At 62.9% G+C, this 57,671-nt stretch carries 44 protein-coding genes and 2 tRNA genes (1 of these 46 running past the window's edge); 6 read left to right on the top strand and 40 right to left on the bottom strand.

Going from position 1 to position 57,671, the window contains the following annotated elements:
• On the bottom strand, positions 1-97 hold the 5' portion of the coding sequence (locus tag C1876_RS12310) for a Sapep family Mn(2+)-dependent dipeptidase (protein WP_114547020.1). Its footprint begins 1,331 nt before the window's first position; 97 of the gene's 1,428 nt are visible here — the first part of the coding sequence; the start codon lies at positions 95-97; its stop codon lies off the left edge, out of view.
• Between the two features lie 200 nt (positions 98-297).
• On the opposite strand from C1876_RS12310, the gene C1876_RS12305 reads away from it, so the two are divergent.
• Positions 298-380, top strand: a tRNA-Leu gene (locus C1876_RS12305).
• Between the two features lie 49 nt (positions 381-429).
• On the opposite strand, the gene C1876_RS12300 is transcribed toward C1876_RS12305, so the two are convergent.
• Complete coding sequence (locus tag C1876_RS12300) at positions 430-1,797, bottom strand: serpin family protein (protein WP_114547019.1); 1,368 nt, start codon at positions 1,795-1,797, stop codon at positions 430-432.
• A gap of 147 nt (positions 1,798-1,944) precedes the next feature.
• Between C1876_RS12300 and C1876_RS12295 the strand changes: the two genes are divergently transcribed.
• Positions 1,945-4,755, top strand: a complete 2,811-nt coding sequence (locus tag C1876_RS12295; RefSeq protein ID WP_114547018.1) for an immune inhibitor A domain-containing protein — start codon at positions 1,945-1,947, stop codon at positions 4,753-4,755.
• On the opposite strand, the gene C1876_RS12290 is transcribed toward C1876_RS12295, so the two are convergent.
• The 3 genes from C1876_RS12290 to C1876_RS17645 form a co-directional block, all read right to left on the bottom strand.
• A complete protein-coding gene (locus C1876_RS12290) occupies positions 4,715-4,936 on the bottom strand; it encodes a hypothetical protein (protein WP_114547017.1) in 222 nt (73 codons plus the stop codon). The genes C1876_RS12295 and C1876_RS12290 overlap by 41 nt on opposite strands.
• A 339-nt stretch (positions 4,937-5,275) precedes the next feature.
• Positions 5,276-6,829: a catalase gene (locus C1876_RS12285; protein ID WP_114547016.1), complete on the bottom strand. Its 1,554-nt coding sequence runs from the start codon at positions 6,827-6,829 to the stop codon at positions 5,276-5,278.
• Positions 6,830-7,115: 286 nt separating this feature from the next.
• Positions 7,116-8,537 (bottom strand): response regulator transcription factor, encoded by a 1,422-nt coding sequence (locus tag C1876_RS17645; RefSeq protein WP_114547015.1) that lies wholly within the window; start codon positions 8,535-8,537, stop codon positions 7,116-7,118.
• Between the two features lie 246 nt (positions 8,538-8,783).
• On the opposite strand from C1876_RS17645, the gene C1876_RS17640 reads away from it, so the two are divergent.
• Positions 8,784-10,721: an FAD-dependent oxidoreductase gene (locus C1876_RS17640; RefSeq protein WP_158544685.1), complete on the top strand. Its 1,938-nt coding sequence runs from the start codon at positions 8,784-8,786 to the stop codon at positions 10,719-10,721.
• A gap of 219 nt (positions 10,722-10,940) precedes the next feature.
• Here C1876_RS17640 and C1876_RS12260 read toward each other — a convergent pair whose 3' ends face one another.
• From C1876_RS12260 to C1876_RS12200, 13 genes are all read right to left on the bottom strand, one after another.
• On the bottom strand, positions 10,941-11,879 hold the full coding sequence (locus tag C1876_RS12260) for a beta/alpha barrel domain-containing protein (RefSeq protein WP_114547012.1): 939 nt from the start codon (positions 11,877-11,879) through the stop codon (positions 10,941-10,943).
• 206 nt (positions 11,880-12,085) lie between these two features.
• Positions 12,086-12,982: a TM2 domain-containing protein gene (locus C1876_RS12255; protein WP_114547011.1), complete on the bottom strand. Its 897-nt coding sequence runs from the start codon at positions 12,980-12,982 to the stop codon at positions 12,086-12,088.
• 155 nt (positions 12,983-13,137) lie between these two features.
• Positions 13,138-13,908, bottom strand: coding sequence for a TVP38/TMEM64 family protein (locus C1876_RS12250; RefSeq protein ID WP_114547010.1), 771 nt, complete (start codon positions 13,906-13,908; stop codon positions 13,138-13,140).
• Positions 13,901-14,863: a PRC-barrel domain-containing protein gene (locus C1876_RS12245; RefSeq protein WP_114547009.1), complete on the bottom strand. Its 963-nt coding sequence runs from the start codon at positions 14,861-14,863 to the stop codon at positions 13,901-13,903. The genes C1876_RS12250 and C1876_RS12245 overlap by 8 nt, the downstream gene beginning before the upstream one ends.
• A 152-nt stretch (positions 14,864-15,015) precedes the next feature.
• Entirely contained in the window at positions 15,016-15,552 is a 537-nt protein-coding gene (locus C1876_RS12240; protein ID WP_211309546.1) for a YtxH domain-containing protein, read from the bottom strand.
• Positions 15,553-15,673: 121 nt separating this feature from the next.
• Positions 15,674-16,354, bottom strand: a complete 681-nt coding sequence (locus tag C1876_RS12235; RefSeq protein ID WP_114547007.1) for a PspA/IM30 family protein — start codon at positions 16,352-16,354, stop codon at positions 15,674-15,676.
• Positions 16,355-16,406: 52 nt separating this feature from the next.
• A complete protein-coding gene (locus C1876_RS12230; protein WP_148044537.1) occupies positions 16,407-17,573 on the bottom strand; it encodes a hypothetical protein in 1,167 nt (388 codons plus the stop codon).
• Positions 17,574-17,662: 89 nt separating this feature from the next.
• Positions 17,663-18,646 carry a D-alanine--D-alanine ligase family protein gene (locus C1876_RS12225; protein WP_114547005.1) on the bottom strand — a complete coding sequence of 328 codons (984 nt, stop codon included), beginning with the start codon at positions 18,644-18,646 and terminating at the stop codon, positions 17,663-17,665.
• Positions 18,647-18,668: 22 nt separating this feature from the next.
• Complete coding sequence (locus C1876_RS12220; protein ID WP_244910140.1) at positions 18,669-19,856, bottom strand: aminotransferase-like domain-containing protein; 1,188 nt, start codon at positions 19,854-19,856, stop codon at positions 18,669-18,671.
• 83 nt (positions 19,857-19,939) lie between these two features.
• A complete protein-coding gene (locus C1876_RS12215) occupies positions 19,940-20,365 on the bottom strand; it encodes a cyanophycin synthetase family protein (RefSeq protein WP_114547003.1) in 426 nt (141 codons plus the stop codon).
• Entirely contained in the window at positions 20,362-21,168 is an 807-nt protein-coding gene (locus C1876_RS12210; RefSeq protein WP_244910139.1) for a hypothetical protein, read from the bottom strand. Before C1876_RS12210 ends, C1876_RS12215 begins: the two co-directional genes overlap by 4 nt.
• A 36-nt stretch (positions 21,169-21,204) precedes the next feature.
• Positions 21,205-22,494 (bottom strand): serine--tRNA ligase, encoded by a 1,290-nt coding sequence (gene serS, locus C1876_RS12205; protein ID WP_114547002.1) that lies wholly within the window; start codon positions 22,492-22,494, stop codon positions 21,205-21,207.
• A 94-nt stretch (positions 22,495-22,588) separates the two neighbouring features.
• A complete protein-coding gene (locus C1876_RS12200) occupies positions 22,589-25,384 on the bottom strand; it encodes a PAS domain-containing hybrid sensor histidine kinase/response regulator (protein WP_114547001.1) in 2,796 nt (931 codons plus the stop codon).
• 148 nt (positions 25,385-25,532) lie between these two features.
• On the opposite strand from C1876_RS12200, the gene C1876_RS12195 reads away from it, so the two are divergent.
• Together C1876_RS12195 and C1876_RS12190 are read left to right on the top strand one after the other, a co-directional pair.
• Positions 25,533-25,724 (top strand): DUF6724 family protein, encoded by a 192-nt coding sequence (locus tag C1876_RS12195; protein WP_114547000.1) that lies wholly within the window; start codon positions 25,533-25,535, stop codon positions 25,722-25,724.
• A 220-nt stretch (positions 25,725-25,944) separates the two neighbouring features.
• The gene (locus C1876_RS12190) at positions 25,945-26,826 is read left to right on the top strand and encodes a PfkB family carbohydrate kinase (protein ID WP_114546999.1); all 882 of its coding nucleotides are present in this window, start codon (positions 25,945-25,947) and stop codon (positions 26,824-26,826) included.
• A gap of 31 nt (positions 26,827-26,857) precedes the next feature.
• On the opposite strand, the gene C1876_RS12185 is transcribed toward C1876_RS12190, so the two are convergent.
• From C1876_RS12185 to C1876_RS12165, 5 genes are all read right to left on the bottom strand, one after another.
• Positions 26,858-27,547, bottom strand: a complete 690-nt coding sequence (locus C1876_RS12185) for a metallophosphoesterase family protein (protein ID WP_114546998.1) — start codon at positions 27,545-27,547, stop codon at positions 26,858-26,860.
• A complete protein-coding gene (locus tag C1876_RS12180) occupies positions 27,544-28,563 on the bottom strand; it encodes an NADPH:quinone reductase (RefSeq protein WP_244910138.1) in 1,020 nt (339 codons plus the stop codon). The genes C1876_RS12185 and C1876_RS12180 overlap by 4 nt, the downstream gene beginning before the upstream one ends.
• A 144-nt stretch (positions 28,564-28,707) precedes the next feature.
• Positions 28,708-30,144, bottom strand: coding sequence for an APC family permease (locus C1876_RS12175; RefSeq protein WP_114546997.1), 1,437 nt, complete (start codon positions 30,142-30,144; stop codon positions 28,708-28,710).
• A 69-nt stretch (positions 30,145-30,213) separates the two neighbouring features.
• Complete coding sequence (locus tag C1876_RS12170) at positions 30,214-31,110, bottom strand: acetamidase/formamidase family protein (RefSeq protein WP_114546996.1); 897 nt, start codon at positions 31,108-31,110, stop codon at positions 30,214-30,216.
• Between the two features lie 151 nt (positions 31,111-31,261).
• Positions 31,262-32,785 (bottom strand): helix-turn-helix transcriptional regulator, encoded by a 1,524-nt coding sequence (locus C1876_RS12165; RefSeq protein WP_114546995.1) that lies wholly within the window; start codon positions 32,783-32,785, stop codon positions 31,262-31,264.
• Between the two features lie 232 nt (positions 32,786-33,017).
• Between C1876_RS12165 and C1876_RS12160 the strand changes: the two genes are divergently transcribed.
• Positions 33,018-34,883: an FAD-binding protein gene (locus C1876_RS12160; RefSeq protein ID WP_158544684.1), complete on the top strand. Its 1,866-nt coding sequence runs from the start codon at positions 33,018-33,020 to the stop codon at positions 34,881-34,883.
• Between the two features lie 603 nt (positions 34,884-35,486).
• On the opposite strand, the gene C1876_RS12155 is transcribed toward C1876_RS12160, so the two are convergent.
• From C1876_RS12155 to nrfD, 17 genes are all read right to left on the bottom strand, one after another.
• Entirely contained in the window at positions 35,487-37,385 is a 1,899-nt protein-coding gene (locus C1876_RS12155) for a serine/threonine-protein kinase (RefSeq protein ID WP_114546993.1), read from the bottom strand.
• A gap of 48 nt (positions 37,386-37,433) precedes the next feature.
• Entirely contained in the window at positions 37,434-38,069 is a 636-nt protein-coding gene (locus C1876_RS12150) for an IMPACT family protein (protein ID WP_114546992.1), read from the bottom strand.
• 59 nt (positions 38,070-38,128) lie between these two features.
• Positions 38,129-42,118, bottom strand: coding sequence for a response regulator (locus C1876_RS12145; protein WP_114546991.1), 3,990 nt, complete (start codon positions 42,116-42,118; stop codon positions 38,129-38,131).
• A 4-nt stretch (positions 42,119-42,122) separates the two neighbouring features.
• Entirely contained in the window at positions 42,123-43,439 is a 1,317-nt protein-coding gene (locus C1876_RS12140; protein WP_158544683.1) for an ABC transporter substrate-binding protein, read from the bottom strand.
• A 178-nt stretch (positions 43,440-43,617) separates the two neighbouring features.
• Complete coding sequence (locus C1876_RS12135; RefSeq protein WP_114547029.1) at positions 43,618-45,186, bottom strand: FAD-dependent oxidoreductase; 1,569 nt, start codon at positions 45,184-45,186, stop codon at positions 43,618-43,620.
• Between the two features lie 53 nt (positions 45,187-45,239).
• On the bottom strand, positions 45,240-45,710 hold the full coding sequence (locus C1876_RS12130; protein WP_114546989.1) for a hypothetical protein: 471 nt from the start codon (positions 45,708-45,710) through the stop codon (positions 45,240-45,242).
• A gap of 185 nt (positions 45,711-45,895) precedes the next feature.
• The gene (locus tag C1876_RS12125; RefSeq protein WP_148044536.1) at positions 45,896-47,374 is read right to left on the bottom strand and encodes a response regulator transcription factor; all 1,479 of its coding nucleotides are present in this window, start codon (positions 47,372-47,374) and stop codon (positions 45,896-45,898) included.
• Positions 47,375-47,463: 89 nt separating this feature from the next.
• Positions 47,464-49,515, bottom strand: coding sequence for a Na+/H+ antiporter (locus C1876_RS12120; RefSeq protein WP_114546987.1), 2,052 nt, complete (start codon positions 49,513-49,515; stop codon positions 47,464-47,466).
• Positions 49,516-49,518: 3 nt separating this feature from the next.
• Positions 49,519-49,965 carry a MarR family winged helix-turn-helix transcriptional regulator gene (locus tag C1876_RS12115; protein WP_114546986.1) on the bottom strand — a complete coding sequence of 149 codons (447 nt, stop codon included), beginning with the start codon at positions 49,963-49,965 and terminating at the stop codon, positions 49,519-49,521.
• Positions 49,966-50,103: 138 nt separating this feature from the next.
• Positions 50,104-50,190 (bottom strand) — tRNA-Leu (locus C1876_RS12110).
• A 95-nt stretch (positions 50,191-50,285) separates the two neighbouring features.
• Positions 50,286-50,990: a ferric reductase-like transmembrane domain-containing protein gene (locus tag C1876_RS12105; protein WP_114546985.1), complete on the bottom strand. Its 705-nt coding sequence runs from the start codon at positions 50,988-50,990 to the stop codon at positions 50,286-50,288.
• A gap of 19 nt (positions 50,991-51,009) precedes the next feature.
• Complete coding sequence (locus C1876_RS12100; protein WP_114546984.1) at positions 51,010-51,654, bottom strand: TorD/DmsD family molecular chaperone; 645 nt, start codon at positions 51,652-51,654, stop codon at positions 51,010-51,012.
• Between the two features lie 114 nt (positions 51,655-51,768).
• Positions 51,769-52,389 (bottom strand): 4Fe-4S dicluster domain-containing protein, encoded by a 621-nt coding sequence (locus C1876_RS12095; RefSeq protein ID WP_114546983.1) that lies wholly within the window; start codon positions 52,387-52,389, stop codon positions 51,769-51,771.
• 10 nt (positions 52,390-52,399) lie between these two features.
• Entirely contained in the window at positions 52,400-54,898 is a 2,499-nt protein-coding gene (locus tag C1876_RS12090; protein WP_114546982.1) for a molybdopterin-containing oxidoreductase family protein, read from the bottom strand.
• A 261-nt stretch (positions 54,899-55,159) separates the two neighbouring features.
• Positions 55,160-56,140, bottom strand: a complete 981-nt coding sequence (locus C1876_RS12085) for an SPFH domain-containing protein (RefSeq protein ID WP_244910137.1) — start codon at positions 56,138-56,140, stop codon at positions 55,160-55,162.
• Position 56,141: 1 nt separating this feature from the next.
• Complete coding sequence (locus C1876_RS12080; RefSeq protein WP_114546980.1) at positions 56,142-56,621, bottom strand: GntR family transcriptional regulator; 480 nt, start codon at positions 56,619-56,621, stop codon at positions 56,142-56,144.
• Between the two features lie 9 nt (positions 56,622-56,630).
• Complete coding sequence (nrfD, locus tag C1876_RS12075; protein ID WP_244910136.1) at positions 56,631-57,548, bottom strand: NrfD/PsrC family molybdoenzyme membrane anchor subunit; 918 nt, start codon at positions 57,546-57,548, stop codon at positions 56,631-56,633.
• Positions 57,549-57,671 lie beyond the last annotated feature (123 nt).

Here is a 57,671-nt window from a genome sequence, read left to right as displayed (position 1 = left end):
TGGGAATGCGAACGAGCGTCGTGATGTCGTTGACCATCGTCTCCCAGTTTTCCTCGAGATACGCGTCGATTTTCTTGGTAAGTCCTTCATGCTCCATAGATGATGCCTCCCGACTCTCAATGCGCGTGGCGCGTTAGGGTGCCGGCGCAGCCATCAGGCCGCGCGGCGAAGATCGTTCCATTATGACCGTTGCCGAATCGACATGCCAGCGCATCATGCATATGTTGAGTGATTGTCGCCGAACGCTGGTATTTCTGCTCGACGGTTTACGGGGCATCCGGTATACTTTCGTGTTGCGCCCGAGTGGCGGAATGGCAGACGCGGCGGTCTCAAAAACCGTTGTCCTAGACGTGCGGGTTCAAATCCCGCCTCGGGCACCATCCGCAAACGAAAGCCCCCGGTATCAACCGGGGGCTTTTTTGCATGGCGCTACGCTGTTTCGGCGGGGTTGCCGCAGACGCCTATGAACAGCGGAATGCCCTGGGACGACGTGATCTGGAAGAGGAAGGGGCGGTCGAGGCGCAGCTCGACCTCTTCGCCTTCGGGGGCCATCGCGGACATCTCGCTGATGCCGATGTTCGTGTACGCGCTGGCCTCGGCGCCCTCTTCGTCCCAGCTCACGTGGCTTTCCTGCTTCACCATGGAAATATAGGCCGGCGTGGACGTGAGCTTGGAGAAGTCGGCCTCGTCGCTGAAGGGGGTCTGCATGCCCAGGCGCTCGAGCGCCGGGATGAGGTCGAACGTGGTGTCGAACGTGGCTTTCGGCACCACGTAGGTGACGAAGCCGTACTCGTCCTTGTTCGCGTCGACTTCGAAGGCGGCAGACAGGCGCTGCTCATCGGCCAGCAGATCGGCGGGCGTTACGCCCTCGGACGGCAAGACGAACGTCATCGTGGCGCCGCCCGTGAACCCGAGGCTGGCGCGCAGGAAGTCGTCGGTGCGCCGGAAGTTCGCCAGCTGGTCGATGCGCTGCGTCATGAAGTCGGTCTCGACGTCGCCCGAAGCAGCATGGAAGGTGGCGGGCGCGGTGTTCGAGGTGTCGAAGGTGTCGGTCCAGCCGCCCTTGAAGTAGATGGTGTTGATGATGGACAGCAGCAGGTCGCTGTCGGTTTTCACGTCGGGCTCGATGGTGCCGCCCGTGTTCTCGGCAATCCACGCGGCGATGGCCTGGTCGGTGGCGTCGGTGCCGAATTCCACCGAGAACGGCGTGGCGTAGAACTGCTGCACCGCCGTGTCGATGAACGACTGCTCGAAGGGATTGCCCTTCGCCATCCAGATGGAGTTCGCCAGGTCGACGGTGGAGAACGGGTCGGTTGCGAGCGTGCGGAACAGGTTGCCGCACTGCTGCGCCACGTCCGCGCCCGCGGGCGCGCCGAGCACGGCGCCGATCTCGTCGGCCGTGGCGCCCGCCGTGCCTTCGTTGGCAAGTGCGAGCGCGTAGTACAGGCTGAGCGGGGAATACGTGCGGTTCACAGGCGTGTCGGCAGGGGCATCGGCCGAAGCGTCGCCGCCGAGCACCGAGGCCGAGCTGCGATACGCGAACGCCGAAAGCGAATCGACGAACGCCTGGTCGACGGGATTTTCCTCAAGCGTGTTCAGCCACGAATCGGGATCGTCTTCCGCAGCCTTCTGCGGTATGGCCGGCGATGCGACGGCGAACTGGCCGGCTGCGCCGTTGGGCTTGTCCTGGGCGCAAGCCGAGAGCAGCGCCGCAGCCGCCACCAACGCGACAAGCACCGCAGCCATCGCCGTGGTTTTCCAGGTGAGGCTGTCGCCCCGATGCGCACTTCGGTTCATGAGGGTTCCCTTCGTCGGGCGGCTCGATCCGTCAAAGGGTAACACGATCGAGCCCGCCGAATTGTCGGGAATACCATCCCGCCATAGCTCCGCTTCCTGTGATACGCTACCCGCGACGTACGTGTAACGCCTGCGAAAAGAGACCTCATGAGATGCACCCTGTTCCGGAGAGACGGCGCGATCAAGCGCGTCCCGTTTGCGTGGCCGTGCGCATCGGCCCTTGCCGTCGCCGTCGCCCTCGTCTGCTGCCTGACCCCTTCCGTCGCGCTTGCCGGGCCCGCGTTGGACATCGAGCAGAGGTTCGCTCAACCCGACGGCGCGACGTTCCGCGCAAGCCTGCACGGCGACGAGCACTTCAGCTACGTCCAAACCGCCGACGGGCATCTGGTGCAGAAGGACAGCGCCGATCAGACGTGGTACTACGTGGTGGACGAGGGCGCGGCATGGTCGTTGGGACCGCGCGCCGACGAGGCCGCACCCGCAAGCGCGCTGACGGCCGCATCGCTGGCGGGCGATGCGAGCAAGGCAACCTATGCCGCATTGGGCGGTTCGGGCTACGCCGACACTGCGCGCGGCTCGGGCGACGTCGTGACGCTTGCCGACATCGAAGCCGCGCAGGGGTCGTCCGATGCTGGCACGTTCGGCCTGCGCTCGACGGTACAGACCGAAACCTCGCTGCCGCTCATCACCATCGTGATAGGCTTCGACACCGGCGAGTCCGACGACACCGAGATCATCGCGAACGGCGGCACGTGGACCGCTGCCGATCAGCGCTACCGCGACGACTACGACTGGTACGAGCAGCTCTACGGCGGCGAGTACAGCATCACCAACTTCTACGCCACCATGTCCAACGGGCAGTTTTCCTGGGTGCCCGCCACAGCCGAAACCAGCGCACAGGGCGTGGACGGCAACACCAACCAGTATGACGAGGCCGGCGACGGCATCATCCACGTCACGCTCGATCGCAACCACGGCAACTGGAAGTCGCCACGCGAAGAGGACGTGGCGGCCGACATGCGCGAAGCCTACGCGGAAGCGCTGCACAAGGCTTCCGCGTACATCGATTTCTCCGCCTACGACACGAACAGCAACGGCGTGCTCGACAAGACCGAGGCCTGCATCTTGTTCATCAACGCCGGGTACGAGGCGTCCGCCGGTGCGAGCAGCCCGGCCACCTGGGCGTTCCAATGGAACCTGGGAAGCATGGACGACAGCAACCCCCACCCCGAAGTTGTTGACGGCGTCGCGCTCGATTCGTTCATCACCATGGGCGAGACCCTGTACGCAGAAGATGCGGGCATCCCTGCCCAGCCGATGTCCGTCGGCACCGTATCGCACGAATTAGGGCACTACCTGGGGCTTCCCGATCTGTACGACGTCAATGCAACCGCCTCCGACCCCGATGCCACCATCGGGACATATCCGTGGATACCATACGACGTGTACGCAGCAAGCCTGATGGCAACCGGCAGCTGGGGAAGATGGACCGAAGACGACGGAACGCTTGCCTTCGCGCCCAGTAGCATGGATGCGTACTGCCTGGAAACGCTCGGCTACATCGAGCCGACCACGGTGGCCGTCGACGGCACCTACGACGTTTCCTCGTTTTGGAGCGAGAACGGATACCGCTGCCTGCGCATCCCCACGTCCTCCGACGGGGAATACTTCCTCGTGGAGAACCGTCAGTACGAGAGCTTCGACAAGGGACTGACCACCTATTATCGCGATGCGGGCGATGAGGGCGACCCGGCCTTCTACAGCGACACTGCCGGCATTGTGGTTTGGCACATCGACCAGACCATCACGAGCGAGCGGGACCTGCAAGCCGCCGACCCCTCCCTCCAGAATACCGTGAACACCGTCGACCACCGACCCGGCGTCATGCCCGTCTATCTGGAGCTGCCGGCGTACGACAACTCGCCGCTCATGTACCGGCCTTTCTACAACGCCGACACCTTCGCCGCATTCGACCTGGACGAGCTATCGCCCCTGCTGCACAACGGCTGCGCGGCGCCCGCCGATCGCATCGCGTCCGGCATCGCCTTGGTTGTGGACGACGACGCGTCCGACGTCATGAAGGTGACGGTGGACATGCCCGAAGCGCAGGTGACGTCGCTGACGCCCGAGGTCACCACGTTGGGCCGGGAGGGTGGAACGATCGAATTCGTCGTCGCGGGACAGAATCTTTTCGACGGCGTGGAGCTGCGCGTCTACGACGAGGCGGGCACGCGCATCGCGGACGCCTGGGCCACCGCAAGCAGCGACCCGTCCGATGATCCGTCCGCGCGTACGGCCACGATAGCCTTCCCCGAAAACATCGGAGACGCGCCCGTTTCATACACGGTGCGGGCGGCGTATGCAGGCGAGGAGGGCGTGCCGACAGCCGCCGTGAGCGTGGAAGGCCGCTACGCGCAGCGCGCGCTGTCCGCGTCCCTCGGCGACACGACCGTCGAAGTTGCAGGAGCGTTTTCGACAGACGACGAGGCGTCCGTGGCGCTTTCGGCGCTGAGCGACGAGCAGGTTGCCGAGCTTGCGGCGGCATCCGACCAGGTTGGAGGGCTTGTTGCGGGCGCGAACGTGGCCGTGGTGAACGCGGCAGGCGAAGCCGTGGCGCATACCGGCAAGCTGTCCGTCACCTTTACGGTTGGTGCAGCGTACGAGGGCAAGACGCTGTGGTTCGCCCACGGGAAAGCCGACGGCACGGTCGAACGGGCGAAAACCACCGTGCAGAACGGTCGCGCACGTATGAGCGTCGACGAGCTGTCGCCGTTCGCCGTGTTCGAGCAGAAAGCCGCGAACGCGAGCCCGGCGGCCACCACGCCAGTTGCCAAGCCCCTCGCTCACACGGGAGACCACGCAGGTGGGCGCGTTGCGGCGTCGCTCGCGCTCTGCGCAGGGCTCGCGCTGGTGGGTGCTAGAATATCGCGCCGAGCAGCGTCGCGATGCCGCCGGTGATTACCATGATGACCCACACGATGAGCCAGAACAGGCAGCCGAACCAGGCGAACAGCTTGCCGCCCTCGCTCCAGCCCCATCCGTCCTTGCCCATGAACCACGCCGCAAGCACGCCGAAGAGGCCGCCGAACAGGCCCACGCAGAAGTAGCCGAACTTTGCCAAACCAGATATCTCGCGCATGATGACTCCTTTCGCCTGAAAGGATCAGCGTACGCCGAGCGAAGGCGTGCGCGGCGCGAGGCGCGCGATCTGTGACGGCGCTGATCACGCAACGGTTCCAACGCGAAATAAAACGGGCCGCTTCTGCAAGAGGGATGAGCAGAAGCGGCCGTATGCGGAAGAGCGAGCGTATTGGCGCGAGGTGCCTCTTGCGGCCACGTATTGGCGCGGGTACCGCCTGCGGACCGGCAGGGTTGTGCCGCGCCGATTCGTGCGGGGTGCGGCGTGCGATGGGCACGGTGGATGATGCACCGGTCGCACGCGTCACCCCGCGCCAAAGGCGAGGGGGGGGGCTAGAGGCTACGCTCTAATCTCGCCGCCCTTCTTGCGGGCCGGAACCTGCTGGCCGGTGGCGGCCATGCGGTCTTCGTGGGTCATCGCGGCAAGCTCCACGACGCGCGCCTGATCCACGCCCAGCGCCTCAGCCAAACGGGTGCCGTACTCGGGATCGGCCTTGTAGCAATGGGCCGCGTGACGCAGGCGGATGTTCTCGGTGACGCCGTCCATGTTGCGGGCCGTATTGTCGATCAGCGCAGCGCGCTGCGGCTCTTCCATCAGGCGATAGAGGTCGCCCGGCTGGTAGAACGTGTCGTCGGTGGGGTCATCCGCGGGGTCCCAAGCGTCCATAGGACCGAAGAGGTCCAGCGGCGGCTCGGCCGCGTCGGCCTGCTGCTGCCACTGCCCGTAGCTGTTGGGCTCGTAGCCGATGGTGTCGCCGAAGTTGCCGTCCGTGCGCATCATGCCGTCGCGATGGAACTCGGCGTACGGGCACCGCGGCTTGTTGACCGGGATGTGGTTGTGGTTCACGCCCAGGCGATAACGCTGCGCGTCGCCGTATGCGAACAAGCGGCCCTGCAGCAGCTTGTCGGGCGACAGGCCGATGCCCGGCACGAGGTGCGTCGGCGCGAACGCGGCCTGCTCGACCTCGGCGAAGTAGTTCTGCGGGTTGCGGTTCAGCTCGAGCTCGCCCACCTCGATGAGCGGGAACTCCTTGTGGCTCCACGTCTTCGTGATGTCGAACGGGTTCTCCTTGTAGTTCTTCGCCGTGGCCTCGTCCATCACCTGGATGGAGAACGTCCACTTCGGGAACTCGCCGCGCTCGATGGCGTTGAACAGGTCGCGCTGATGGCTCTCGCGGTCGCCCGCGATGATCTGGCCGGCCTCTTCGTCGGTGAGGTTCTTGATGCCCTGCTGGGTCTTGAGGTGGAACTTCACCCACACGCGCTCGTTATCCTCGTTGATCAGGCTGAACGTGTGGCTGCCGAAGCCGTGCATGTGACGGTAGCTGGCCGGGATGCCGCGGTCGGACATGACGATGGTCACCTGATGCAGCGCCTCGGGCAAGCTCGACCAGAAGTCCCAGTTGCTCTGCGCGGAGTGCATGTTGGTATGCGGGTCGCGCTTCACCACGTGGTTGAGGTCGATGAACTTCTTGGGGTCGCGCAGGAAGAACACGGGCGTGTTGTTGCCCACGAGGTCCCAGTTGCCGTCGGGCGTGTAGAACTTCATGGCGAAGCCGCGGATGTCGCGCTCGGCGTCGGCCGCGCCGCGCTCGCCTGCCACGGTGGAGAAGCGGACGAACACCTCGGACTCGGCACCCGGCTGGAACACCTTCGCCTTCGTGTACGTGCTGATGTCGCCCGTCACTTTGAACGTGCCGTACGCGCCGGAGCCCTTCGCGTGCATGCGTCGCTCGGGGATGACCTCGCGGTCGAAGTGCGCCAGCTTCTCGATCATCCAGTTATCCTGGAGCATCATGGGGCCGCGCTCGCCCGCCGTGAGGGTATGGTTGTTGTCGGCAACGGGGTTGCCTGCTTCGTTGGTGAGCTTGGTGGTATCGATGTGATCGGCCATGCCGTAAGCCTTTCCCTCTTGCCGCCGACGCATCCTGCGCGCTGCGGCGTGTTGTTTGATGGAGATCACGATACCTTGTTCCGTAATGTAATGGAATACTAATTGATACTAATTCTCATTTAAGACATAAGTGGAGGTGCTCCGCCCCCACCCCTTGCCCGCAGGAAGGTGTGTGGCGAATGGGCCTGCGCGCGGGCTTTTTGGGGGACCTGCGGGTTAAGTGGTAGGCGCGCGGGGCTCAGTAGGTCAGGCATGCGCTTGGGCGCGCCATGAAAAAAGGGTGGCTCTACTCCGCCTTCAGCATCTCTTCTAACTCCACTCTGCTGTGGATGTCCAGCTTCTGGTAGATGCGGCGAGTGTGGGACTTGAGGGTGCCGTTCGCGATGTACAGCTCGCGTTCGATGTCGGCGGCGGTTTTGCCGAGGGCCAGCAGTTGGAACACTTCCTTTTCGCGAGGGCTCAGGCGGTACTGCTCGCCCAGTTCGGTGCAGCGGGCGGCGAAACGGCCCTGCTCGTCGCCGTCTTGCGCCAGCTTCCCTACGCCGAAGAACGACGCGCCCCACCGCGAGTATTCGCGCTCGGACAGCAGCACCATGCTGGCCACCACCACGAGGATCACGAGCACCACCGACACGGCCACGTCGTCGACGGGCAGGTTTTCCGCTACCAGATGGCCGCCCATGCTGGTGAACATCACCAACTCCTCGATGCCGCACAGCAGCTCCGCCGACACGCCGTAGCGATGCGACAGGTCGCACAGCAGCACGGTGAGCGTGAGGAACATGAACGCATAGCCGGCCGACACGAGCACGTCGGACACCACGCTGCTCGACGAGAACGACAGCAGCGTGGCCAGCAGCCCGCACACCATGAGCACGAACGGCGTGCGGTACACGCGCGTGAAGTCGAACTTGTGCGAGAAGAAGTAGGCCACCACGAAGAGGATGGCCGAAGCCAGCATCACGCCGAGGATGAACAGGTCGTTCTGGAACGTCGCCGCGCCCTGCTTCACGCCGAGCACGAATTCGTACACGCCCAGCACGATGACCAGCTTCCACGGAAAGCGCAGCTTGCCCCACGTGTGCTTCGGCAAATCGACCTCGGGGATTTTCGAGAACCCCACCTTCAGGCACGCGTACGACAGCAGCGGCAACGCCAACATGGCCACGAGCAGGCGCGACTCGCCCATGCCCAGCGTCATCCAACTGATGACCGAGCCGAAGAAGAACGCGCCCGACACGTACAGCACGATCTGGAACGGGTTGAGGCAGCTTTGCAGCTCGGCCCATTGCAGGATGGAGAGCGCCGCGCCCAAACCGGCCGTCACGGCAGCCGTCACGATGAGCGGGAGGGCGAACGCAGGAAGCACGCCGGCGGCCTCGACCAGCAGCACCGACACGATCATGAACACGGGAGCCGCAATCACGAGCGCCCGTCGCTGGTACAGCGGCGCCAGTTTCCGCGCGGCGACCACGCACACTACGAACACGGGCAGCATGCCCAGGTTCATGATATCCTGCCCGAACAAGGGGCTGTCCGGGAACAACCCGGCGAAGCGCGCGAACGAGACGTCGTCCCACGCGCGCACGAACGCGAATCCGAAGAAGCACAGCGACAGATAGCGCAGCTCGACAAGGCGCCGTTGGGCGTCGCGCAGCAAATCGGGAGGGGCGGCCTGCTCCCCTGTATGGCCGTCGGGATTCTCCATTCCCGCATTGTACCAAACGCGGCATGCCCCATGCAGCCAGTCGTACCATTTCGCAAAAAGGTGCGTTCACCTGGGCGGTTTACAACCGGGTTACAAAGTTCATGCGCCCATTCATCCCCGAAAACCATTGTCGCGTTCGGACGAGCGAGGTACCTTCTGCTCATTCGCCAGGGAGGGCGACGGCCGCCAACCACAACTGAGCGGCCGATTCGGAAAAGCACGATGAGGAGTAGGAAGAGGAGAACCATGAACGAACTGGGACTCACGCGCCGCACTTTCATGAAGACCTTGACGGTGGCAGGCGTATCGGTTGCCGTATTCGGTCTGTCCGGATGCGCGCCCGAAGCGAGCGCATCCGCGAAGGGCGGCTTCAAGCCCGGCACGTACACGGCCTTCGGCCAGGGCAAGTTCGGCCCCGTGCACGTGGAGGCCACCTTCAGCGAGGATGCCATCACCGCCGTCGCCGTCACGCAGCACGAGGAGACGAAGTTCATCTCCGACGCCGCCATCGAGCGCATTCCCGCCGCCATTGTGGAGCATCAGTCCCTCGACGTGGACACCATCACGGGCGCATCGCTCACCAGCATGGCCATCAAGAACGCCGTGGGGGACTGCGTGAAGCAGGCCGGCGGCAAGAAGAACGCGCTGGCGGGCTCGTACGTGCCGCCTTCGCCGTCGACCGCCGTGGAGGACATCGAGGCCGACGTGGTTATCGTGGGCTCCGGCGCTTCGGGCACCGTGGCCGCGCTGACCGCCGCCCGCCTGGGCGCGAAGAAGGTCGTCGTGCTGGAGAAGAGCTGCACCATCGGCGGCAACGCGCTCGTGTCCGGCGGCTACCTGGAGTACGTGAACGCCCCCGACGCCCTGCGCGAGAAGATGACCGACAGCTACACGAAGGAGCTGGCCGACGAGCTGGCAAAGGCGCCCGAGGTGATGCCCGCGGAGCACCTCGAGAAGCTGCAGGCCGACTACGACGCCTGGAAGGCGTCGGGCAGCGACAAGGTGTTCGACTCCATCTATCTGCACGCGCTGCAGTACAAGCTGCAAGGCGAAGGCGAGTACGAGGAAATGCTGCGCGCCGCCGAGAACATCGCCGACCTCGACGAGTGGCTCGTGTCCGAGGGCTTCAACTTCAAGGACCTCTGCGGCATCGTGGGCTACTCGTGGCCGCGTTGGACGTCGCCGAAGGAAGGCGTGTGCGGCCAGGGCTACTTCATGTTCTACCAGGACACCATCGAAAAGAACAACTACCCGGTTGAAATCCACCTGAACACACCCGCCAACGAGCTGATCATCGAGGACGGCCAGGTTGTGGGCGCGGTGGGCATCGGCCCCGACGGTACAACGTATCGCGTGCGCGGCGAAAAGGGCGTCATCCTGGCCACGGGCGGCTTCTCGGGCAACCCCGACATGCTGCGCGAATACAACACCATGTGGCCGTTCAAGGAGGGCGTCGACATCCCCACCACGAACGCGTACGGCCACACGGGCGACGGCATCACGATGGGCCTGGCCGCAGGCGGCACCGTGGCGCTCATGGACACGCAAATGCCCTTCCCCTACGCTGACTGCAAGAACTCCACCGACGAGACCACCGTGGGCGACGACATCGACTGCGTCATCGTGAACAAGGAAGGCAAGCGCTTCATGAACGAAGTGCTGGACCGCTACACCATGACGGAGCACATCATGGAGCAGACCGACCAGTCCATGTTCATGATCTCCGATGCCGACACGTGCCGCGTGAACGGCGACGTGAACCGCTACGGCCATAGCCTGCAAAGCCTCATCGACCAGGGCCAGCTGTACCGCGCCGACACCATCGAGGAGCTGGGCGAGCAGATCGGCTGCGGCGGGGCGGCGCTCAAGGAAACCGTCGAGCGCTACAACGAGATCGCCCGCGCCGGCGAGGACCCCGACTTCGGCCGCACGACGTTCTCCGAGGAAAGCCCCATCGAGAACCCGCCTTTCTATGCAAGCCCGCGCACCTGGGCCATGCACATCACCGTGGGCGGCCTCAGCGTGGACATCTACGATAGCTACCAGGTGCTCGACGAGAGCGGCGCGGCCATCCCCGGCCTGCGCGCCATCGGCGAGACCATCATCGGCAGCTGCGGCATCGGCGTGCAGGGCGAAGGCTTCGCCGTGGCGAACGCGCTGTTCGGCGAAGGAGCTGCCGCATAAGGAACGCCTCCCCTCCCTCAAGCGCATCGACCGGGTCCCCCAGGACCGGGCCGATGCGCTTTTTCATGTCGAGCGAACTGCGCTGCTAAGCGTCAAAGGATAATCGGAACAAATGTTTCACGTGAAACATTCCGTCACGGCTGCATGCGGAACAGCGAGCCGTACGCAAAAGGGCCCCTTCGTGCGAAGGGGCCCTTGCCATGCTCGTATGGTTGGAGCTTACAGCGAGAAGTCCTCGTCGCCGTTGAACACGTCGAGGGCATCCTCAACCGAGTAGTCGGCCAGCGTGATGGCGCTGATGGCCTTCGTCAGACGGACGGCCTCAGCCAGCGAGCGCTGGTGGATGTTGCGGCCCGTGGCGTTGCCGCAGGCACCGCCGATGTGGATCTGGTCGTAAAGCTGCGTGAGGAAGGTCTCGGCGTCGACCGTCGAGCCGCCCGCGCACACGAGGCCCGTGCGACCGGAAGCCATGGCGGCCACCTTGAGCGCCTCGGCCGGCGCGGAGCCGTCCTCGGGCTTCGGCGGGTTCACCTTCACGAAGTCGGCGCCGAGGCACAGGGCCACGCCCGCCGCACCGGCGATGAGGTCCGGGTCCTTCTCGGCGGCGACGGCCTTGCCGCGCGGGTACATCCACAGCACCACCAGCAGGCCGTTGGCATGCGCCTGAGCGATGAGCTCGCCGGCTTCGGCCATCATGGTGGACTCGTACTCGCTGCCCAGGTAGATGGTGTAGCCGATACCCACGACGTTCACGCCGGCTTCGCGCATGGCCAGCACGGCATCCAAATCGTAGAGCTGCGGCGAATAGGGATCGTCCTGCTTGAGGCCGACGAGGTTCGTCTTGGAGTTCATCTTCACGAGGTAGTTGATCTCCGGGTAGTCGGCGGCGTACTGCGCGATGAGGCCACGCTGGCCGGCCAACACGCCGCACACGCCCTGACGGCCGATCTCGAAGAGGTGCTCCGGCTTGGCGTCGGCGATGTCGATGCCCTCACCGTAGAAGTCCTTATTGAGGTGCTCGATCTTCTGATCACAGGCGAACAGCATGAGACGGCCCGTTCCGCGCGTCGCCTTCATGTAGTTCTCAATGTACTCGTCACGGGATTCCGGCATGACGTCAGCCGGCACCCTCACCTGGTCACGAGTGATTTTGGGCATGGTTTCCTCCTTATAGGATCCAACTCAACGGATGAGGCTCATCGCCTTATCGATACGGTCATTCTAGCGAAAAAGGCACACCGGACACGCCGTTTCACCGAAAAACCCCGTGAACGTGCCGCGATTCGCGCGAAGCGCGAAAAGAGGCGCCCCTCAGCGGGGGCGCCTCGAAGAGCCATGCGCGTCTCGTGCTGCGCCGGAACCTCCTAGAACCATTCCCTCTTGTTCAGCACGTAGATTTGCTCGAATTCTGATTGGGACTTGGTGAGGTAGAGGATGCCCTCGATGATGGCGATGATCCAGATCACCCACGACGCGAGCGTGAACGTGAGCACGCCGCCGATGATGGTGACGGCCAGCATGATGAACCCGGCGGTGTTGTAGCCCAGGTAGAACTTATGGATGCCGAACGCGCCCAGGAAGATGGCGAGCAGACCCGCGGCCACGTGGTCTTTCGTGGTGACCATCGGCTGCGCATAGGGCTGCTGGTAGTACGGCTGCTGATAGCCGTAGTAGGGCTGCTGTTGCGGCGGCACGGCGCCGGGGCCGGCGTGCGGCGGCGTCTGCGGCTGGCCGTAGCCGGGCGCAGCGTAGTAGCCGGGCGCGGGCTGAGCCGGGGCGGCGGCACCACCGACGGGGACGCCCGCGGGCGGCACGGGCGCGCCGGCAGGCTGCGCGGGGGCACCGGTCGGCGGCTGCGGTTGCGGCTGACTCTGCGGGGCCGCTGCGTACGACGGAGCCGCCTGCGGAGCCGTGGAGTACGGCACCCAATCGGGCTCGGGCTCAGGCTCAGTCTCGGGCTTGGGAGCAGGCGCAGCTTCAGCATCAGCTTCGACCTCGGGTGCGGCCTCCTGCGGAGCCGCCGCAGGCTCAACGTCGCACACCGGCGCCGACACTTCCTCCACGATGACGGCCTCGACCTCGTCCGTCTCCTCGTCAACGACAACGGTGGTCACCGTCACCTCTTCGATGGGACACGCATCGTCGGACTCGGCGGCAAGCTTCGCCTTCGCTGCTTCCAGTTTCTCTTGAGCGGCCTTGAGCTCCGCTTCAGCAGCGGCAACTTCGTCCACTGCGTTGTTCAAAGGTTCGTTGGTGGCCATGATGGACCTACCTCTCATCCTGCATTGATACGTCGGTATCCTTTAACGCCATAGTAGTGCGCAGCGTCTGGCCGCGGATTGTTTCGTCACAATACCGTAACGGGGGTTCAGTAAATCTTAAGATATGAGGATGGGCTCCGAAATCCCTGATCGGCCTACTGATCCTTGTGCGAATGCTTCTCGAGCATCTTCATGATGCGCTCGCGGAACACGATGCCCAACACGGCGATGACGGCGGCCACGCCGAAGATGATGGCGCTCTCCAGGAAGCGGCCTTCGGCCAGCCCGTCCGCCGCGTACGTGGACACGATAATGCCCGGAATGCGCCCCACGTTCGACAGCAAGAGGAACGTGCGCATGCGCATATCCGTGAGGGGCACGAGGTACGTGAACACGTCTTTCGGCAACCCGGGGATGAGGAACAGGATGAACACGATGATGTTGAGCTTGCCGGTGCGCTCGAACTTGCGGAACTTCTCAAGGTACTGCGTGGGCACCATGCTCTGCACGAACGGCGCGCCCAGCTTGTGCACGAGCGCGAAGATGAACGCGCTCGAAATGATGCATCCCAGCAGGATGACGAACGCTCCGAGCCACGGCCCGTACAGCAGGCCGGCCGCAATCTGCACGACCTCGCCGGGTATGAACGCCACGACGATCTGCAAAAACTGCAAGCCCAACAGGATGAGGAACCCGACGGGGCCCGCATCGCGCACATCGCTGATGATGCGGTCGAGCCCGCCCGGCTCGAACAGGTCGTGGAAATACGGCCACAACAGCACCACGATGAGCACCATGATGGCGAAGAAGGCGATGAGGCCGACGAATTTGAAGATGTCGCCCTTCTCCATCTTGCGACCGCGCACTTCTACCTCTTGCTCGGCCTTTTTGTGCAGCTCATCGAGTTCTTTGTTGAGTTTAGTCATCGTGGCGAGCCTTGTCGTATTCCTCTTTGAAGGCCGAGAACATGTTCTTCTTGGGAGCAGGCTTCTTGGCGGCCGCCTTCTTCGGCGCGGGCTTCGCGGGAGCCGCCGATCCGGACTCTTCGGAAGCAACCAGCGCCCTATCGTCCGGCTCCTCGTTCGTGCCGCGCGCCTTGTCGTACTCTTCCTTGAACCCGGAGAACATGCCCTTCGTGGCGGCAATCTGCTTGCCCGTAGCGTACGCGCCCTTGTTCACCACTTCGCCGGTTTTGCGGGCAGCTTCGCTCACCACTGGTTTTGCCTTGTCAACCGTGGTCTGTACCTTGTCCACGGCCACGGCGGTAGCCGCGCCCGCCTTCTCGGCAACGCCGCCTTCGGAAACGAGGTCTTTCGCGGCGTCGTCCACCAGCATGGCCCCCAGCACCACATCGTCGGTGGCGCGACCCTCGTCGCCCACCTGGGCGAGCGCAACGCCCATGCCGCGACGGAAGCCCTTGATGAGGTCGGCGGGGACGGTTCGCTTGCCCAACAGGGCATTCGCCGTCGCACCGGAATCGGTGTCGAACGAGTCGATCGTACCCGTGATGCGGTTGAACGTGACGTTGCCCACCGTGCCGAACGACGTGCCGTCCTCGCACATGACGGGCAGCCCCACCCACAGCACGCAGTCGTCCCAGTTGACGCCGAGCGCTTTGCATGCGGCTTTGTCGGTGGCTTCGGGCACGTTGCGGATGACGATGCGGCCGTCCACGATGTCGTAGCCCTCGATGGACACGAATTTGTCCTTGCGGCGGAACATCCACAGCAGGTCGGGGCGCTTCACGATGAAGCCGACGCAGCGCTTTTCTTTGGGATGGAATACGAAACGGCGCACCTTGCCGATGCGCTTCGTGCCGTTCTTGCCGCCCAGGACGCGCACGCCCGTGAGCTCTTGCGTGGTGATGAGTTTGCTTGCCATGACCTTCTTCTCCACCTGACTACCTGCGCATTTGCCGCGGATTGTACCGCAGCCCCCCAGCGCTGTCGTCACGTCATATATTCAGGAAGCGGCGAGCGAAACGGGGCACGTGCCCGCGTTCCACCTCGCCGCTTCGTGGTTCATGCTTGTGGTTACTTGTCGTCGCCGGAAATCTTCTCGGCGGCGTCTTCCGCCTTGTCCTTCACGGTGTCGGCAACATCCTGCGCCTTGTCTTCGGCCTTGTCAACCGCGTCGTGCGCCGTGTCGGCGGCAACGGGAATGGTGTCGCTGACGGCGTCGTGCGCCTGCTCGGCGTTCTTGGCAACCTGCGAGGCAATGCGCTGACGCGCCGCTTCGATCTTGTCGCGCAGCTCGTCGTTCTTCTGAGAGAACGCCGGCTTGATGTTGTCTGCTGCTTCCTGCACGCGCTGCGAGGCCTGACCGTACAGCTCCTGGCCCTTCGCGGCCACGTCCTGCACGACTTCCTGGCCCTTGTTCGTGGCATCATGATACGCATGCTGCACGTTTGCGCCAGCCTGCGCACCCAGCTCCTGCGCTTCGCCCCACGCCGTGTTCACTTTGTCGGTGACCATAGCGCGCGTTTCCTGACCAGACCGGGGGGCGTACAGCAGCGCGACAACCGCGCCGGCCAACCCACCAGCCAAAAAAGCTCCAAATTTGTTGCCCATGACGGCCTCCTTCGGGATGTTTGCCTGTCCGATCATTATAGGGGCATCTGCCCAGGCCCATGCTTGAAAACATGAGCGCTCTATGATTCAGTTGCTGTTTCGTTGCCCAGAACGCATGTGCTTACAGGCCCATTTCCTGCTTGAGGCGGGTGAGCTCGTCTTCGACGGCCGCGTCGGTGCCGGCGTTGGCGTACTTGGCCTCGAGCGCGGCGGCCTCGTCGACGGGCTGACGGTTGAGCTCGTCCATGGCGTTCGCGCGGTCGAGCATGGCGTCGGCCTTCGCTTCCATGCGGTCGAACGCGCTCATGGTGCCGGCGGCCTTGTCGGCGCTCGACGCGAAGCCGTTGACCTTGTCCTGCGTCTTCGCCACGGCCACCTTCGCCTTGATGGCCTCGCGTCGGCCGTTGAGCTGTTCGATGTCGTCCACCAGCTTGTCGTGCATCTGACGCATCTTGTTCGCGTTCACCTGGGCGGCCTCGTAGGCAACCTGCAGGTTCGCACCGTGCTTGTCGAGCTCCTGCTTCTTGGCGAGCAGCGTGCGGGCGTCGTCCTCGTTGCCCGCCTCGAGGGCCTTGCGGGCCAGAGCATCGTACTTCGCGATGTCGGCGGCGTTGTCGTCAACGAGGCGCTTCGTGCGGGTTTCCTCAGCCATGACGCCGGCGGTTTCCTTCTTCACCTCGGCCAGACTCTCGGTCATGTCGCGCAGGTACTGGTCGATCATCTTGGACGGATCTTCCGCCCGGTCGAGCAGGTCGTTGATGTTCGCTTTCACGATGTCGGTAAAACGGTCCAGCATGCCCATGGTGCGCTCCTGTCTTCGTGCTCTTGTGTATATGCTCCTCGGTTTCGCGAGGTCATTGCCTCGGTTCGCCCGTATTCGCCGCGGGCTGCTCGTACTTGCGGGCGATCTCTTCCACGTCCTGATCGCCGAATTTCTCGAGGGGTCGCGAGAGAAGCTCCTCCTGCTCGCGCTGCTTGCGTTCCTCGTCTTCCCGCTTCTTACGCGACAGGTTGATGCCCACGCACACGGCCAGGATGACCATGCCCACGCCCAAGGTGAGCAGCGCGTCCCCGGAGGTCGGGCCGCTCGTCTTCTTCATGATGGTGTCCGCCGTATCGGCGAACGCCTTGGAGAAGATTTGCTCCTCGGTGATGGAATAGGTGCTGTAACGCTTGTCGAGGTTCTCGGCCAGCACGTTGACGGCCTGCGCATCCATGACCGACGCGGCATTGGTGCCCGTGGCGTAACCGCAGTTGAACCCGCCGTCGCCATCGTCGCAGAACACCAGCAGGAAGTGGCCCTCATCCTGGAACAGCTCGCTGTACAGCGTTTCGGCGCGCTGCTGCAGCTCCTGCGTCGAGGTGGTGGTGCCGTTCGGCAGGATGTAGACGTAGGGTTGCACGCCGGTTTTCTGGTAGAACGACCGTAGGCCGTCTTCAAGCTGCGAGGCCGTGTGAATCCAGTCGCCGTCCTCGTCGGTGTAGTACGTGGTTTCCACCGTGGCCGACGCGGGCAGCGCCTCGCGATCGTCCGACGACGGGCTGCTGAACAGCGACGTGGCGAACACCACCAAACCCGAGATGATGAGCAGCACGGCGAGGCAGATGGCGACGGTCATGCAGCCGCAGCCCTTCTTGCCCGCACCGCTCGCGGGCTGCCCCGCGGAGGGCGGCGGCGTCATGGGCTGGCCGGATTGAGAGGGCTGGCCGTAGTACGGCTGCTGCGGATACGGCTGCTGACCCTCGGAGGGATACTGCTGGGAGGGCTGGGCGTAGCGATACTCGTCACGAGGGTAGTCGTCCTCACGACGCTGCCCACGCGAACGGTTGATGATGATGGGAATGATAGGCCCGATGTTGAAGCCACCCGAACCGGAACCGCCGCCGGGGCGGCCGCTCCTTCCGCCGGAGCCGCGTGATCCACCAGAGAATCCGCCCGACGAGCGTCCTCCGCCCGAGAAGCCACCCGACGAATGACCGCCGCCGGAGAAGCCCCCGCCTTGTCCGCCCGACCTGCCCATTCCGAAACCTCCTCAGCCCGAAACCGCTCTGAGGTTCATTGTAGCATGGTGGTTTCAGCAGCCACCGGACAAGCGGTGGCCCTCAAACGTTATGCGTATTGGCTGACCAGCTCGTTGAGCACGGAGGGCAGCGACAGACCGGCCGCCTTCGCGGCGGCGGGGAACAGCGACGACTCGGCCATGCCGGGCGACACGTTCACCTCGAAGACGCGCGCCTGAGCGCCGTCCCAAATAAGGTCGATGCGCGCGAGGTCCTGCACGTTGTAAGCGCGGTACACTTCGAGCGCGGCACGCTCGATTTCAGCGCGAATAGCCTGCGCGTCGCCCTCGTCGTTCGACAGGGATGCGGGGCGCACGGGCGCGAAATACTCCACATCGCCGGGCGTCAGACGGGCGGCGGTGTCGTACAGGCCCTGCTTCGCCACGATCTCGACGGGCGGCAGCGCGTACGCGTCCCACCCAGTGCCCAGGATGGACACGGCCAGCTCGACGCCTTCCACCCACTGCTCGATGACCACGGCCTCGTCGAACGACAGGGCATCGAGGATGGCCTCGCCCAGGTCGTCGACGGAATCGACGCGGTGCACGCCCAGGGCGGAACCGCCGTGCGCGGGCTTGACCGCCACGGGATAACCGCCGATCACGCGCTCTTCAACCAGGTCGAGCGCCGTCGCGGCGCCCATGTCCTTGAACGCGTCGCGTGCGATGTAGAGGCCCTGCGGCCAGGAAGCGATGGGATCGTCGCCCGTGATGGCGCGGTACGCGGCCATCTCGGAGTGCATGGAGTCTTTGTTCCACGCGCGCTGGCACACGCTTGAGGGCGAGCCCACGAAGGGGATGCCCACGAACTCGAGCAGGCTTTGGATGGTGCCGTCTTCGCCGTGCTTGCCGTGCAGGGCGCTGTAGCACACGTCGGGACGCTCGCTGCGCAGCGTGGGAACGAGGTCGGACGTGGTGTCGAGGGGCACAACCTTATGACCGGCCTCTTCGAGCGCGGCGCACACGTTCTTGCCGCTGGCCAGGGAAAATTCACGTTCAAACGAGCTGCCGCCCATCAACACTGCAACCTTCATGATCCTGCTCCTTCGATGGTTGTTATTCGGGCTTGATCGCGCCGGCTTGAATGAAGGCGCGGTAGAGTTCCAGGCGTTCTTCGATGACGGCGGCCAGGCGGCGCACGGCTTCCGTGAGGTTCTCGGGGCTCTCGAAGCAGAACGCGATGCGCATGCAGTTCTTGCCGCTCGTGCCATCGGGGAAGAAGCCGTCGCCCGGCGTGTACGTCACGCCGTTTTCCAACGCCACGCTCAGCATGGAACCCGTGTCCACGTAGGCGGGTAGCGTCACCCACACGAAGAAGCCGCCTTCGGGATGGGTCCACGTCGCCTCGGGCGGGAAGTATTCTTCGAGCGCGGCCAACATGGCGTCGCGCCGCGTGTGGTACGTTTTCACGAACGTTTGCAGCGTCTTCTGCCACGGGGTGTCGGTGAAGTAGTGTTCCACCACCACCTGGTTGAACGCGCTGCCGCACAGGTCGGTGCCCTGCTTGACGAGGTTGATCTTCGCCAGCACGTGCTTCGGCGCCACGATCCAGCCGGTACGCAGGCCGGGCGCGAACACCTTCGACACGGTGCCCAGGTAGATGACGTCGTCGGACAGCGCCTTGAGGGGCAGCACGTGGCCGCCTTCGTAGCGCAGGCGGCCGTAGGGATCGTCTTCCACCACCATGAACCCGTACTCGTCGGACAGCTCCAACAGGCGCTTGCGACGGGCGGGCGACATGGTGACGCCGCCGGGGTTCTGGAAGTTCGGAATGGTGTAGAGGAACTTGAGCTTGGGATTCCCCTTGCCGATGCGCTCGAGCTCTTCCTCGAGCAGGTCCATGCGCATGCCTTCGCCGTCGAAGGGGATGCAGCGCACGTCGGGCTCGTACGCGGAGAACGCCTGCAGCGCGCCGAGGTACGTGGGGCCTTCGGCAAGCACGATGTCGCCCGGATTGACGAACGTCTTGGCGATGAGGTCGAGCGCTTCCTGCGCGCCCGTCGTGATCATGATGTTCTCGGGCTTGGCACGCACGCCGATATCGCGCATGAGGTCGCAGAACACGCGCTTCGTCTCAACGCGACCGTCGGTGGAGCCGTACTGCAACGCCACCGCGCGCTCGTCGTCGCAGGCCGCTCGCGTGGCTTTGCGAATGGCAGCCTGTGGAAGCAGCGAGACGTCGGGCATGCCGCCGGACAGGGAAATGATGTTGGGATTCGAAGCAGCGGCAAACAAATCGCGCACAGCGGAAGAACGCATCTTGACGACGCGTTCAGCGATTCTATCGCTCGTCTGGTCGAATGTCAGGTGTGCTGAAGTCATGGCAGTCAGAGTACCACCGTATTGTTGAGAAACGCAATCGCATCTCGAAAAGCCCGTAAAGCGACCAAATCGTCGGTGAAACTCACTTCGATGCGGGCGCGACCGGCAAATTCGTCGATCCACTCGGTGGTTCCCACGAACACGGCGTTCGCGTCGGATACCGCCTGCGCTTGCATGTCGATGACGAGGTGCTCGAGCAGATGCGGCAGCGACGTGTGGTCCATGACCGCGGCGAAGGTGTCGCCCTCCTCGTTCACGCAGGCATGGAGCGGAAGATGGGGGCGCGCGGCGCACACGCGGGCGAGCAGCTCGGGCGACGTGGAGCGCGGGGCCGTAGGCGCGACCGCCACCTCGCACACGAGGCGATCGGCGCGCACGGTGAGCCGCTCGACGGTCAGCGGAGCCGCACGAGGGACGGGCGCGTCGCTCATGCGGGCAGGTCGCTCACGTCGAACACGCCGCTGGGGGTACTCGAGGTGCCGGCGTCGTCCTTGTTGTCGCCGGAGTTCGCATCCTTGTTGTCGCCGGCGTTCGCGTCGGCGTTGCCGTCGGTGGACTCGGGCGTGGACTCGGGCGTGGTCGGCTCCGGCTCAGGCTCGGGCGTCGGCTCCGGCTCGGGCTCGACGGGCGTGCCGGTCTGCGGCGTGGCCGATGCGTCGTGCGACAGGCGATCGAGCACGGTGGCCTCGTCGTTTGACGGCGGCTCGGCCTGCGGTTGGCCCTGGATAGCGCGCACGAGCTGGTCGAACTGCCAGGCGATGTCGTCGGTGAGCGTGGAGAACCACGAGTAGCCGTCGCCGTCGGTGATCACCAGCTGCGAGCGATCGAGCGAGAAGCGATAGCGGCCCGCGCCTTCCATGTTCCCGAACTTGAACGTGATGGTTTTCGCGCCCGTGTCGAGGGTGTAGGCATACGCCACGTCTTCGGCCAGCTTGATGGTTTCGCCATCGATGACCACGACGGCCGTGGTGCCGTGCGTTTGCCATTCGCCCTGGAACTCAGCCGCATCGTCGTAGCGCAGCCAGCGATCCCACGAGAAAATGCCCACCACCAGCAGCACGATGGCAAGCAGCGTTCCCACCACGATGAGGGGCCATCGGCGCTTGCGGGGCGTCGGCTGCGCGCCGCGACGGCTCTCGCGCTTCTCGGGCGATGCGTCCGTCGCGGGCGCGGCGTCCACCGCAGGTGCAACAGCCTTATTCGATTCTTTGGTCCGTTTACGCTTCGTTGTCACGCTTGATTCCCTGATTGGTGTCGGTTTCGCCTGCCGCTACTCGGGCGCGATGACCTCGACGCCGCCCATGTAGGGCACCAGCACGTCGGGCACCTTGATGGTGCCGTCGGGCTGCTGGTAGTTCTCGATGATGGCGGCCATCGTGCGGCCCACGGCCAAGCCGCTGCCGTTGAGCGTGTGGACGTAGCGCGAGCCCTTGAAGTTCTCGGGGTCGCGGTACTTGATGTTCGCGCGGCGCGCCTGGAAGTCGGTGCACACCGAGCAGGACGAGATTTCCTTGTAGCCGTTGTACGACGGCAGCCACACTTCGAGGTCGTACGTCTTGGCGGCGGAGAAGCCGATGTCGCCCGTGCACAGGCTGATCACGCGGTACGGCAGGCCCAGCTTTTGCAGGATGTTCTCGGCGTCGGCCACCATGCCCTCGAGGTCGTCGAAGCTTTCCTCCGGCTTGGCGAACTTCACCATCTCCACCTTGCTGAACTGGTGCACGCGGATGATGCCGCGCGTGTCGCGACCGGCACTGCCGGCCTCCTCGCGGAAGCACGGCGTGAACGCGCAGTACTTGAGCGGCAGCTGGCTGGCGTCGAGCACCTCGCCGGCGTGGATGTTGGTGAGCTGCACTTCGGCCGTGGGGATGAGGTACAGACCGTTCGTGGTCTTGAACAGGTCTTCCTCGAACTTCGGCAGCTGACCCGTGCCCGTGAGGGTGGTGGCATTGGCCATGGCCGGGCACCACCATTCCTTGTAGCCGCGGCTGGCGTGCGTGTCGGCCATGAAGTTGATGAGCGAGCGCTCGAGGCGCGCGCCGAGGCCGCCCAGCAGGTAGAAGCGGCTCTTGGCCAGCTTCACGCCGCGCTCGAAGTCGATGATGCCCAGGTCGGTGCCCAAGTCCCAGTGCGGCTTGGACTCGAAGCCTTCCGCGGCGAAGTCGCGCGGCGTGCCCCAGCGGCGCACTTCGGGGTTGTCGTCCTCGTCGTCGCCGACGGGCGTGGAATCGGCCGGTATGTTCGGCGTGCTCATCATGAGCTCGTTGAGTGCGGCGTCGGCGGCTTCGCGCTCCTTGCCGATGACGGCAAGCTCGTCGTTGATGGCGCGCACGCGCTCCTTGGCGGCTTCGGCCTCGTCCTTCTGACCGGCGGCCATCATAGCGCCGATGGACTTCGACGCGGCGTTGCGCTCGGCCTGCAGGGCTTCTTCCTTCGCGATGGCGGCGCGGCGGGTCTCATCGAGCTCGGAGAAGCGCGACGCGTCCCACGAAGCGTGGCGGTTCTTCATCGCCTCGGCGACGGCTTCTTGGTTGTCGCGGACAAATTTGACGTCGAGCATAGTCGCGCTCCTTCACGATGGGATACGGTAATCTCACTAGTATACCTCACGGGCGGCGGACGCCATCACACCTTCACGTCCTCGGCATGTTCCGTCAGCTCGGCACACCCCCGCCCGCGCCGTCGCCGGTCGTGTCCGCACCGGCGCCTTCGCCCTCGCCCACGCCGTAGCGCTTGCGGACGAACTTGATGATGGTGGCGAGCACGCGCCGCATGTCGATGGGTTTCGACAGGTGCGCGTCCATGCCGCTCGCAAGCGAGGCGCTCACGTCTTCGGCGAACGCGTTGGCCGACATGGCGATGATGGGCACCACGCGAGCGTCTTCGCGTTCGAGCGCGCGGATGTGGCGCGTAGCGTCGTAGCCGTTCATGTTCGGCATCTGCACGTCCATGAGGATGGCCTCGAAGTGCCCGACGGGCGACGCCTCGAACAGGGCGCACGCCTCGGCGCCGTCGCACGCGCGCTCCACCACGAGGCCCGCCTCCGACAGCAGCTCGCACGCTATTTCGGCATTGAGGTCGTTGTCCTCGGCAAGCAGCACGCGCAGCCCCTCGAACTCGGTGCGATCGAGGGCGCGCGGCGCACCGGGCATGGCGGACGCGTAGGCCGACACGGGCTTCGAGCGGCGCCCGCGCGCTTCGTCGGCGTGCATCTCGGCGGCCATGGCGGCAAGCGCCGAGCTTTCCGCGGCAACCGTTTCGATGTCGCCCTCGACGTCTTCTTCCTCTTCGAAGACGATACGCTCGGCTTCAAGCGCAATGCGCAGGTTGAACGACACGGTGAACGTGGTGCCGTGGCCCATGGACGACTCGACGGAAATGTCACCGGCCATCATGGTGACGATGTTCTTCACGATGGGCATGCCGAGGCCCGTGCCCTGCTCGCGCGAGCGGCCTTCCATGGTGAACGGCTCGAAGATGCGCTCTTTGAACTCCTCGGACATGCCGATGCCGTCGTCGGACACCACGAACGTCACCCGGCGATACCCCATGGCGGCGCCCGTTCCCACCGACGTCTCGAAGCGAATGTGGCCGCCGCGCGGCGTGTACTTCACGGCGTTCGTCAGCAGGTTGAGCAACAGCTGCTTGAGGCGCACGGGGTCGCCGACGAACACGGCTTCGGCGCAGCTGGGTATGACCACCGAGAATTCCTGGTCGCGCTGCTCGCATTGCATGCGGATGGCGGTGATGACGTGCGACAGCAGGTAGCTCAGGCGGAAGGGTTCGCTGGCCAGGGTCATCTTGCCGTTCTCGATTTTCGAGATGTCCAGCACGTCGTTGATGAGGCCCAGCAGATGATCGGACGCGTTGCCGATTTTCGCCAAGCTCACCTCCACCTTCTCGCTGTCGTCCACGCTGCCGCGCGCAATTTGCAGCATGCCGATGATCACGTTCATGGGCGTGCGAATCTCGTGGCTCATGCGCGAGAGGAACTCGGATTTCGCCGCGTTCGCCGCCTCGGCGACGTCCATCGCGTCCTTCATGGACAGCTGGATTTCCTTGCTTGCCGTCACGTCGCGCATAACCACGAGCAGCTGCGGCTTGCCGTCGTACTCGAGCGGTTTCACCGAGTAGGCCGCCCAGCATTCCTTGCCGGTCTGCTTGCTGCGGAACGAGAATTCGCCCTGCTCGAAGCCGGTGACCTCGCCCGCGCGGATGCGGTTGAACAGCGACACGCCCTCGGGCGAAAGCCGGATGACGTCGGCCAGCTGCTCGTTTTTCAGGAAGTCGTCCAGGCGGTAGCCGATGATTTTCACGGCCTTCGCCACGATGGGCGTCACCTTGTGATCGGCGGGCGAATACAGGTTCACCGCCATCTCGATGCTGTCGGACATGGCTTCGTAAAGCTGCTCCATCATGGCCACGTTCTGCTCGCGCAGGCGCCGACGGTACGCGCCGAACATGAGGAGCGCTACCACCACGAGGCAGGCGAAGATGATGGCGAACACGGCTTCGAACGTGGTGGTGACCACCGCGGCTTCCGCGAGCACGTTCTCCACCGGCACGACGTTGCACACGTACCAGTACCCCTCGCCCACGGGCGCCACGCACACGTAGCTCGCCTTGCCGTCGACCGGCAGCGTGATGAGTCCCACCTGCCCGTTCGCCACCACGTCCTTCAAGCTGGACAAATCGTTGTCGGGACGCGACTGCATCACCTGCAAAGCCATGTCCGCCGTGACGCCGAAGTCGGTTACGTTGCCCTGGCTGAAGTGCGATGCCTCGTCGAGGAACGTATACAGGGAGGTGCCGACGGACACCGGCGTTTTCGTGTCGTCCGTCGGCGGGACCAGCACTTCGCCCGTGCCGCCCACGAACAGCATGAAGTAGCCCCGGCCGTCGAACATGTCCAGCTGACGCGGCATGGAGAACAGCGACAGCGGAATTTGGACGTACAGCGCGCCCACCTGCTGCCCGTCGATGTACAGCGGCGTTTGGGCGAGGCGCACGCGGGAGCCGTTTTCGTTGACGAACGTGTCGGAATACGATCTGCCTTCTGCGGAAAGGGCCGTTTCGGGCTGCGTCAAATCGCTCACGGAGAACGACGAGCCGTCCGAGCGGCGCCCTTCGCCGGCCATGTTCACGAACGCGGCGTTCTCGAACCGGTTTTCCTCCTCGAACGACTTGAGCGCCGGCACGATGAGGTCGGGGTCGTCGGTTTGCACGGTGAATGCAGCCAGGGCGTTTTGCGACATGAACATGCGATCGGCCACGTTGGCCGCCGTTTGCTCCGTGAACGTCACCACCTGTTGCTCGGCGCTTTGATTCAGTTTTTGATCTATGAAGGATGTCAGGCCGAGCACGGTCGTCACCACCGCCGCAACGACGGCGACGATTGCTATGGTTGCGGCTATGCGTCGTTTCTGCTTATCCCTGTTCACAGCGCGCATGTACTTGCCCTTCTTCGGCGCACGTAAAGAATAAAGGAATATCAAAATCCGACCCGTAGCGAATCGGCCCGACATAGTATACTCTAACGCTGAAATGCAAACGTTCTGTGGCAATGGTGATGGGACGAGTTAGAGTAACGAGGTAATCATGGATTTTGGTGCGCTGTACCACTTTCTCTTCGAGACATACGCCGGCATCGGATGCCTGGTTGGAATAGGCTTGGTGCTCAGCTTGATCGCCTGCGTCATCATGGAGCGACGGACGCGCAAGACGTTCGCGAATCATGAGCCTGACGAGGACGATTGGTCTTTCTTCGACGACGACGAGGACGACAAGTAGCAGCTTCGGGTCCGCGTCAGACGGTGGCGAAACCGCGCGCAATGCGCGGTTTTCGAACCGCTTTCAAGCGCGGAATCGCTCCGCTTGTTTCCCCACCGCGCGCGGCTTTGAGCTGCGCGCTCCTGTTTTCAAGCCGTAAATTTTCCCGCACACCCAGCACACAGTTTTCGGAGAAGCTGGCGTTGGGCGGTTCGCAGTCAACCCCGAAAGGAAGGCACCCATGAACGAAGCCGAAACGCATCTGTACCACCGCGAAGGAGCGTACATCCCCCGCGTCGCCGCCGTGCACGATTTGTGCGGCTACGGCAAGTGCTCGCTCGGCGTGGCCATCCCCGTGCTGTCGGCCGCCGGCTGCGACGTGTGCCCCGTGCCGACGGGCCTGTTCTCGTCGCACACCGCCTTCCCCGGCTGGTACATGCACGACACCACCGACATCCTGGCGGACTACCTGAACGCGTGGAAGGGCATCGGCGTGGAAATCGACGCCGTGTACTCCGGCTTCTTGGGCGCGCCCGAGCAGGTGGAGCGCATCCGCGACCTCTACGCGACGTACCCGAACGCGCTGCGCGTGGTCGATCCCGTGATGGCCGACCACGGCAAGGTGTACCCCACGTACACGCCGGAGCTGTGCGACGCCATGGCCGAGCTTGCCTGCGGCGCCGACATCCTCACGCCGAACCTCACCGAGGCCGCCATCATTCTGGGCGAGCCCATCGGCGACGACTGGGCCGGTACCGACATCTCCGACGAGGAGGCGGCGCGCCTGGTGGACGCCCTCGTGGCGAAGGGCGCGAAGCATGTGGTGCTCAAGGGCATCCAGCGCGAAGGCGAGACGTGCATCCGCAACTTCGTGGGCGGCGAGGACTGCGAGCTGTTCGAAGTGCACAACGAGTACCTGCCCTACATGCTGCACGGCACGGGCGACGTGTACGCGTCCTGCCTGTTGGCCGCCGTCATGGCGGGCCGCTCGCTCGAGGAGGCCGTCACGTTCGCCGGCGACTTCGTGCACGACGCCATGCTGGTGAGCGCCGAGCAGCCCGACTTCCGCGACCGCGGCGTCAGCTTCGAGCCCTTGCTGGGCAAGGTGTGCGGGCTGCTGTAGGGGGATGCAGCCCCGAGCGGGGCGGCCACTGCTAGAACTCGAGGATATCGTGGTGCACGATGCGGAGGGAGCCCTCCTGCTTTTCTATGTGGAAGTGGCCGCAGTACCATCGGCGGTAGTCGAGGCGATCCTCGATGGTTTGGAGCCAGTCTTCCATGGCGGTGTCGACGGTGCTTTGATCGACGCCGGCAAGGAGCGCCTCTTGGGGCACGAACGCCGCGGGGCAGGTGTGCGAGAGCACGGTATCGACACGCCAGTCGCGGGCGGCGAGCGCTTGCTCGACCGCATGCATCTCGTCGAGCGTGAGCTGCTCGTCGGAAAACCATGCGTACCCTTTGGCCAGGCGATACGCCTTGTCCACGCTGTAGGCCCCGCCGATGGCGACGGTGGCGCGGCCCTCGAGGTCGAACACGCTGCCGTCGCGCGCGAACAGGATGGAGGGCCAGCGGTCGTCGCAGTAGACCTCGCCGCCGCGCCACGGAATGAGGTGGTAGCTGGGCAGCGATGCGGGGTTGCGATCGTGATTGCCGCGAATGCAGAGCAGCGTGATGCCCATGCGGTCGGCCTTGTCCTTGATCTGAGCGTCGCGCTCGTCGTTGAAATAGTCGAAGCCGGTATCGCCCAGGCAGATGAGCACGTCGGCGGGCCCCAAATCATGCTCCGCGACGAAGCGGCGCACGTGACGATAGCTGCCGTGGGTGTCACCGGTGAGGTAGATCATGCATCGGCCCTCCCGTCGCGGGCGCCGACTTCGGCCACAAGGATAATCTTGCCGTCCTTGCCGCGCGCTTCCACGGCACGATGCGCCTCTGCGGCGTTCGCAAGCGGGAACGCCTGGGCCACCACCACGCGCATGCCACCCGCAAGCGCTGCCTCCAACGCGTGCATGACCAGGTTGAACTCGTCCGGACGCAAGTTGTTCACGTTCATGCCGCGCACGTCCAAGTCGTTGCTCATGAGCGTGCGCGGGTCGAAATCGAGGGAGCCGCGGCTGCCCACCACAACAATGCGACCGCGCGTGTGCGTGATGCGCACATCTTTCATGAGATTCGCGTGCGCCGCCATGTCGAGCACCGCATCGACGCCACGTCCGTCGGTCGCTTCGAGAATCTCGTCCAGATAGCCCTCCGCATGGTGATCGAACGCGCGCACGGCACCCAGCCGCTCGACGAGCGTGCGACCGCGCTCATCACCGGCAGTACCGTACACGACGCATCCGATGCGGTGCGCAAGCTGCACAGCAAGCATGCCCACGCCGCCACTCGCACCATGCACGAGCACGGTTTCGCCTGGCTGCACGCGCGCCCGCACGAACAGCGCGTCGCCCGCGGCGAGCCCCGGCGTGCCGATACCGGCCCCTTGCTGGAACGACACGTCGTGCGGCAAGCGTCCGACGGCGGCTGCGTCGCACACCACAGAGGTGGCATAGGTGCCCGTGTTGCGCTTCGCTCCCGTGGCAGCGACGAACACACGCTCGCCCACCTGCACGTTCTCGACGCCCGCGCCCACCGCATCCACGATGCCCGCGCCGTCATTTCCGGGGACATATGGCAGCGACGGCGCCGCGCCGTACGCGCCCGCGCGGATGTAGGTTTCCACCGGGTTCACGCCCGTCGCCATGAGGCGCACACGCACTTCCCCGGCACCGGGCACGGGCATCGGCACCGAGCGCGCCTGCAACACCTCGGGACCACCGAAGTGCTCGACGACAACCGCCTTCATTTCCGCATCGCCCATGGCGCGCTCCTTCCGTCCACCGTTCGCAGGCCGCAACAGCGGCCCCCAAAACGCATCGTAGCGCGCCGGGGGGCGCGCTACGATGGGGCGGGCGACGGGCTGCGGTCCCGTTACCGGTTGGTCGGCGGGGCGAAACGCGGGGCGCTACACCTCCAGGTCGACGTTCTTCTTCATCACCTTGTGCAGCACGACGTAGTACACGATGCCCACGACGACCCAGGTGACGCCCATGATTTTGGACGCGGGGTCGAGGCTGATCCACGTGTAGCCCACGATGATGAAGCCCAGCAGCGGCAGCACGAGGTGCGTGAACACCTTGCCGTCGCGGTTCTTGATGAAGAAGTGCCAGACCACCGTCACGTGCAGCACGCAGAACGACGTGAGCGCGCCGAAGTTCACGAGGCGCGAGATGGCGTCGATGCCCAGCTGCTCGAACACGATGACGAGAATGAGCGACAGCACGCCCACGAATGCGGCGGCGATGTAGGGCGTCTGGTACTTCGGGTGCACCTTCGCCAGCGCCTTCGGCAGGTTGCCGTCGCGGCTCATGGCGAACAGGATGCGACTGATGGCCGTCTGCGCGGCCAGCGAGTTGAAGATGCCCCAGGCGATGGCCGTTGCCAGCGCGCACAGCACGTACAGGAACTTGCCGCCGGCAACTTCCGCCACCAGATAGAACGCGTTGTCGGGATCGCTTGCGAACACGGCGCCGTCGGGGCTGATGCAGCCCGCGATGTACGTCTGCAGCATGAACAGGAAGCCCACGATCAGGAGCGATCCCACCATGGCCTTCGACGGGCCCTTCTTCGCGTCCTTCGCTTCCTCGGACAGCGTGGCGATGCCGTCGAACCCGAGGAACGACAGCACGCCCAGCGACACGGCGCTCATGACGAGGCCCGGGTTGAACGTCTCGGGATTGTAGAACGGCTGGATGGTGAAGCCGTTGGACAGCGGGTCGGTGGCAATCCACAGGGCGCCCATGATGACGAACACGGCCAGGCAGAGGATTTCCAACACCACGGCCACGCGGTTGACGATAACGGTGAGCTCGATGCCGCGGATGTTGACGAACGTGTTGATGGCCACGAACAGAATGCCCCAGATGAGCGCGGGCACCTCGGGCACGATGCCGCTCATGGCCTGGGCGGCCACCACGTACAGCAGCGTGGGAACCAGCAGGTAGTCGAGCAGCATGGTCCAGCCGGTCACGAAGCCGACGGGCTTGTTGATGCCGCGACTCGTGTAGCCGTACACCGAACCGGACACGGGAAACGCCTGCGAAAGCGTCGCGTATGAGAACGCGGTGAAAATCATGGCGATCATGCCCACGAGGTACACGAGGGCCGGCATGCCGCCGGAATCGCCGAACACGCCGCCGTAGATGCCGAACGGCGCGATGGGCACCATGAAGATGAGGCCGTACACCAGCATGTCGGGCACCGACATGGCGCGCTTGAGTTCCTGTTTGTACCCCATCGCCTCGAGCGCGGCCTCGCTCGCCTCTGCTTCGGTTTGCAGGAGGGATTCGCGGGAGCCGGCTGCGTCGTGGGCGGATGCGACCGCCTTTTGTTCTTCGGTCATGAAGTTCCCCTTTGGTTGTTGGCGGCGCGGCCGCCGTGGGGCGACCGCGCCGGCGAATGAGCGGATGCGTTACAGCGCGAAGCCAAGCGCGTCCAGCACGTACTTCGGCACCATGAAGCGCACGGTTTTCTCCGGGTCCACCATCTGGCACACCTGCACATCGGCGACGAGCGACAGCAGCATGACCAGCTCGTCTTCCCCAACGCCTGTGCGGTCGTGCAGCAGGTCCACCATCTCGTGCACGGCGCGGTCGGCCGCGGCGTCGAGCGATTCGGCCGACGCGATGATGCCGAGATGCGTGGCGTTCTCGATGATGGGGTCCACCAGCTGCAGATCGGGCAGCGCCGTGAGCGTGACGGTGGCGTAGCCCGCCACCTCGGCGCCCGAAACGCTCACTTCGCCGTCGCCCATGACGGCGTGCATGTCGCCGCAGCCGAACAGGGCGCCTTCCACGGCCACGGGGAAATACAGCGTGGCTCCCGTGGTGATGGCGGTGTTGTCCATGTTGCCGCCGTGGCTGCCGGGCGTGCCGCAGTTCACGGGCTGGCCGGCCGGCGCAACGCCGATAACACCGATCATGGGGTTGAGCGGGATGGACAGCTTGTCGTTCCACACGAGTTTGCCGTCCTCGATGGCGCAGATGTGCGTGCTCCATGCGTCGAAGCGGTCGCCGCACACGCCCTCGTCCTTGCCGGTGCACGACGCGGTTTGCCCGTCGAGCTCGATGTTCTCGATGACCACCTTGAGCGCGCCACCGGGCACCGCGCCCTCCACGAACACCGGGCCGGTGGCCGGGTTGATGCGATCCCAGTTGATCTCGTCAAGCTCGTCCTCGGGCGTCTGCACCTGGTTGCCGAAACAGTCCTGCGTGCGAATGCGCACCGTTTCCCCCGATGCCACCCGCAACGCGGGCTCCAGATCACGGTCGAACGCAAACAATACGCGCTCGTCATTCAGCTCCTGCATGGAGCCTCCTCTCTCTGTCGATTGCATATGCCTCCCGCCGCTCTTCCGCAATAAAGCGGCAGGGAATGCGAGATCACCAGCATACTCCGCACCGCGTGCGCACGCACGAGAAATGTAGGCCGCAACGCGCAGCGGCCCGAAATGCCAAGCATTATGCGCGGGGCGCGCCGTCCGCATGCGTCTGCGCCTGCGCGGCGCCGACGTCGGCATCGAACAACTCCATGAGCTCGGTGCGCGAGTGCACCTCGAACTTCTGATAGATATTGCGGATGTGGAAGCGCACGGTGTTCTCGGACACGAACAGCAGCTTGGCGATGGTTTTCGGCGCGCGTCCTTGCCGCAGGTGCTCGAGCACCTCGCGCTCGCGCGCCGAGAGCTGCGCCTGCTCAACGAGGGGTTCGAAGGCGTCGGGGACGACGTCGGGAGCGAGGTCGGCCGCGTCGGGGACCGCGACGTCCGCCGCGACTCGCCGATGCTCCGTACCCGCCAGATTCTTGTCCTTGAACAGCAGCAGCGTGACGGTGAGTATCAAATACACCGCTACGAGCGCCGTGAGCGTGAGCATGAAATCGCCCGGCTCAAGATACCCGATGCAGAAAAACGCCAGGAACAACCCCGCGAAGTTCGAGCCCATCACCACCAGCTGCATGACGCAAAACGCCTTGAGCGGCGACGCGTGCGCCGCGCGATACTCCTCCGCGATGAGACAGTAGAAAATCACGTTCGTAAACGTGAATCCAACCTGGACAAACGAGTTCACCATACCGCGCCCGCTCGCATCCCACACGAGCGGCAGCAGCAGAAACCCCAGGGCCGAAAGCGGCAGGATGAACTTGTACAGCCGCGGCACGCTGAATGCACGCGGCGCCACGAGCGCCGGAAGCAGCAGCACGCCGTTCAGGCCGAACATGATGACGAACGCCGTCCACTGATACGTCTCGAGTGAGATTTGCTCCTGCCCGGCAACGTTCATCATAAGCCCCGCCATGAAGGCCATGAGCGCCACGCCCACCAAGGGCCGCGCCAGGTGCCGCACGGGCGTCCGGTCGGCGCGTGATTCCTGCGCGCGCACGGCTTCCGCAGCTCCTGCCCGTCGCTTCAGTGCGAACGCGCAGCACGCGAGCGACCCGAAGAACGCGGCCACCGCCACAATCCACGGCAACGGAGCGGGTAGAAACGTGCTGCCGAAGTACAGCACCGCGCTCACCACGGCGGCGCTCACGAGGAACACGTACGTCGGCCGGATGCCCAACACGCTCACGTACGAGAACCACAGCACGATGGCGAACGCATCGCCCATGCCTATCCATATGCCGCTTGCGAAGAACCAGGGCAGCAGGGCATCGAGCGCGACAACCGACATCATCTGGAAGACGAGCGCCATGATGGCAAAGCCCACGAACGCGCATGCTGCCGACGCGGCCACGGTTGCGGCCAACGGCAGCGGCTTCGGACGACGCGCGAGAATCAGCCCCATCGCGGCAAGCGCGATCATGCGCCCGAGGATGATGAAGAACAGGTAGAGCGCCTTCGGCAAATAGCCGATTTCCACGACGGACGAAATGGTGGTAGGCGAGTAAAACGTCATGCAGACGTAGACGGAATACAAGACGTATCCGACGAACGCCGCGCTCACTACGGGCGGCATCTTTCGCACGACAGCGCGCACCGTCATTCCTCCCCTGCCCCTCGACAAAGACGATACTACCACACCCCCTCTAACGCAAAACTACCAACTTTTGATAGGCCTGCACGTTCCGCGGCGAAGAACCATCCTCGTTGGATAGCGACAGGGCGTGCGCCCTGCGCGACGATCGAAACGACCGGTATCCGCCGGGGACGAACCCGCCTTTTCGCATGGCGCGGTCAGCGCGGATGCCACCCGTCTCAAGGAAAGGATGTGCAGCATGAAAACGCAAACCATGGATCGCAGGAACTTCCTCAAGGGAGCCCTCGCAACCGGCGCGCTTGCCGCAGGAGGCGCGGCGCTTGCCGGCTGCAGCCCCGCGCAGCCGCAGCAGCAGGCCGACGGTGCGTCGCCCGCCGAGGCCGCCGCGGGCGCGAAGCAACCTCAGGGCTACGAATGCTCCGAAGACTGGCTGGGCGAGAAGCCGAGCATCGACGAGGGCGACATCGTGGCAACGAAGGACTTCGACATCGTCGTGTGCGGCGGCGGCAACGCCGGCGTGCAGGCCGCGCTCGCGGCGGCACAAGAGGGCGCGAAGGTGGCCGTGCTGGAAATTCAGCCCGAAGCCACGTGGACGCAACTGGGCAACGATATCTGCGCGTTCAACGCGCAGTGGCTGATTGAAAAGGGGTACGGGCCTTACAAGACCGGCGACATCGTGGCCGAGTTCATCCGACGCGGCGGCGGGCGCGTCAGCGCGGAGATCATCCGCAAGTTCGTGGCGAACTCCGGCGACATGCTGGACAACATCGTGGCGCAGATTCCCGACACCTCCAACCTCTTCGACCTGGAAACCGGCCAGGCGCAAATCCAGGTGGCCTACAACATGCCCGACGGCAGCGACTACCCGTTCACGCGCGGCGGCTTCCAGTCGTGGGCTACCACCATCCAGAACCTCAGCACGAAGAACCCGAACCCCGTGTGCGGGCGCGAGGGCGTGTCGCGCATGACGGAAATCGCGCTGTACTGCAAAGATGCCGCCGAAAAACTGGGGGCCGAATTCTTCTTCGAAACCGACGTGACCGTTCTTGAGCAAACCGATGCCGGCGATGTCACGGGCGTTGTGGCGAAGGGCAAAGACGGATACGTGCGCTTCACTGCAAAGAAGGGCGTCATCCTCGCAACGGGAGACTTCGGCGCGAACCCCGACATGGTAGTGAACCTGTGCACCGACATCAACGAGCAATCGCTGCGCTGCGACATCCCGCGCGAGGAGATGACCGGCGAGAGCAACTGCAAGGGTGCCGGGCACAAGCTGGGCTGCTGGGCCGGCGGCTACATCGAGCAGGCGCCGCGCCCCTGCATGAACACGAACGGCGGCAACGCAGGACCGTGGGGCGCCACGCCGTTTCTATGGCTCAACGATTACGGCAAGCGCTTCATGAACGAGGCCATGACGCCGTACATCAAGCCCACCACGCTCAAGCAGCCGCGCGGAATTCTGGCCACCATCTGCGACTCCACCTACATGGACACCATGAAGCAATGTTCCACCGACCACTTCTCGCCCAACTGGGGCGCGGCGGGCGTGGACATCATCAAGATCATGGATCGCATGGAAGAGCAGATGCAAGCAGCCGTGGGCAAGGGTGCGGAAGGCGTCAGCGTGGACGGCGTGTACGTGATCGAATACGACAACACGATGCCCGACCAGGTGTACGCCGCCGACTCCCTCGACGAGTTGCTGGGCTATCTGGGTTACGAAGGGGACGCGAAGAAGCAGGCGCTTGCCACCATCGAGCACTACAACGAGCTGTGCCATGCCGGCGAGGATGCCGACTTCGGCAAGGATGCCGTGTTCATGAACGCCATCGAGAACCCGCCGTTCTTCGGCGCGGCACAGCCCAACACGGGACGCGGCTACGTGGGCCTGGTCAGCCTGTGCGGCCTCGTGACGAACGACGACCTCAACGTGTTGGGGTCCGACCTGAAGACGCCCATCAAGGGGCTGTACGCCGTGGGCAACTGCCTGGGGCAGCGCTTCGGCAACGCCTACTCCACGCCGGCTGCGGGCAGCTCCATCGGCATGGCGCTCACCCATGGCTACGTGGCGGGCAAGATAGCCGCAGGCGGTACCGTCAAGTAACGCTCGCGCCATCGACCTCAATTATTCCCGACCCCTCTCCACAAGGAAGGCCGCACTCCCTCCCGCGGCCTTCCTTTTCTACGTTCGCTAGCACGGCGTCGGAGTGAGAGCCGGAAGTTGGGGGGCGTTGACGCACGTCGAATCCTGACTGGATGCATGCGCACCGCACGTTCAATACGCGCTGGATCGGCAGGCCAGGCGCGTGGAAAGCGCGTTGGAAGCGTGTGGGATTGGCGCTGGAACCAGACGGTCTTCCATGGTGACGCACGCCATCGAAGTGCTAGGTCAGCTCGTTATACTCATAGGTACGGATACACCAGGCGGCTTGGTGCCTCTCCCTCTCATGATTCTAGATGGATGGAGGTGAAGACCATGACCGTTTTGGATTTGCTTGCATTGGCCGAACTGCTCGTGAAGCTGGTGACTCGGATCGTCGAGTTCGCTCTGATGATAAGAGACGCGCTCCAATCCCGAAGGGGAAAGGAGCGCCACAAGTAAACCCAAACCGCCGAAGCGATCCGAGAGCCGTTGGGAGTCACAAGCTCCCTTCGGCTCGTCCTATTATACGCGCCGAGAAGTGTAGTGCAAGATTGAGGCAGACCGCTACGCCGCTTCTTCGTCTTCGTAGTAGTAGGGGTCGGGGACGAGGATGCAGGTGAGGAGCATGATAACGATGGGAATGAGGGTGAACACGAGGTTGTTGAGGGACGGCATCCACGTGGCCTGTCCCGAGGCCACCCAGGCGGCCAGGCAGATGCCGGCCAGCAGCAGCAGAGACGCCGCCAGCGTGCCCAGCACGGCGAACGCGCGGGTGGGACGCAGGCGGAACGCCGCGAGGGCGCCCGTTGCCGCAATCCAGCTGATGACGATGCACCACAGCGCGGGCTGCGTGAGCATGTGGCCGATGTTGGCCTGCAGATCCATGCCCGAAAGCAGCTGGGCATTCGCGAGCGCGTCCCAGCCCAGCAAGCCATAGGTGCCGAACGCACCCAGCAGCACGCTGACCAGCAGCGAGAATGCGAGCGCACCGAACGCACGAGCTGGCGGCAGGCAGAAGCCGGCCACGAGCGGCGTGAGCTGGTTGCAGCCGAACGCACCGGCGAGCGGGGGCGCAAGCGTGACGTTTGCGTCGGCGTTGCTCAGGCGTCCGCCGAAGTACCACCAGGTTGCCGTTGCAGCAAGCAGCACGCACCCCGCAGCGGGGGCGTTATGGGCGATGAGCGTGGCCGACAGCGCGAAGTACGCAAGCAGCGCGCCGAGGTGCGGCTTGAGCGCACCGGCAAGCGCCACGAGCGCGAGCAACCCCCAGAACAACGGGTTGTCGATGCCGCTCGTTTGCGGCAGGTTCGAGAACGCCACGAACGCCACCGCGCCGCTGCCCACCGCGCCCACCGCATGCGCGGCCACCCGGCGATGGAGCTCCGTGATGCGCTCGCGCAGCGGAATGCGCGGTACCGGAGGCGCGGCCTCCACTTCCTCCTCTTCCTCATCGTCGGCATGGCCCACAATGACGGCCAGCTCGCGCACGCCGCGCTTCGGGTCGCCGAGGAAGGGTTCGAGCTCCTCCGCGAAGTCGGCCACCGATGCGTAGCGTTCCTCCCGGTCGGGGTCGAGCGCGAAGAAGATCACGTCGTCGACGGCGGGGTCAAGCTCGTCCCAGCACAACGACGGCAGCACGAGTTCCGCATCTTCGATGGCGTCCTCGGCGCGCGCGAGGTCGGGCGCGAGAAACGGGTTCTCGCCCGCAAGCATCTCGTAGGTGAGCGACGCGAGCGCCCACTCGTCGCAGCGCACGTCGAGGTTCTCCTGGCGCATCTGCTCGAGCGGCATGTAGCCGATGGTGCCGCCGCCCGCCGTGCCGTAGCCGGAAGCGTCGGCCAGCGTGGCCAGACCGAAGTCGGTCACCTTCACCTGACCCTGATGGTTGATCAGCACGTTGTCGGGCTTGATATCGAGGTGGAGCACCTGATTCGCATGGGCCACCTCCAACGCGTGCGACACCGCCGCGAACACGGCGGCCGCGACGTCGAGCGTGAGGCGGTCGGCATGACGGTGCAGCAGCTCGGTGAGCGTGAGACCCTCGACGTATTCCATGATGAGGTACGCGGTGGATTCCTGCACCTCGAAATCGTACACCGCGACGATGTTCGAGTCCGACAGCATGGCCGCCGTGCGCGCCTCGTCCAAGCCGGGGAGATGCGCGAGCGAATGCACGAGGGGCTCGTCGCCGATGAGGTCAAACACCGAGTTCTCGCCGTCGTCGGCGTCCTCGAACACGGGGTCGTCTTCCCAGGGAAGCGGCTCGTGCTGCTGCACGGGCGCGGCATTCGCCCCCGGAAGCGCGGCGCGCGCCACGTCCACCTCGTCGAGCTCGATGCACTTGATGGCAACCTTGCGCTGAATGCGCGTGTCCCACGCGACACGAACCGTGCCGAAACCGCCCGCCCTCGTCTCGCCGATGGGCCGGTACCGGTTCAGTATGAGCTGTTGATCGCGTGCCATGCGCCTATTATAAGGCAGTTCGCAGACGGGGTTCCCGCAAAGCGAAACTTAGAACGCAGCCTCCAGAGGGGCGCTGATGCGCACCTGCTCTTGGCCGCGCTCGAGCTCGGTGATTTTGAGCAGCAGGGGTTCTTGCGTGCCGTCGAGCATGCGCAGGCGCAGGGTGACGGCGTCGTCGTACACGGTGTCGAGCACCTTCGCGCCGCAGTCGGCGGCGATGCGCATGAGCTGGTCGTACTTGCCGTACGCGGCCCGCACTTCGATGTCTACGCACCGCGACACCACCACGAGCCGCGCCGCTTCGATGCCCGCCTGCGTGGCCTGCGTGTACGCGCGCACGAGGCCGCCCGTGCCCAGCAGCACGCCCCCGAAGTAGCGCGTGACCACCACGATGACGTCGGTGAGCCCGGCGTGCTGCACCACTTCCAACGTGGGCAACCCCGCCGTCTTCTGCGGCTCGCCATCATCGGAGTAGCGCACGCGTCCCTGCGCGCCGGCGCCGCCCGCGCGCAGCACGTAGGCGTACACGTTGTGGCGCGCCATGCGATTCGCCGCGCGAATCTCCTCGAGGAAAGCGAGCGCCTCGTCCTCGGTTTCGACGTGCGCCAAGCTCGCGATGAAGCGGCTCTTCTTCTCCTCGATCTCGGCGGTCGCCCGCCCGTCTATGGTGGTGTAGGAAGTCATAGGGAAAGTGTAGCAGAGCGCCGGCGCGATGCGAATGCCCTGCCGAAAGCCGCAAGCCGCTAGTCTTTGTCGTTCAGCAGCCGCCGAAAGATCTCTCTGTTCTCCATGAACGTATCGAACAGGTTAGGCGAGTAGAACTTGCTTCGATCGTTGCGCATAATGTCGACAGCTTCTTCAAAAGTGAAAGCCCGCTTGTACGGACGCACGGCCGTGAGCGCATCGAACACATCGGCAATGGTGAGGATTTGAACGTGCAGGGGAATCTCCTCTTCCCTCAGGCCGCAGGGATACCCCGTGCCGTCCCATCGCTCGTGGTGGTACAACGCCATGTCGTGCGCATAGCGCAGGAATCGACTCTCGTGAGTCCGGTCGATAATTTTCTGGATCATATCAGCGCCGATTTGCGCATGCGTTTTCATGTAGGCGAATTCTTCTGGCGTGAGGGCGGCGGGCTTTTTTAGCACCGTGTCGCTGATGCCTATTTTCCCGATGTCGTGCAAGGCGGATGCGCGCAGCAAGTCGGACACGTGCTCGTCTGCCAGGCGCTCCCGATAAGCAGGGCTCTTCCCTGCAATCTCCAGCAGCGCCTCGAAATAGCGGGTGGTGTGCTGCACGTGGCTTCCGGTGGTACCGTCGCGCGACTCGATGATTTCCGCCCAGCTGACGGTAATGACGTGCTGCAGCTCTTCAACCTCGGCCGTCTTATCGCTCACTATCTCTTGCAGCTCCGTCTGGTATTGGTAGAGCTCCATCTGCGATTTGACGCGAGAAACCATCACCACGGGGTCAAACGGCTTCCTGATGAAATCTTTTGCTCCCAAGCGGAAACCCGTGCGCTCGCTTTGCACGTCGTTTTGGGCGGTCAGGAATATCACCGGGATATCCTTCCAGGCCTCGCGCTGTCGCACCATCTCAAGCGCCTCGTAGCCGCTGATTCCCGGCATCTGGATGTCCAGCAGAATCATGTCGGGATGGGCGTGCTCGAGGAAGCTGAGCAGCGCTTCGCCCGACTCAAGTTTGGTCAGGCGGAATTCCTCTTTCAGCACGCTCTCCGCCAAATCGAGATTGACCGGGTTGTCGTCCACCACGACAATATGCTTTTTGCCGAACCCATCGTCGTCGGAAGAGGCGTCGGGCGACGTGCTGGCCGGCGTTTGCGCGAGGAACTCCCCGATCTCCTTCAGGGCGGTTTCACTACGACGGATAAACGCCGCAAGCCTATGTTCAATTCCTTCGAACCGCTCCGTTCTGCCCCGTTCTTCCAGCTCGGCCGCAAGCGCAGAAAGCCCTTCGGCCCCGATTGCGCCGTTGGAGCTTTTCAATCCATGCACCTCGACGACGAAACGGCTCTTATCCGATTCGAGCCACGCGGCAAGCAGGGGAAGCTTTTCCTCGGTGGAGCTGGCGTACGTGTTCAGAATCCCGACGTACGAGGAGGAAGACCCCACGAGGGCCAGCCCCTTCCCGAAATTCACCTCGCCGAACGTCATGTTCGCACTGTCCAGGTCGAGGTCATCCTGCAAGGCTTCGACCTGCGGTTCAGGCTGATAGCCTTCCGGATGATCCGCCGCGCGGGAAGCGTTCAGCGCCTTCAAATACGTACGCAACACGCTATCGAGCTTCTGCATTTCAATGGGCTTGGCGAGGAAGTCGTCGAATCCCTCTTTGAGGAACATCTGATGCGCGCCGCTGGTTGCATTGGCGGTGAGCGCCACAATGGGAAGATGCGCGCCTCTCCCCTCGGGAAGCTTGCGTATGAGCTGCAGCGCCTCAATGCCGCTCATATCGGGCATCATGTGGTCCATCAGCACGAGGTCGTAGTCATTCTCCTGCACGCGCCTCAAAGACTCTTCTCCGGAGAGCGCGTGGTCGATCTTCATGCGGTAAGGCTCCATCAGCCCTTGCGCCACCTGGATGTTGACCGGGTTGTCGTCGACAATGAGAACGGAGACGTAGGGCATCGGGATGTATTCGCTGGTGAGGATGCCGACGTTTTTCGGCCTGCCCGCATACTCCGTAATGCCGGCCAGCGCAAAGGGCAGCTGGAGCGGGAACAACGGAAGGTAGATGTTGCTGGCCTCCATGTCGATGGAGGCATGCTCGCTCAATCGGTACGTGGCCACCGGGCGGGCCGTGAGGTCTTCCGCATCAGCCGCGAGGCGACCGAGATTCTCCGCGGAAGCTAGCACGTGCGTGTAGCCCTCGCACCTCGACAGCTCTGCAAACTGCTCTTCGGTTGAACACGCTTCGTAGCGCAGGCCAAGCTTGTCCATGCAAGAGGTTTCGTAGGCCCGCAGCACATCGGACGGTTCGTACACCAGAAGCGAATAGGCATCTTTGTCCTCGATCACGGCGGTGGGAGCATCATCGGCGATTCCCTGCTTGATAGTCACGGTGAAGGTTGACCCTTTACCGTATTCGCTGGCGACGGAGATAGATCCGCCCATCAGCTTGCAAAGGCCCTGCGAGATGGACAATCCCAAACCGGTTCCCTCGATAGCACGGTTTCGCCGCGTGTCCACCTGCGTGAAGCTGTTGAACAGCTTGTCCACGTCGTCGGGCCGAATGCCGATGCCCGTATCCTCGACTTCCAGGCGCAGCAGCCACTGTCCCTGCCCCTCGTCCTTGACGCCGTCGATCGCCAACCGTATGCTGCCGCTGTTCGTGAATTTGATGGCGTTGCCCACGATGTTCAGCAGCACCTGCTTCACTCTGCCCATGTCGCCCACGAACGTTCGAGGAAGCTCCGGATCGATCTCAATGAAGAACTCCACCGGCTTCTCGCCAATGCGCACGGCCGTGATAATCGTGAGGTCGTACAGCATGGACTCCAACTCGTAGGGTTCATCGACGATGCTGAACTTCCCCGACTCGATTTTGGACAAATCCAGAATATCGTTGATGATGGTGAGCAACCCCTTGCCGGAGTTGACGATGTTGAGCACCTTGCTGCGCTGTCCCGGCGTGAGATCATCCCGAAGCAAAATCTCGCTGATGCCCACGATCGCATTCATGGGCGTTCGTATCTCATGGCTCATGTTTGCGAGGAATGCCGATTTCGCGCTGTTGGATTGCTGGCTTTCCTGCGAAACGCCGTACGAGCGCAGCGCCAAGACCAAGAGCCCGAAAAATCCCAGGAAGATCGCGCAGCTTATGAGAATAAGCTCGCTTGTCATGCTCGCGGTTTTGCCTAAAACCGCTTCCTCCGACACGATATTGACGATGCTCCAGTCGTTGAAGGTAATGGGCGAATAGTACGCGATCTTCTTCGCATCGAGATAGCTGTACTGCACGAGGCCCTCGCGGTCGTTCTCTATATCGTCGAGAAATCGCTCGTAGCTGTAGCCGTCAGCGAAATCGGCAGTCTCCCAAGCCTTGAACAAGTTGTTGAAATCGAGGCTCTTCGTGCGCATGATGATCGTTCCGTTTTTGTCGAAAACGTACGAGTACCCTTCCCCGCCGAAACTGTCGAGGCTCAGAACTTCGCTCAACTGCGAAATTTCCATCATCGCCACCAACGCGCCCGCAGAAGCGCCTTCCCCCATGGGCACGGTGAGCAAGATTCCGCTCGCGGCTCGATCCTTGAATATCTTCCTGATGAGGTTCGAGATGCTTCTTTCGCCGCGCAAAGCGCTCTGGAAGTAGTCTTCGCCACTGATGTCCACCGATTCGGAAGGCATGGTTGCATGAAGCACGCCATCCGGGCCGGCGTACCCGATATAGGCGAAATTGTATTGTTTGACAACGCTATTGAGGTAGTCCGTCTTCGCAGCGTCCGAGTCCATCGAATCGACGGCGGCCGATACCGCCCCCAACGCATCCTGCGTATCCGAAACGACGCTCGTCATATGAGAAGTCACGTAAGAAGACACGTCCGCAAGGTGCGTCTGATTTTCGGAGACCATTTCTTCGCCGAAGCGCGCGATATAGGAAGAGATCACCCAGGCGAAAACGAGCATGAACACCAGAAGAAGGGCAGCAACGAGCATGAAGCGATTTCGCCGATGATTCGCCGCTCCCCCCTGAGCCCCCTGTCGCCATCGCGTCATGCTGCTATGGCTCCTGAAGTCCGAGGCGGCTCAACCGGGCATCGTTCATGGCCTGCAAACAGGACTCCAACGACAGCTCGTCTTGCATGTACTGTTGAATGTAGGATGCGTCGATTTGGGAGAATCCCCGCACGCGCGACCAGGCCGTGGAGTTGTAGAACAGCTTGTTGATCAGCCGTTCCGTCTCCATATACTGCGGGGTGGTAATGCTTCCCCGCTGATCGTTGAACACGGGAGCCGTGTAAACGCCCGCATAGTGCACGTTATAATTGCAGGGATCCGCCATGAAGTTTATCAAGTCGAGCGTGACGTCCAGCTGGTCGCTTTTTTTGTTCGCGATGCCCAGCAGAATATTCGGTCCTTCGAAGCTGCCGTTTTCGGGCGTCCCCATGAAGGCGGGCATGATGCCTATGTTCGAAGGGTCTCCGGTGTAGCCGGTGTAGAGCCATGTATCCCAGCACAGCATCATGGCGTACTCGCCGCTTTGCATCGCCTCGTCCATGCCGTCCCAGTCGTTATCCGCATAGGCTTCACCGAAGTAACCGCTATCGGACATGGTCTTATACCACTGGACGATTTTTCTCATTTCCGGAACATCCGCATAGGACAACGTGTTGTCGTTGAGACCGTCCAATACTCGCTGCTCTTTCAAGAAGCTGTCCATGGGAAACTGGTAGAGCAGCATGGTTATTTCCTTGTAGGGCAAATAGACGGGAGTCACCCCGTTTTGCAGCAGGGTTTCGCACACAGACAAGAACTCTTCTTGCGTCGTGGGAATATCCAGATGATAGGTTTCGAAAAGCTCCTTGTTGTAGAGCGTTCCGGAAACGGAAGCTTCTCCATGAGGCAAGCCGATGACTTTTCCGTTAAAAACGGCCTGGGTCAGCGCGGTGTCGGTCAAATCGTCAATCCACGGCGCATCGGTGAAATCGTAGAAATTCTCATCGGGATTCAAGTTCTCTACGTTGGTACCGCCGTAGCTCAAAAGCAGATCGGGTCGCTCTTCTTCGTCTGACGAAAATGCGCGAGGGACCTTTTCATCGAGATCCACTTTTGACAGAGGCACGACCTCTATGACGTTGCCGGTTTTCTGCTGATAGTCCTCGAAAGCCCTGACAATATAAGGCCGCGAAAGGTCGTCCTTGTCGCCCCACACGGTAATGGTTCTTCCGGTGAATTCTCCCCAGGTATACAGGGGAGCTTCTTCTTCTGGGACGACCGTGGTATCGGCGTGGCTCGTGCAACCGGCCACCGTGAACAAGGCAGCTAGGATCAATGCGGCGACTTTGATTGCTCGGCTTTTCAGCGCGCTCTCCTCCACGCCTCGATCCCCAAGATAGACGAAAAGATAGTACCACGAATCGCCTGATCCGGGACGGCTCAACCGACACTTCAGTCGCCTCCATACGAGGGTACCACCCGTATGCTTTCGAAAAAAGATGAGCCCAAGCCGGGAGGGAGGGGGCTTGGGCTCGTGAAACGGTTGGGATGCGCGGGCGCTAGCCGGCGATGAGCTTGTGCGCGGTGTTCGCGGCCGTGCGGGCGCTGTTCACGCCGTGGCAGGTCATGGAGCCGTTGATGTCGATGCCGTACATGTTGTTGTACAGCATGCCGCCGTCGGCGCCCACGGCGAACAGGTTGTCGAACGCCTGGTCGCGGCCCGGCTTCTTCACGCGGAACTGGCGGTCGGTTTTCACGCCGCCGGAGTACAGGCCCTCGAGCGCGCCGCGGATGAGGCCGCAGTAGAAGGGCGGCGTGGCGATGGGCATGAGGTACTCGGCGTCCTTGCCGAAGTCGGCGTCCACCCCGGCTTCGACGTTCGCGTTGTACTGCTTGACCTGGGCGAGGAACAGATCTTTGTCCACGTCCATGATCTTCGCCAGCTCTTCAAGCGAGTCGGCTTTGTAGGCGTCGTCGCCTTTGGCGATCATCTCTTCCCACAGCTGCGCGCATTCCTCGTCGCCGTCGAGCATGTACTCGTAAACGTCCTTGTCCATGATGCTCCAGCAGGTGCCGCCGGCCAGACGCACCGGCACGTTCTGCAACTCGAAGTTGTGCGTGTACGTGGAGCACGCCTCGTCGGAGAAGCGCTCGCCATGGATGTCCACCCACAGGCACGGACCGCCCCAGCACAGCTTGTCCCAGATGGGGCCCCAGGGGCCGGCCGAGCCGATGATGTTCGTGCAGCCGAACGCCGGTGCGCCGTGCTCGATGCCGCCGGCCTTGATCATCATGGTCACGCCATCGCCGTAGTGGCCCGGCGTGCCGATGATGCGGATATCCTCGAGGTCGACGCCCAGCTTGCCCATGCGCGCGGCGTCCTCGCCGAAACCGCCCGTGCTCACGATGACGGCCTTCGCGTTGATCTTGATGGTGTCGCCGTACGTGTCGGTGGCGTACGCGCCGGCCACGTTGCCGTTTTCGTCGAGGAACAGGTCGCGGGCACGCGTGTTCAGGCGCAGGTTCACGCCGTACTCGGCCAGCTTCTTCTTCATGTACGGGAAATAGCCGATGCCGGCCGCGCCGCCCTTGTACACGTAGTCGAAGCTGAACTCGGCGCGGTAGCGACCCTGCTTGTACATTTCCAGGTACGCGGGGTCGAGATCCTCGATGGCCTCGTACTGCACGCCGTTGTCGATGAGCCACTGCACGTTTTCCGCAGCGTGGCTGATCATGTCGCGGATGAACATCTGGTTGACCGTGTAGGACTGCGCGTCGGCCTCGTAGCGCACCATCTCGCCGAGCGTGGCCTCGCCCGAGTTGGGATGCAGGCCGTAGGCGTTCGTGCACTCGACGCCCGTGCCGTTGCCGCCGAGCGCCGACTGGCCCTCGATCAGCAGCACCTTGTCGCCGTTCTCGCCCGCCTGCACGGCAGCCGACGTGCCGGAGAACCCGCCGCCCACCACGAGGATGTCGCACGAGATTTCCTCGGTGACCTGGCTCGCCCAGTCCTCGTCTTCCGACGCCTTCTTGTCGGCCGCGTGGGCCACGCCCGTCGCGCTCATGGCCAGCGCCGCACCCGCCATACCGGCGCCCAACAAGAAATTCCTTCTGCTCAATTCAGTCATGTGAGTATCTCACTTTCGTATCGATGAAATGAAAACGGGGGTTGAAGGAGGACTTACCTCTTTTTGAAGTCGCCATCGGAGTAGGTGATGGTCTTGCCATCGACGACCGCTTCCAGGCTCTCGATGGTGTAGGTGTTGTCCTTCACGTTTTCATGCGTGGCGGCAATTTCGGCACCGGCGAACTCGACGACCTTCACCTGCATGGTGAGGCTCTCGATGTTGAAGCCGGTGATCTCGCGCAAGTCCGTCACGTAGTCGGCGAACTTCGCGTCGTCGCTCGACACCGTAATGGGGCTGTCGGCCTCCGACACGTCCCAATCGACGAGCGTCATCTCGTTCGTCGCGGTTTTCACGAGCGTCTTCGTCGTGCTGTCCGCCGAGCTTGCGCTGCCCGCGCCAGCTGCGCTCCCCGACCCGTTGCCTCCGCAGGCCACAAGCGCGCCCAGCGACAGAACGGCCACCATGGCCACGGCCAGCAGCATCGATACGCGCTTCGCCTTGCTCCCTCTCGTACGCAATTCCATCCCTCTCCCCTTCCTATTCGATTCGCCGCGTCGAACCGGTCCCTTGCCGGCTGGCGGCTTGGAAACGATTGAACGCGATGCGGAAGGGAATTGCTTCATCAGGTGCGGGCGTTTTGGAAAAATCACCCGTTTGTGATGAGACGCACGTACCGCTGACGAAGCCGCGGCGAACGGCGGCGCGCCCGCTAGGATTGCTGGGGAAACACCAGGTCAAGCAGCTCTTGTCGGTTGTGCACGTTCACTTTGGTGTAAATGTGGCGAATGTGGCTCTTCACCGTATTCTCCGATACGTGCAGGTGCTCCGAGATGTAGGGGCCGTTGCGCCCGGCAACGAGCAGGCCCAGAACATCGGTCTCGCGCGAGGTGAGGAAGAACATGGACGACAGCGCGGCGATGCGATCCTGATAGCCCGGTGCCGTGCCCACATCGCCCTCCTCGCGCAGCGAAGCGTCGTCAGGCCGGTTGAACTCCACTTCGTACGTGCTCAGTCGATCCCAGATAGCGCTCTTCCCACTTGAGAAGCCCACGGTCAACAGCAGCAGCGCGCTGCCGAACACGATGTAGGACACGATGGTGGCGCCGTCGCCGCCCACGGCCTGACCGAGCACCGTACCCAGCAAGATGCCCAGCTGGTCCACCGTGTACACCACGCAGATGATGCGCAGCAGCGACGTGCCCGACTTGTAGCCGATCATGATGATGATCATCCAGATGAGCAGGTCGAAGCACGCGTAGCCCGTGAAGAACAGGCAGTCGGACACGAACGAGCCCGGCACGCCCATAACGGCCAGCAGACCGCATCCGATGAGCCCGAGGGACATGGCCACGAGCGCCCCTTGCAGGATAAGGTAGGGCCGCCACGAGTAGAGCAGGTAGCCCGCCAGCATGGCCAGGCTGACGAAGGCGCGCAAAGCGACGGTGACGTATTCCAGGTACACGCCCTGCGAGCTGGAAGCGAACAGGCCCTGGTAGTTCGCAAATCCGAACGATGCGCTGATAACCAGCACCATGAGCAGGAAGTAGCGGTCGCAGCCGAACATGCGACGGGCGCGACGGGCGCCGTCGACGGCCTTCTCGCGCACGACGGCGATGGCCTCGAGCGTGGCGCGATTCTGTCCGCGCACGAGGTAGACGGCGTAGCACAACGCCGAGAACAACGGCAGCAGCACGGCGAACACCACCGATGCCGCAGGTTGCAGGAACATCACCAAGAGGATGGCCACGATGTTGAGCGGCAGCGCGGCGGCAAGGTGCACGAGCGCGTTCGTGGTGCCCTGGCAGGTGGCGATGCCGCCGCACAGCACGGCCCCGACGCTCTGATAGGCCCCGATGAGGATGCCGCCGATAACGAGCAGCGCCGGATTCGTCTGAACGCCCGCGAATACGAGCACCGAGCCCACCGTGCCGCACAGCAGTGAGCAGGCGGCGAACACGCGCGGGTCGAGCACGCGCGAGCGGGCGCGGGCGCTTGCGGCCAACAACCCCAGCAGCAGCGCGCTCGCGGCAAACGACACGATGAACGGCAGCGCGTCGACGGGCCGTCCCGCGGCCGAGAACAGCGCAGGGCTGAACGGCACCACGTCGAACCACGACCAGAAAAACGACGACACGAGCAATGCCACCGGTGAAATGTTCCCCGTGAATCTATCGAGCATCTCGTTCATGAACGTGAGCACTCCCCTAGGTACGGATACGCGCTCCTCCCCCGGAATGCGTATCCGTACTATACCAGAGATGCCGCCCGCGCCGCGCGCTAGTCGCCCACCGTCATCTGCAGCAGGTACACCTCTTCGCGCAGTTCGCGCGCCGTTTCGCGACCGAGCGTGCCCGCTTCGCGCATGCGCTGGATTTCGTCGAGTTCGAGGCGCAGCGCTTCGGTTTCGATCTCGGTCACGTCAACCTTGATCTCCTCGATGGCGTCGGGGTCGCGCGTGAGGGGGCCGCGCGCCTCGCGGGGCGGGCGGCCGTCGGACGCATGATCGTCGCGCAGCTCGAACGCCGCGAGCGTCGCGCGGCACTCGGCCGCCAGCATAGCGGCACCCTCTGCCACCTCCACGTTCGGATCGTCCGTTTTCGTTTCGAGGAAGTCGAGCGAGCACTGCTCAAGCCCCACGCGGAAGGCGCGCGCGGCCTGCATCTCCTCGCCGCTGAAGTGCGGCTTCGCGAACATGCGCGTCATGCTGCGCACCGTTCGCGTGGCGGTCATCTTCGCGTGGCGGAACACGCGAGCGCCCTTGTTCTGGTGCGCTTGACGATGCAGCAGCATCTCGCGCATGTGCTCGAATTGCTCGAGGTAGCGCTGCCCCTCCGCGGGTGCCACGACGCCCTCGGCCATGCACTGCTCGACGTAGGCCCGCTGGCAATCGAGCATGCCGACGCGCAGCTCCATCAGGCACGCCGCGGACGTGCTCTGCCGACGCAGCCGCTTGATGCGCTCTTCGTACTGCCGCACCACGATGCGCGTGGCCAGTTCGGTGTCGGGCGTTTCCTCGGCTTTCAGCTGCAACACCACACGCTCGAGAATGGCGATGTTCGCGGCTTGCACAACCGCGTCGTCGTCCTCCTCGTCGGCCTTCGGCGCAAGCAGCGGCACGACGAAGTTCGCCAGCAGCAAGGTGCACAGAATGACGCCCGACGCCAGGAAGATGAGCATGTCGCGGTTCGGGAAGAGCGAGCCGTCGGCCAAGGAGAAGGGCACGGTGAACGCGATGGACAGGGTGACGGCGCCCTTCGGGCCGGCCAGCGTGGTAACCAGCGCATCGCGCACGGCGCCCTTCGCCAGCTTGCCCTTGCGCGCGAACGCCTCCATGCCCAGCACCCACACGAAACGCACGCCCTCCACCAGCAGCGTGATGAGCAGCACGAGGCCCACCAGGTTCAAGGCGTCGGCAGGGCCGTTCCACGTGGGCATGATGGCGCGCGGCAGCTGCATGCCCAGCAGCACGAACACCACGCCGTTGATCACGAACACGAGCGTTTCCCACACGCTGTCGGAGGCCAGCTTGAGGCGTGCGGACGCCGGCGTGGACTCCTTCGGCAGCAGCGTGATGAGCAGGCCCGCGGCCACCACGGCCAGGATGCCGCTCACGCCCACGTGCTCGGCCACGAGGAACACGAGGAACGGCGTGAACACCTCGAACACCACGTGCACCGTCACGCTCTCAAAGCCCTGCTTGCGAATGAGGCGCAGGGCAACCGCCGCTACAAGGCCAAGCGCCAGCCCCAGCAGGATGCCGCCGAAGAAGCTCACGGCGAACGTCGATGCCGCTTCGGCGAGCGAGAACGCGCCGGTGACAGCTGCGGCGATGGCGAACTGGAACGACACGACGCCCGACGCGTCGTTGATGAGGGCCTCGCCCGAAAGCAGCGTGTTCTGGCGCTTGGACAGGCGGATGTCCTTGCCGAGCGCCGTGACGGCCACCGCGTCGGTGGGCCCGAGCGCGGCGCCCAGCGCAAAGGCGGCCGCCAGCGGAATGGTGGGTTCGAGCCAGTTCAACACGAAGCCCACCATGAGCACCGTCACCAGCACGAGGCCCACGGCCAGCGACAGGATGGCGCCCTTGTTGTCCCACAGCGCACGTTTGCTGGCGTGCCGCGATTCGTCGAACAGCAGCGGCGCGATGAACAGCACGAGGAACAGCTCCGGATCGATATCCACCTGCACCGGCACGCCCACCAGCACGATGATCACCACGCCGAGGGCAATTTGCACGAGCGGCAACGACACGCGCGGCATCATCTGGTCGAGCACGGTGGAAACGAGCACCGCGCCCAGCAGCAGCAATACCAGTTCGAACATTTCCATGGGCTATCCTTTCGCCGCGTCGTCGACGGCTTCCTCGGCCAGACAGGCGACGAGCTTCTTCTGAATGCGCACGTACTGCGCCGCGTCCTCGGGACCGAGGCGTTCGAGCAGCTGCGCGATGAGGCCGAGCGCTTCGTCGCGACGTTCGGTGATGTAGGCGACGCCCCGGTCGGTGAGGGCCACCACCGTCTGCCGGTTGTCAGCCGGGTCGGGCGAGCGCGTGAGTAGGCCGCGTTCTTCCAGGTGGCCGAGCATCGTGGCAACGCGCGCGGTGCTCACGCCCATGCGCTCGCTGAGGTCTTTCGGGTGCGCGATCTCGCCGTCCTGCAGCAGCAGGAACAGCGCGCCCTGTTCGCCGGCGGCCATGCGGTCCACCAGCCGCTCGACGCCCGCGCGCCGCAGCTCCGCCCGCATGCCCACCAGCTCCTGCGCCAACGCTCGATATTCCATCGCGCAGCTCCTTCCGCACGTTTGCTAACGTCATTAGCTATTTTACCGCGCCCATGCGCCCCTGACGATACCCGATGAATTCCATCCACAAATAAAAAACGACCAGGTACCATACCTGGTCGTTCTTCAAATTCAAAATGGTGCGGGCGAAAGGACTTGAACCTTCATGGGGTTGCCCCCATACGGACCTGAACCGTACGCGTCTGCCAATTCCGCCACGCCCGCACAACTCGGCTTCTTTTCGAAGCGAGTGAACATGATACCCCAGTTGATAGATCATGACAAGAAGAAAATCCACACGGGGGAAATTTATTCGAAACTCACGAGCATCCTGCACTCGAAACCCCTCGTGCGACGCGAGTTTTCGCATCGACCACGGCTCGGCGCACTCGCAGAACCGCGTACACGCCAAACAAGCCCGTATACACCACGACGCTCGTCGCGGCAGTTGCGCCCTGCGTCAATGCGGACGGAAGCAGAATGATGGCAAGATGCAGGTAGATCAACCCGAAAAAGGCGTACGACCACTTCTGCAGCTTGACCCAGGAAGCGGCGCCCATGCGACGCTTCACCGGAGAAAGCGACGTGACGCCCAGCATAAGCAGCAAAACCAAGAGAACCGCCGCAGCAACGAGAAACGCCCACAGCCAGACATCGGCCGTTCCGCTCGTGAATCGCGGCACAAAGGCCGTCAGGTACACGCATACGTGGCCCAGACACAAGATGCACGCCATGATGGAGAGCTCGGCGCGCATAGGCCTCAACATCAGCCCCGCTTTCGAATCCTTCCGAAACACGCCGATGAACATCACGATAAAGAACAGGGCGAGGGCAAGCGTGCATTTCTGCATCAACAGAAATAGCACGCTGCGCACGATCCCGGGGTATGCAACAAAGAGGTTCCCCACATACAAAACCGTCAGCACGACCGCACCCGCGTAAAATGCCAGGGCATATGTTGTCAGAGCGTCCTTAAGTAAAAACACCAGCGCGGTCGTGCAGGCCAGCACAAGAAGAAAACTCATCCGTTCGTCCTTTCTGGAGCTAGAGGGGGTTATCCGGAAGAGCCCTCAGCACCCGCGCGCCAACCGTAAAGAAAGCTTCGCTGCTTTTATCTATCGTCTCTTCGGCAAACGCCCGAGCAAATCCGATGAAATGATCCTCGTAAAAGTCCTCGTACGCACGGTCCGGGATGTCGACGCCAACCGGTCTATCGACGAGCCCTGCATTCAGCATGCAGAGGTGCATGAGGAATTCGAGCATCGACCCTATGTGGTCGAGCGGATCGTTCGACTCGCCAGTCCGCACGATGCCGCACGTCCGCATGAAGCGCTCGATTTCCATGGACTTCTTGCCCACGAAAAGCAGCGGCTTCCGACCAGCCTGCGAGGCTTCCCATGTTCCCGCAAAAGGGATGATGAGCGGATCGCGGCTTCCGATGTAGAGCCGGGTGTACTCCTTTCGCACCCGATGGAACGCCTCGTCTTCGTCCATTCCGCGGTAGCGGTTCAGTTCGCTCGCCCCGCATTCTCCCCAGTCCTTCGGTAGATCGTTGATCTCGGTTACCTCGGCCAACGCCTCCTGGTATTCCCCCGACGTCAGGGCTCCGACAATCTCTCGCTGGGTGAAAAGAAAGGTTTTCGCCAGCAACTCATAGAGCGCTGCCTTGCTCTCCCAGGTCTTTTCCATGTCACAACTCGCTATCTCGTCGTATTCGACGCGTCCGGAAGATCCTGCCGCGTCGCCGCTTGAGCGACACGGCAGGATCGCAGAACAGGTGAGCAAACCGATGCCCGCGTTCGCCTACTTCAGAAAATAGATGTTCGGACCCGTCCCCTGATCAGGGAGCAGTTGGTCGTATTCGCGAGAAGCAACCAGCTTCGAGATGTCCGACTCGGGGTCATCGAGGTCGCCGAAGCAACGGGCTTGAGCTTGGCAGATTTCGACGCATGCGGGCAGCTCGCCACGGTCAATTCGATGCGTGCAGAACATGCATTTCTCAACGGTATTCGCCCGATGCTCGGGCGCCTGCGCGTCGCCCATGGGGAAATCGAGGGCCCACGAAGGGTCGTTGAGGTGCGTGCGCACCCCGTCGTACGGACAGGCGGCAATGCAGCTGTCGCAACCGATGCATTTCTCGCTGTCCACCACCACAATACCGTCCTCGCGCTTCTCGGAAGCACCCGTGGGGCAAACGGCAACGCATGCGGGTTCGCTGCAATGCTGGCAGGCGAACGTGAAGAACGTGATGTGCAGATCGTCAGGATAGGTTCCTTCGGGAGTATAGCGATGCTCCCCTCCTTTGGTGCGAGCGGTGTTCCACCACACTCCCTCGGGAAGGTTGTTCTCCACTTTGCAGGTCATGGCGCAGTTGTTGCAAGCCGAGCAGCGCCTGGTGTCAACCGTCATTCCGTAGCGTGTCATGCTGCACCCCCTAGAGCTTCTCGACCTGGCAGAGCCAGTCGTTGTGGCTGTCATTGTTGGTGATCTTGTCTCCCGCATCGATCGACGTCACCGCTTGCAGATGGCCTTCGCGCATCTCCTTACCCGCATATCCGCGGGGGATGTTGACCGTGTCCTCACGAATGCCCTTCGATACCAATGCACGGGTGACGAAGCTCCCTCGGTCATTGAACACCTTGATCAGATCGCCGGTCTTGATGCCTCGTTCGGCCGCAGCCGTCTCGTGGATGATCGTGTAAGGCTCGCCTTCGCCCTCCGTGCCCTCAAAACCGCGAAGCTCGTTGAGCCAAGGCACGTTGTTGTGCATGGAGTGGCCTGTGTAATTATCGTGATACGAAAGACCAAAAAGCGGATACTTCTCACGAAGAGGATTACTCGCATAAGCCTCGAATGCAGGCTCGTAATACGGCAGGCGATCCAACGGGGTCACTTCCACATCCCAGTTTCCATTCGGGGTCAAAGTCTCCAGATAGAATTGGGTACGACCCGTAGCATTGCGCTCTTGACCGACCGCCTCCGTCCTTACGATCTCGTCTACGTATATGGCGCCCTGTTTGCGATAGTCATCGTACCCGAGTCCCGCAGAGATGTTCTCTTCCGTGTCGAGAAGCTCGCGTAAATAACCCTCGGCATCCTTGTCGTACAGATCGTCGTATCCCATGGCCTCTGCAAGAGCGACAAATATCTCGAAATCGGACTTGCTTTCCCCGATAGGATCGATGGCTTTCTGGTTCAGGTAGCTCTCGAAGTCCTCGGATTCGAACGACATGGTCACCGGAAGAGCTAAGCTCGCTTGCATTGTGGTATCGGTCATGAACTCAGAGGCAACGACCACAAAGTCCACCTTCTTCCACGCCTCGATCTGCTCCGTGTACCCAATCCCGCATTCAATGGGGTTGGCACCCGCAATCCAGAGCATGCGCAAGGTGTAATCTTCGCCGAGCCATTTTCCCGAGTTCACGATCTGAGGGACTTTGTTAAGGGAAGCCATCTTGGAGAGTTTGGCACCTTCAACCGTCAAAGCCGCCTTCGTGTTGAAAACCGGGGTCTTGTAATACTGAGTTGCGGGCAGCGCGTTACCGTAACTCGCTCCCGGCTTGCATGCGTTGCCGGTCAATGATGCCAGGAGGAACAAGCCGTAGTAGATGCGCCACGAGTTCTGCAAGTGCTGGAAACCCCAATAGGTAGCGAAGAATGACGGTCCATCGGCATAGGTTCGTGCAAAGTCTTCAATCGTCTCGACGGGAAGCCCGCACTCTTCTGCCGCGAATTCAACGGTGAAGGGCGCTATCGTTTCACGCGTAAGATCATATACGGTTCTCACGCTCACCCCGTCTGCGTCGAACGTGCCGGTAACGGCGGGGTCTTTGATCTCGAACGAGGATCCGAACTCCCCCGTTGCCTCATCGTAGACGACCTCGCTATCGACTTCGACCTCCTTGCCCGACGTAGCGTCAACTTTCTTGTACAAGGGCAGACCCAGATCAGAGAGCCGGAGATAGCTTCCATCCTCTTTGATGAGCAGTGGCGCTACAGACTTGTTGCGAAGATAGTCATAATCGATCAGGTCGTTCTCAATGATGTAGTTGCACGCGGCGAGGAGCAGCGCACCATCGGTTCCTTGCCTGATGGGAATCCACTGATCTGCATGGGCGGCTGAATTCGAATAGCGCGGATCGATGACGACGAGCTTCACGCCCTTTTCTTTCGCTTCCATGAAGCACGACCATGCGGTCCTGAAAGAATCGCAGGTGTTGCCCAGCATGAAGATGGTCTTTGCATTGACAGAGTCTTCGGCGGAATTGGTGACACCGCCCAACATGACGCTCTGCATGTATAGACCCGCTGCGTCTCCCGTGGCGGTGAACAGGGTAACGCCGGTCTTCTGGAAAAAGCGCTCCGGACCGATGCCGCATGCTCCTCGCGTCTCGGGAAAGTTCGTAAAGCCGTTGTAGACCGTACCAAGTTTGCCGCTCTTGCCGCTATAGCTACTCATAAAGCCAACGGACTCGGGCCCGTACTCGTCGAACGCGGCCTTCATTTTCTTAGCAACGAGATCCAAGGCCTCATCCCAGCTGATGCGCTCCCAATTGTCGCTTCCGCGCTCGCCTGTTTGGAGCATGGGATAGAGCAGCCGATGCGTACCGTAAATACGTTGCGGGTTCGCCGGACCCTTCACGCAGCCGGGCTGAAGGCCAACGTCTTTGGTTTTAATAGGATGCTGCCTCGTGCTGACCACTTTGCCCTCGCGTACTATTGTATCAAGGCGGCAGCCCGCGTTTCCGCAATTTCCTCGGCACGTGTTCGAAAACACCTGCACGTCGGGCGCTGTTGCCGGCGCGCTTCCTTCTTCTTTCGCGCCACCGCTCGGGGCGCACCCGATCGTGGTTGCAACCGTCGCTACGCCTGCAGTTGCGGCAGTGGCTTTAAGGAACGATCTGCGTGTAAGCGGCTTGGTGGGTGTATCCATTCTCTCCTCCTGTCAAACGGAGGACGTCGAAGGGGGCTTGGCCGGAACCCCTCCACTCGATGCCCATCCTTTTCCGAAGGCTCAGCGTGCGCTTCGCCCTCCCCCAACTTCGGAAATTGATCAATCCCATCCAAGGAGAGAATAGCATAATCAATCCTAGGATTAAAGATGTAATCCTAGGATTGATTATGCTATTTCGGAAATAGTGGAGGCGTCGCGCGAATCCCAAAAACGGTACTCTACCGGGACTTATATCTAACCTTAAGGCATAGGTTTATGAGGATACTTCACCCCCTCGGGCAGCACGTCTCCGAACCCCTCGCTAAAGGAACTGGGCACCACCACGGTCCCTCCCGTCTCGCGCACGCTTTCGTACAGCAAGTGCATGGCTCGCAGGCGCAAAGCCGCATCGCCGCCGCCATACGTCTCCCCCACCTCTTCAGCGACCGCCGCTATATCCTGCTCGGTATCCATGAGAATGATACGAGCCTTCTTGCGTTGCTCCGCCTGCGCCTCGATGCTCATGATTTCATGCAATTCCGGCGGCAGCAAGATATCGCGCACCTTTACCGAATGAATCGCAACGCCCCACTGAGACGCTTCGTTCTCGAGCACCTGCTTGATGTCAACGTCGAGCTGCTCACGGCGAATAGCAACTTCCGCAACCGTCAGCTGACCGATAGCGTCGCGCAAAGCAGCCTGCGCAACCAGTTTCACCGTGCGCGCGAAATCGCTCACCTCGTTGCAGGCGGCCTTCGCATCGTAGACCGCCCAGAGCAGCACGGCGTTCACGTTCATGGGAACAAGGTCCGCCGTCAGCGTTTCTTCCGCTTCTATTCTTGTTGCGCGCATACGACAGTCGATGCGAATGGTGTTGTGCTCGATGAAGGGAATGGTCCAGAACAAGCCCGGACCCGACACTCGGTTGAATTTGCCGAAACGCAGAACCACAACGCGTTCCCACTGCTGGGCGATATGCACCGACATCGTGGCGAGCGCAGCGACAACGAAAGACGAAAGGGCAACAACGATATTGAACGAGCCCGCAACGAGAACGCCCAATCCCGCGACAATCAGCAGAACAACGGCGAAGACAAAAGCGCTGAGCAAAACAACGCCTGCTCCAGATGCCTTTTCGCCCGAAGAGCCGCCCAGGTCCTCGGGAGCGAGACGATACGAGCTGAACTTGCCTCCGTCTCCCCCGCTCGAACGTCGGACGTTTTTGCCTCCTACGGCGCCCACGTTAAGCCTCCTTGCTCTTTTTCGCGACATCGGGATGCAGTGCGATCACGTTGGAGCCAGGCAGTCGATACGGAAGAGACTCAATCATGACCAGCATTTTTGCCCGTAACACCATTTGATCCGCCGCCTCTTCATAGGTAAGCCCCATGCTCTTGCACGCATGAAGGCACTCGTCGAGCACCGCTTCGAGGTCCTCTGCCGACCCCGCCCCTTTGCCAGGCAGCGGGTCGGAAACAAACATGCCTTTGCCGCGAATGGACTTTACGTATCCGTCCGACTGGAGGCTTAAGTACGCCTTGTTCACGGTGTTGAAGTTAAGGGAAATTTCGACTGCGAGTTCGCGGATTTTCGGCAGCTGATCACCTGGTTTGTAATAGCCGGAATCGATCAGGAATACGAGCCGCTTGCGAAGCTGCAACCATGGCGGCGAGCTTGAATCGGGATCGACCTCGAAGGGGAAGGAATCTTCTTTGCCATCCATAGCTATCTCCTAAAATCCTAAAGCAGGATGCATGCCTGCCGCCACAATGCAGTATCGCAACGAAAAAGCGCCCATCAACACGCAAAACGATGTTCCCAAGGTAGACCATATGCGACCCGGCAAGCAGTCCTCAATTCGAAGCACGACAACATCGAATACCGCGGTCATGATCAATCCGAGCCCCACGAAACCGCCCCACCATATCCAAGCATCCGTTCCGGACACCAAGTCGAAGGCCGACGCCAACCCGGCGCTATCCGCTGAGTCGCTGACGGGCGCCAGAACCAAACTCAAAACCAGCGCAACGGCGCACAGCGACTCTAAGACCACGATCACGATATCAACCCGAGCGAGCAGCCTTCGGTAAGCGGAAAACACGATCGCTTTCCCGCTTGCCTGAATTGCAGCCAAGAACACAACCGCACCGCACGAAGCCGATGACAGCACGAACAGCGCCGGAATCCAAAACGAACTCCACAGGGAAACCGCTTTCATACTCGCGAGAAAGAGCCCCGTATACAGCGATACAGCCAGTCCGATCAAAGCGCATAGCGCATGAAGCGCCCACGAAACGAACGGGTTGCGATTCGTGACGCCCGCTCCCCAAAACAGTACGAGCAGAAAGCAGAGCACGACATCGACAACGATCGCCCACGCCCCGACGGAGAGGTAGTTGAGAGAGGGCGAGAAGAAAAGGTAGACCAGCGCAGAGAAATTACCGGAATCGGCAAGCAGAAGCAACCCGCCCAGCACAAGAGACGCCGCCGCAACCGCACATACCGACCTCATAAGATTGGAGTACTCGGACAGCAAACCCTTCTCCAAGAGATGGCGCGGTATGCTTAAGCCAGCAATTCCAGCAAAGATGCTCAGACCCCCGCCCAAGCCTCCGAGGCACAGGTAAAGCACTACGCCGAGATCAAACAAGCGCCCTCCTGCCCATCGGGATGTAGTACGCTGGCACGTATTCTAGCAGCGCAATCCTAAGATTACAAGCAAGGCGGGGGCCCGAATCGCTCGTCAAGATGCCGGGCGCAGGCGGCGGTGGGC

Source organism: Eggerthella sinensis, from assembly GCF_003339815.1.
GTDB lineage: Bacteria > Actinomycetota > Coriobacteriia > Coriobacteriales > Eggerthellaceae > Eggerthella > Eggerthella sinensis.
The sequence above is the reverse complement of the archived record's forward strand: the minus strand, read 5'-3'. Positions and strand labels throughout refer to the sequence as shown.

Excerpts from the sequence above, each read along its gene's own strand:
- C1876_RS12300 (WP_114547019.1), bottom strand. The coding sequence starts at position 1,797 with ATGAACCGAAGTGCGCATCGGGGCGACAGCCTCACCTGGAAAACCACG.
- C1876_RS12295 (WP_114547018.1), top strand. The coding sequence starts at position 1,945 with ATGAGATGCACCCTGTTCCGGAGAGACGGCGCGATCAAGCGCGTCCCG.
- C1876_RS12290 (WP_114547017.1), bottom strand. The coding sequence starts at position 4,936 with ATGCGCGAGATATCTGGTTTGGCAAAGTTCGGCTACTTCTGCGTGGGC.
- C1876_RS12285 (WP_114547016.1), bottom strand. The coding sequence starts at position 6,829 with ATGGCCGATCACATCGATACCACCAAGCTCACCAACGAAGCAGGCAAC.
- C1876_RS17645 (WP_114547015.1), bottom strand. The coding sequence starts at position 8,537 with ATGGAGAATCCCGACGGCCATACAGGGGAGCAGGCCGCCCCTCCCGAT.
- C1876_RS17640 (WP_158544685.1), top strand. The coding sequence starts at position 8,784 with ATGAACGAACTGGGACTCACGCGCCGCACTTTCATGAAGACCTTGACG.
- C1876_RS12260 (WP_114547012.1), bottom strand. The coding sequence starts at position 11,879 with ATGCCCAAAATCACTCGTGACCAGGTGAGGGTGCCGGCTGACGTCATG.
- C1876_RS12255 (WP_114547011.1), bottom strand. The coding sequence starts at position 12,982 with ATGGCCACCAACGAACCTTTGAACAACGCAGTGGACGAAGTTGCCGCT.
- C1876_RS12250 (WP_114547010.1), bottom strand. The coding sequence starts at position 13,908 with ATGACTAAACTCAACAAAGAACTCGATGAGCTGCACAAAAAGGCCGAG.
- C1876_RS12245 (WP_114547009.1), bottom strand. The coding sequence starts at position 14,863 with ATGGCAAGCAAACTCATCACCACGCAAGAGCTCACGGGCGTGCGCGTC.
- C1876_RS12240 (WP_211309546.1), bottom strand. The coding sequence starts at position 15,552 with ATGGGCAACAAATTTGGAGCTTTTTTGGCTGGTGGGTTGGCCGGCGCG.
- C1876_RS12235 (WP_114547007.1), bottom strand. The coding sequence starts at position 16,354 with ATGGGCATGCTGGACCGTTTTACCGACATCGTGAAAGCGAACATCAAC.
- C1876_RS12230 (WP_148044537.1), bottom strand. The coding sequence starts at position 17,573 with ATGGGCAGGTCGGGCGGACAAGGCGGGGGCTTCTCCGGCGGCGGTCAT.
- C1876_RS12225 (WP_114547005.1), bottom strand. The coding sequence starts at position 18,646 with ATGAAGGTTGCAGTGTTGATGGGCGGCAGCTCGTTTGAACGTGAATTT.
- C1876_RS12215 (WP_114547003.1), bottom strand. The coding sequence starts at position 20,365 with ATGAGCGACGCGCCCGTCCCTCGTGCGGCTCCGCTGACCGTCGAGCGG.
- serS (WP_114547002.1), bottom strand. The coding sequence starts at position 22,494 with ATGCTCGACGTCAAATTTGTCCGCGACAACCAAGAAGCCGTCGCCGAG.
- C1876_RS12200 (WP_114547001.1), bottom strand. The coding sequence starts at position 25,384 with ATGCGCGCTGTGAACAGGGATAAGCAGAAACGACGCATAGCCGCAACC.
- C1876_RS12195 (WP_114547000.1), top strand. The coding sequence starts at position 25,533 with ATGGATTTTGGTGCGCTGTACCACTTTCTCTTCGAGACATACGCCGGC.
- C1876_RS12190 (WP_114546999.1), top strand. The coding sequence starts at position 25,945 with ATGAACGAAGCCGAAACGCATCTGTACCACCGCGAAGGAGCGTACATC.
- C1876_RS12185 (WP_114546998.1), bottom strand. The coding sequence starts at position 27,547 with ATGATCTACCTCACCGGTGACACCCACGGCAGCTATCGTCACGTGCGC.
- C1876_RS12180 (WP_244910138.1), bottom strand. The coding sequence starts at position 28,563 with ATGGGCGATGCGGAAATGAAGGCGGTTGTCGTCGAGCACTTCGGTGGT.
- C1876_RS12175 (WP_114546997.1), bottom strand. The coding sequence starts at position 30,144 with ATGACCGAAGAACAAAAGGCGGTCGCATCCGCCCACGACGCAGCCGGC.
- C1876_RS12170 (WP_114546996.1), bottom strand. The coding sequence starts at position 31,110 with ATGCAGGAGCTGAATGACGAGCGCGTATTGTTTGCGTTCGACCGTGAT.
- C1876_RS12165 (WP_114546995.1), bottom strand. The coding sequence starts at position 32,785 with ATGACGGTGCGCGCTGTCGTGCGAAAGATGCCGCCCGTAGTGAGCGCG.
- C1876_RS12160 (WP_158544684.1), top strand. The coding sequence starts at position 33,018 with ATGAAAACGCAAACCATGGATCGCAGGAACTTCCTCAAGGGAGCCCTC.
- C1876_RS12155 (WP_114546993.1), bottom strand. The coding sequence starts at position 37,385 with ATGGCACGCGATCAACAGCTCATACTGAACCGGTACCGGCCCATCGGC.
- C1876_RS12150 (WP_114546992.1), bottom strand. The coding sequence starts at position 38,069 with ATGACTTCCTACACCACCATAGACGGGCGGGCGACCGCCGAGATCGAG.
- C1876_RS12145 (WP_114546991.1), bottom strand. The coding sequence starts at position 42,118 with ATGACGCGATGGCGACAGGGGGCTCAGGGGGGAGCGGCGAATCATCGG.
- C1876_RS12135 (WP_114547029.1), bottom strand. The coding sequence starts at position 45,186 with ATGACTGAATTGAGCAGAAGGAATTTCTTGTTGGGCGCCGGTATGGCG.
- C1876_RS12130 (WP_114546989.1), bottom strand. The coding sequence starts at position 45,710 with ATGGAATTGCGTACGAGAGGGAGCAAGGCGAAGCGCGTATCGATGCTG.
- C1876_RS12125 (WP_148044536.1), bottom strand. The coding sequence starts at position 47,374 with ATGAACGAGATGCTCGATAGATTCACGGGGAACATTTCACCGGTGGCA.
- C1876_RS12120 (WP_114546987.1), bottom strand. The coding sequence starts at position 49,515 with ATGGAAATGTTCGAACTGGTATTGCTGCTGCTGGGCGCGGTGCTCGTT.
- C1876_RS12115 (WP_114546986.1), bottom strand. The coding sequence starts at position 49,965 with ATGGAATATCGAGCGTTGGCGCAGGAGCTGGTGGGCATGCGGGCGGAG.
- C1876_RS12105 (WP_114546985.1), bottom strand. The coding sequence starts at position 50,990 with ATGAGTTTTCTTCTTGTGCTGGCCTGCACGACCGCGCTGGTGTTTTTA.
- C1876_RS12100 (WP_114546984.1), bottom strand. The coding sequence starts at position 51,654 with ATGGAAAAGACCTGGGAGAGCAAGGCAGCGCTCTATGAGTTGCTGGCG.
- C1876_RS12095 (WP_114546983.1), bottom strand. The coding sequence starts at position 52,389 with ATGACACGCTACGGAATGACGGTTGACACCAGGCGCTGCTCGGCTTGC.
- C1876_RS12090 (WP_114546982.1), bottom strand. The coding sequence starts at position 54,898 with ATGGATACACCCACCAAGCCGCTTACACGCAGATCGTTCCTTAAAGCC.
- C1876_RS12080 (WP_114546980.1), bottom strand. The coding sequence starts at position 56,621 with ATGGATGGCAAAGAAGATTCCTTCCCCTTCGAGGTCGATCCCGATTCA.